Raw genomic sequence first — 57,132 nt, 5'->3', positions numbered from 1 at the left:
GTCGACGGCGAGCACGTCCCGGATCCGGATCTCCGCCGCCGGCTGCCCGGTCACGTCCGTCATCGTGTCGCGGACCTGTGCGAGCATGCCGCCGACGTGCGTGCCGGCCTCGCCGGTGGCGTCGTCGAGCGGCTGGACCCGGCCGAGCACCTCCATGATCGCCTCGGCACCGGCGTCGACATCGACCTGCAGGGTCTTGCCCGCGCCGCGGAGGGTGAGCGTGCCGACCGGGATCCGCCGGTCGGTCACGTCACCGCTGGGCGTCCGGACGACGACGGCGGACCGGTTCCCGGTCAGCGCCCGCGCCACCGGCGAGACGTGCTTGGTCTGGTCCGGGTCGAGCTCGAACACCGAGGCCAGGCCGTAGGAGTCCGAGAGCGTGCGGATCGTGCGTCCGGGCGGCGCCACCTCCACCGCCGCCCGCATCCCGAGCGGCACCTTCTCGACCGCGCCGACCTCGTCGACGACCGGGATCGGCGTGCGCAGCCGGTTGACGACGAGCACGGCGTCGTCGTGCGCCAGGACCGCGGCGACGACCTCGAGGCCGCGCTCCGTGGCGGCGTTGAGCTCGGTCGCGACGTCGTCGAAGTCCCAGCCCGGCCCGACGACCGCGATCGTCGGGCCGGACGCGCCGGACAGCGCGTCGATCGCCACAGTGGTGCCGACCCCGAGCCCCTCCCCGCCGGGTGTGGCGGGGTTGTGCCCGATCATCGTGGACTCGGTGATGATCGTCTCGGAGATCGTCTCCATGGCCAGCCCGGAGATGACGGGCGTGGCCTCGTTGAGCAGGACGGTCTCGACCTCGGACTCGGTGCGGCCGGCCCGGTCGAGCGCCCGGCGGACCGCCGACACCGCGCCGTCGGTGTTGTCCGGCGTGCCCTTGACCCCGGTCGTGTGGGTGAGGGCCGTGCCCAGGTACTCCACGGAGTCCCCGGACACGGCCGCCACACACGCCTCGGTCGTCGAGTTGCCGATGTCGACGCCGACGACCAGCCGCCTCGTCATGCGCGGGAGATCACCGGCTCGACCTCCACCGGCTTGCGGCCCGCGACGATGCACTCGAACTCCTTGAGGTGCAGCAGCGCGGCCTTGGCCTGCCAGCGCGGCCGGGCCATCTGGTCGTTGCGGGTGGGCACCGGGGCCGGCGACTCGCCCTTGGCGTACTGGGCGGCGTTGGACCCGATCCGGCGGAACACCTCGGCGTCGAGCAGCGGCGACTGCGGGAACAGCTCCAGGTTCGACAGCCGCGGCAGGTCACGCTGGTGGATCATCGCCGTGCCCCGGGAGAGCAGGCCGATCGAGATCCCGGAGCCGGACAGCCGCGCCCCGGTGTGCGCGACGGCCGCGAGGTCCGCGGTGTCCCACACCTTGATCACCCGCGCGTGCACGCCCTGCTCCTCGATGCCGGCCAGGATCTGCCGGATCACCTCGGCGTGCGGGACGTCGACGATGGTCTTGGTGAACGGGTCCGAGAAGGCTGGCGACACGGCGACGACCACCTCGTCGGGCCGCGAGGCCCGCTTGGCCGGCCCGACCTCCTTCAGCGTGAGCGTGCGCTCGGCGGTCGGGGCGGTCATCACGACACCTCCGTCTCGGGGTTCTCGGCGCTCGTCACGTGGCGCAGCTTCTTGAGCTGCTCCCACCGCTCGCCCTGGAGGCGGTAGCCGGAGCCCGGCCCGCCGTAGTCGTTGGCGTCGTTGATCGCCGAGAGGGGCACGAACTCGTCGGTGAGGATCGCGGCGGTCTGCAGCAGGTCGCCGGAGACGCGCTGGCGCAGCACGGTCAGCAGGTTCTCGGCCACGTCGTGGAAGCCGCTGCGCTCGAGCGCCTTCACCAGGTCGAGGCCGGTGACCCCGCGGTCCATGACCGACTGCGCGCCCTTGAGGTCCTCGAGTACGTCGCGCTCGGGGTAGTCCTCGCTGCCGTGCGCGTAGACGGCCGCCTCGACCTCCTCGTCGGTGATCCGCGGCAGGTCGAGCTCGGCGAACACGGCCTGCAGCGCGCGGGCCGCCTTCTCCCGGGCCTGCAGGATCTCCGGCTCCCGGACGTGCCGCAGGCCGCCGTCGACCTGCAGGTCGCGCTGGATGGTGTTCCAGTCGTCGTAGTCCTCGACGTCGAGGTTGGAGCCGGCGAACATGTTGTCCGGGTTGGGGACCGCCGAGTAGCCGGAGCAGACGAAGTCCGTGCCCGGCAGCATCTGCGGCAGCAGGCGAGCGGTGCGGCGCATGGCCGAGTGCGAGAAGGACTGGTCGTTGCCGGAGGCGCACTCCAGGTCCATCCAGCTCGCGATCAGGTTCTCGGCGGCGACCGCGCGGATGCCGCCGGGCACCGCGCCCGGGACTCCGATGCAGGAGATGGAGCCGTTCTGCAGGCCCTGCACCCCGGCGCCCTTGGCCATGAGGATGCAGCGGATCTCCAGGTACAGCATGGAGCGGCCCTCGGCATTGCCCATCTGCACCTCCGACCCGGTGCCCGAGGTGAACCGCATCTTGATCCCGCGCGAGGCGTACGCGCTGGCCAGGAACGCCTTGGACCAGGGCGTGTCGTCGCCGTCGACGAACACGGACTCGGTGCCGTAGACGGAGATCGTCTCGGCGTAGGCGGTGATGCCGCGCATGCCGAGCTCGAGCTCGGTGGCCTCCTCCAGCGCGCACTGGGTGAGCACGCCGCCCCGTCCGACCTGGCCGCCGACCTGCAGCGCGATCGCCACGAGCGGCGCGTACCGGACGACGCCGAGGGTGGTCTCCAGCTCGGCGAACCCGCGCAGCGCGCCCTCGGCCGCGTCGGCGGCGACCTGGATCGGGTTGTCCTTGGCGCTGGTGGAGTGCGCCTGGTTGGCGGGCGTGCGGCGGGACCGCATCTTCTGCATCGCCATCATGATCTCGACGACGTTCATCAGCTTGACGACGTCGAGGATCTTCGCCGGGGTGAGCCCGCGCCCGATCCGGGTCAGCTCGTCCCGCGAGGCACCGGGGTCGACGAGCGCCCGCGCGATCTCCACGGACGGGATCGCGTTGACCTCCTCCGCGGTCTCGACGTCGATCGCGTGGTCGGCGATGAAGGTGTCCATGAAGTCGAAGTCCGCGCGGGCACGGCCGTCGAGCTCGACGATCTTCCCGGCCTCGACCCGCACGCTCGGCTGCGGGTCGAAGTCCGACTCCATGGCGACGAGGCCCTTCTCGGGCCACTCCTCCACGAACCCGTCGAGGTTGACGGGCCGGTCCTCGAGGATGTCGGTCCGCCTCGACCGGGGGTTCTCCGTGGTCGTCATCAGTCCTCCTCGTCGCGGGCCAGCAGGTCGCGGCGCTCGTAGACCTCGGCCGCCTCGCGGACCAGGGCACCGCAGACGGTGGCCTGGTACTTGCTCTCCAGGTTCTCGGCGATCCCCAGCAGCTGCGCCTTGCTCGAGGCGCGCGGGCGGAGCGCGCTGTACATCGCCAGGACCTCGGCGTCGGGCACCGCGGTGAGCTCGGCCGCGCGCCGGAAGTTGGCGGCGAGCTGCCGGCGGTGCACCGACTCGGCCAGGGTGGCCTGCAGCTGGAGCGTCTCGGGGGCGATCCGCAGGTCCTCCGCGGTGATCTCGCCGGCGACGACGGCGTTCATCGTCAGCGCCGTGATCGGCTTGCCCGTCGGGGTGCGCAGCAGGTCCTGACGGTTGACCGAGAGCGGGTAGTCGGCGGGCCCGAGGTCGGGGCCGGACCCGGTAGCTGGAGCGGACACGCGCATCACCTCTCGTCGTTCGCCGGGACGCGGGCCGCGGGGCACGGTCGATCGACCGCGGCACCCGGGCCGCCCACCCACCGTTGCGCAGCTGCGCAGGTAACGGAAACCCCTACGGCGGGGCGCAACCCGAACGGCGCCTCCCCAGCCGGTGAGGTCACGCCACACCCGCGCTGAGCAGGCCCGCAAGGACCGCGCCGATGATCGGGCCGACGATCGGCACCCACGCGTACCCCCACTCGGCACTACCCTTGCCCCTGATCGGAAGCAGGGCGTAGGCCAGCCGGGGACCCAGGTCGCGGGCCGGGTTGATCGCATAGCCCGTGGGCCCGCCGAGCGAGCAGCCGATACCGATGACGACGAAGGCGACGGCCGCGTAGCCCAGGGCGCCGTTGCCGAACTGGGGTATGCCCGCCCCGTCGGGCGCGTGCGCCGGCGGGTTGCTGAGGACCCAGAACACGAGCACGAAGGTCGCGACCGCTTCGGTGACCACGTTCCAGCCGGACCGTGCCACGACCGGGCCGGTGCAGAAGATGCCGCGGGTGTCGCGGTTGCCCTCGGCGTCCTCCTCCACGTTCTTGTCGAAGTTCGCCTTGTAGGCGAGCCAGGCGACGGAGGCGCCGACGAACGCGCCCACGAGCTGACCGATCAGGTAGAAGGGCACCTCCGACCACGGCGTCGAGCCGGCGACCGCGAGGCCGATCGTCACGGCGGGGTTCAGGTGCGCGCCGGTGGGCTCGGCGATGCTGGCCCCCGCGAACACGGCGAAACCCCAGCCGAAGGTGATCATCAGCCAACCGCCGCCCGTGCCGAGCGTCGGGCGCAGCACCACGTTGGCCACGACGCCGACCCCGAGGAGGAGGAGCACCGCGGTGCCCAGTCCCTCCCACAAGATGATCGATCCCGCTGTCATGCGGACCTCCCTGTCCCGGCCGCCCTGCGCGGCCCGGGCGATACGGTCCACAGTGCTACGCGGGTGACGGAAGAGGTTGGGCGCCAACGGCCCGCGAAGTCTCACCCTCCGCGGGGGTCGGACCTCACCGCGGGGCGAGGAGGAACCTGACCCAAGGCGGAGCTTCCGGCGACGGCTCCCGTCCGGTTGGGTGGAGCGGGCCCCGCCGGAGCGGACGGGGCCGCGGCACCGACGCGAGAGGGGACCCGACGATGAGTGGCCTGACCTATGCCGAGGCGCAGAAGGCGATCGAGGCCGGCCTGGCGAAGGCCGACGAGATCGGCCAGCCCATGAACATCGCCGTCGTCGACGCCGGCGGGCACCTGCTGGCGTTCGCCCGTCAGGAGGGGGCGATCCGGGCGAGCATCGACATCTCGCAGCGCAAGGCACGCACCTCGATCCTCATGAACATGCCCACCGGGGACCTGGCCGCGCTCGTCCAGCCCGGCCAGGAGCTCTACGGGCTCGAGCAGCTCTCCGGCGGCATGGTCGCCTTCGGCGGCGGCCTGCCCGTGCACCGCGGCGGCGAGCTGGTCGGCGCGGTCGGCGTGAGCGCGGGCTCCGTCGAGCAGGACACGCAGGTGGCGCAGGCCGCGGTCGACGCCCTCACCTGATGCATTATGGAACCATGACGCGCGATTCCCGCCCGCCCATCCGCATTATGGAACCATAACGCGAATTCTGGGTCCGAAAACGAGCGTCATGGTTCCATAATGGGTTTCAGGGCCGGGTGGTTCCGTCGACGCGGCGGGGGCCCGGCGCGCCCTCGCGCAGTTCGGCGGGCAGGGCGGCCTCCGGGACGTTCTGGAACGCCACCGGCCGCAGGAAGCGCGCGGCCGCCGCGGTACCGACGGAGGTGGTCGTCGGCGCGGTGGTGGCCGGGTAGGGCCCGCCGTGCTGCTGCGCATCGCTCACGGTGACGCCGGTGGGCCACTGGTTCCAGAGCACGCGCCCGGCGTGTTCGACGAGCCGTGCGACGAGCTCCGGTGCGTCGGGGTCGGAGTCGGTGCCCTGGACCGTGCCGGTGAGCTGGCCACCGACCGCGTCGAGCACCTGCAGCGCCTCCGGCACGTCGGCGTACTCCAGGACCAGCGCGGCCGGCCCGAAGACCTCCAGCTCCAGCAGCTCCGGCTGCTTGAGCACCTCGGCGGCGGTGCTGCGGAACAGCACCGGCCCGCCGCCGACCTCGCCGCGGGCCACGGTCACGGCGGCGGCCATCTCCCCCGCCGCCGCACAGAAGCCGTCCTCGATACGCTCGTTGAGCATCGGGCCGACGGTCAGCTCGGGCACCGCCGAGAGGAAGGCCTCCGCGTCGGGCACCAGCACGATCCCGGGCTTGGTGCAGAACTGGCCGGAGCCGAGCGTGACCGACCCGGCGAACCCGGTCGCGATCTCCTCGGCCCGCGCGGCCCAGCCCGCCGGCGTCACGACGACCGGGTTGGTCGACCCCAGCTCGCCGTAGAACGGGATCGGCTCCGGCCGGGCGGCGGCGAGGTCGAACAGCGCGCGCCCGCCGCGCGTGGAGCCGGTGAACCCGACGGCCTTGACCCGCGGGTCCTGCACCGCCGCCCGGCCGGCCTCCTCCCCCTCGATCAGCGCGAACACGCCGTCGGGGAGGTACGGCGCCACGACCGCGGCCGTGCGGCGGGACAGCTCGGGGTGCCCCGGGTGCGCCTTGACGACGACGGGGCAGCCGGCGGCCAGCGCGGAGACCGTGTCCCCGCCGAAGACCGAGAAGGCGAACGGGAAGTTGCTGGCCGCGAAGACCAGCACCGGCCCGATCGGGACCTGGGTGCGCCGGATGTCCGGGCGTGCGCCCATCGGCCAGTCCGGGTCGGCGTGGTCGACCCGGACTTCGTGCAGCATGCCCTGCTCCAGCCGGTCGGCGAAGAGCCGGGCCTGGAAGGTGGTGCGGGCCAACTCGCCGGTCAGCCGCGCCTCGGCGAGGTGGCTCTCGGCCATGGCGAGCGGGACGAGTTCGGCCGCGGCGGCGTCGAGCGCGTCCGCGGCGGCGCGCAGCATCGCGGCGCGGTCGGCGGGGGTGGTGCGCCCGTACGCGCGCGCGACGGCCGCCGCGCCCGCGAGGGCGTTCTCCAGAATCACGCGAGGTCCTCTCTGCGCCCCGCAGCCAGGAATCCTCCCGCACTATGGAACCATAATGCGGGTTTCGAGGCTGTTTTCGCGCATTATGGAACCATAATGCGAACGAAATGGGCGTTAGGTCGTGATGGCGTTCGAGTCCATGTCGGCGACCGTCCACTCCTCGACCTCGTCGAGGTGGACGGCCGCGGCGTCCTGGGCGGCGGCGACGTCGCGCGCCGCCATCGCGTCGAGGATCTGCAGGTGCCGTCGGGTCGAGCCCTTCGCGCGGTGCGGACCGGTGGCGCCGAGGATCCGCAGCCAGGCGACGAACGGCTCGACGGACCCGCGGGCCCGGACCAGCCGCTCGTTGCCGGTGGCGGCGACGATCTCGCGGTGGATGCGGAAGTCGCTGGCGAAGAAGGGTTCGAAGTCGCCCTTCTCCACCGCGGCCTCCGCCTCCACCGCCTCGGCCCGCAGGTCCGCGATCAGCCCCGCGGGCATCAGCGAGGTCGCGAGCCCGGTCGCGACCCACTCGATGCCCTTGCGGAGCTGGCAGACCTCGCGCACGTCCCGCACCCCGGGCCGGGCCACGAACGTGCCCGACCGCGGACGGGTCTCGATCAGCTGGTCGTGCTCGAGCCGGGCCAGCGCGTCCCGCACCGGGGTGCGGGAGACGCCGAACTCGTCCGCGACGGCCTGCGGATCCAACCGGGAGCCGGGTTCGAACACGCCGGTGACGATGCGCTCGCACAGGATCCGGTAGAGCTGGTCGGCGATCGACTCGACCACCAGCGAGGACTTCCCGGGTGTTGGTGCAGTCACGGCTCCCCCACGGTGGGTGATGTCTAGTCGATCAGATTAGCGGCCCGCAGGGCGGTGGCGATGCGCTCCCGCTCCTCCGCCGAGGCCGGCGCGAACGGCTTGCGCGGCAGCCCGCCCTCGCGGCCCTGCAGCTGCAGCGCCGCCTTGAGCGTGGCCGGGAGGTTGGGCCCGTCGATGGCGCGCCACACCGTCAGGATGCGCTCGTGCAGCGCCAACGCCGTGGCGTGGTCGCCCGCCTGGACCGCGTCCCACAGCTCGACGGACAGCTTCGGGGTGACGGTCGGGATGGCGGCCAGTGCACCGTGCGCGCCCATGACGAACGCCGGGTAGTGCAGGTCGTCGAGCGCGGCGAGGATCGTGTACCGGTCGCGGACGCGGTGCAGCAGGTCGGCGAGCCGGTGCATGTCGCCGCCGGACTGCTTGACCGCCACGACCTGGGGGACCACGGACATCTTCTCGATGGTGTCGACCGGGACCAGGGCCCACGGCACGACGTTGTAGAGCACGATCGGCAGGTCGGCGGCCTCGCCGACGAGCCGGTAGTGCTCGATCGTCTCCTCCTCCGAGGGCGAGAAGACGTAGTGCACCGGGGTGACCTGGAGGGCGTCGACCCCGGCCTCCTTCAGGGCCAGCGAGTAGCGGATCGCCTGGGCCGTCGAGTTCTGGATGACGCCGCCGATCACCGGGACGCGGCCGGCCACCTCGTCGACGACGACCTCGCAGATCGCCTTGCTCTCCTCCAGCGAGAGGGTCTGGCCCTCGCCGGTGCTGCCGCACGCGCAGATCGCGGTGACGCCCTGGTCCAGCAGGTACTTCACCTCGCCGCGCAGGAGCTCGAGGTCGACCTGGTCGTTCTCGTCGAACGGGGTGACGACGGTGGAGATCATCCCGTGCAGGGCCAGGTCCTTCATGGTTCTCCTTCTCGGCCTTCACAGGCCTTGTCTTGCATCTGGTGTCTGATACATTAGCGGCCACATTGCAGGAACACCAGCAGGTACGAGGGAGTGCCCGATGACTGCTCCACAGAAGGACGGCGGGACGCCGGTCAAGAGGGTCGTGTGGGCGAGCGCCCTGGGCACGACGGTCGAGTACTACGACTTCACCCTCTACGCGACCACGGCCGCGCTCGTCTTCAACAAGATCTTCTTCCCCGCCGGCAACGCGCTGGTCGGGACGCTGGCCGCGTTCGCCACGTTCTTCGTCGGCTACCTGGCCCGCCCGCTCGGCGGCGTGATCTTCGGCCACTACGGCGACCGGCTCGGCCGCAAGACCATCCTGATCATCACGATGGTGCTGATGGGCGGCGGCACGTTCGCCGTCGGCCTGCTGCCCTCCTACGACACGATCGGCATCTGGGCGCCGATCCTGCTCGTGCTGATCCGGCTGCTGCAGGGGCTCGGCATGGGCGGCGAGTACGGCGGCGGCGTGCTCATGGCGCTGGAGTACAGCCCGAAGCAGCGCCAGGGCTTCGTCACCTCGCTCGTGCACATCGGCACGCCGGCGGGTGTGCTGCTGCCGGTCGGCATCGTCACGATCCTCGACGCCACGCTCCCCGAGGGCGCCTACGAGTCCTGGGCCTGGCGGATCCCGTTCCTGGCCAGCATCGTGCTGATCGCGCTGGGCGTGTACATCCGCACGCACGTCAGCGAGAGCCCGGAGTTCGTGAAGGCGCGCGCCGAGAAGGAGGCGCACGCCCTCCCGGTGAAGGAGCTGTTCCGCACCAACACCGCCCGGGTCGTGCTGTCGATCCTCGCGAAGATCGCCGAATCCGGGCTGTTCAACGTCTACTACGTCGTCGCGATCGCCTACGTCACGACCGAGCTGGGCCTGCCCCGCGAGCCCGTGCTGCTCGCCGTGCTGATCGCGTGCGCGGTGGAGTGTCTCACCCTGCCGCTGTTCGGCGCCCTGTCCGACCGGATCGGACGACGCAAGGTCTACGTCGGCGGCGCCGTGTTCCAGATCCTGCTGGCCGTCCCGTTCTTCCTCATGGTCTCGACCGGGAACTTCTGGCTGACGGTGCTGGGCATGACGCTCGGCCTCGCCGTCGGGCACGGCGCGATGTACGGCGCGCAGGCCGCGCTGTTCGCCAACCTCTACCCCGTCTCCGTCCGCTACACCGGGCTCTCGGTCACCCAGCAGGTCGGCGCGACGCTGGGCGGCGGGCTCGCCCCGCTGGCCGGGACCGCCCTGCTCGCCCTCGGCGGCGGGCACTGGGGCTGGCTGGTCGTCTACGCGATCGGCATCGCGGCCCTCTCGTCGATCGCCGCGAGCCGGCTCACATGGGGTGAGGCCCGCACCGGGGGTACGCCCGAGATCGAGAGCAGCCCCGACACCAGCACCGACGAGCGTCCCCGGGAGAACGCCTGATGTCCCTTCCCTTCCACCCCGCCGACGGGGACCCGGTCCCGCCCGCGCTGCGCGGGTTCGCCCGGGCCCACGCCGACCTCGTGGAGCTGCACGAGAAGCCCGCGCACCTGGTGGCGCGGCACCGGAACCCGGCCCGACGCGTCGGGCTGGTCTCCGGCGGCGGCTCGGGGCACGAGCCCCTGCACGCCGGATTCCTCGGCCGCGGGATGCTCGACGCCGTCGCCCCCGGCAAGGTCTTCGCCTCCCCGCACAACAAGCAGGTGCTGGAGGCCTCGCGGAAGGCCGCCGGGCCGGCGGGCGTGATCCACGTCGTGAAGAACTACACCGGCGACCGGATCAACTTCGGGATCGCGGCCGAGCGGCTGCGCCTGGAGGGGATCGTGGTCCGCCGCGTCCTCGTCGACGACGACCTGGCCACCGAGTCCGACGAGACCGCCACCGGGCGGCGCGGGACCGGTGCCACCGTCGTCGTCGAGAAGCTGTTGGGCGCGGCCGCGGACACCGGGCTCGGGCTCGACGAGCTCGCCGACCTGGGCGCGGAGTTCGCCGCCGCCTCGCGCAGCCTCGCCGTGGCCTCGCGCGCGCAGACGTCGATGCACACCGGCCGCCCGTCGTTCGAGCTGGAGGCGGGCGAGCTGGAGTACGGCGTCGGCATCCACGGCGAGCGCGCGCAGAAGACGATCGACCGGCCCGGTACCGAGGAGCTGGTCGACCGGATGCTCGACGAGCTCGTGGCCGGCCTGCCGGAGGGCCCGGACGAGGTCCTCGCCGTCGTCAACGGGATGGGCGGCACCACCCTGCTCGAGCTGTACGGGCTCCACGACCTGGTCGCGGCCGGGCTGGAGCGGCGCGGGCTCACCCTCGCCGGCGAGCTGGTCGGCACGTTCGTCCCGGCGCTGGACATGGCGGGCTTCTCGCTCACCCTGACCCGGCTGCAGCCGGAGTGGAAGGCCTGGTGGACGGCCCCCGCCGTGACCCCCGCCTTCCCGCGCACGATCGAGGAGGTCGCCTGATGGCGTTCGACCAGGAAGCCGTGCTGCGCCGGTTCGCGCAGGCCGCGGAGGACGCGCACGCCGAGCTCACCGAGCTCGACCAGCGCAGCGGCGACGGCGACTTCGGCGACAACCTCCGCGGCGGGCTGCGGGACGCGGTGCTGCGGTTCGAGAAGAGCGCGGGCGACGGTGGCGTCTCGGCCTTCGGCGCGCTCGGCGAGGTGTTCCTCGACGAGGTCGGCGGCACCAGCGGCCCGCTGCTCGGGCTGCTGTTCACCGAGATCGCGCACGCGCTGGACGGCGCGGGCACCGATCCGGTGGCCGCCTTCGGCGAGGGCGCGAAGGCCGGGCTCGCCGCGATCCAGCGCGTCGGTGAGGCGCGGGTCGGCGACCGCACGCTGGTCGACGCCCTGGCCCCCGCCGTCGAGGCCGTGCCGCAGGGCTTCGCCGCGGCCGCCCGAGCGGCACGGGAGGGGGCGGACCGCACTGCCGACCTGCGTGCGCGGATGGGCCGGGCGAGCTACGTCGGCGAGCGGGTCAAGGGCGAGCCGGACCCCGGCGCCGTCGGCATCGCGTTGTTCTTCCGGACCGTGGCGGAGGCCGCGGACCAGCGCTGACGTCCCCCGCTGACATGCCCGCGCGCGGTCGGTGGTGCCGGAGCACCACCCACCGCGCACAGCCGTGCGTCACGCGGCCGGCGGTCCCGTCGACACGCCGGCCGCGCGGGCCCTAGACGATCCCCTGCCGGGTCGCGGTGTAGACGATCTCGGTGCGGCGGCGGACGTCGAGCTTGTCCCGCAGGTTGCGGACGTGGAACTTCACCGTCGCCTCGCTGATCACCAGCTCGGTCGCGATCTCCCGGTTCGACATCCCGGTCGCCAGCAGCTTGAGCACCTGGTTCTCGCGCTCGGTGAGCAGCGGGCCGCGCGGGCCGGTCGGGCCGGACGGCTCCCGCGGGTCGCGCAGCGCGTCCATCATCATCGTGGTGATCCGCGAGTCGAACACGGCGTCGCCGCGCAGCAGGGTGCGGACGGCGGCCACGATGTCGGCGGTGTCGGCGCCCTTGCGGAGGTAGCCGTGCACCCCGAGGCGGACCGTGCGGAGCATGGTCTCCCGGTCGCGGCAGGCCGTCAGCACGAGGATCCGGGTGCCGCGGTGGCGCTGCAGCAGCGCGCGGGCCACGTCGATGCCGGCCGAGTCGCCGCGGCCGAGGTCCACGTCGAGGAGCACGACGTCCGGGCGCAGCCGGTCCGCCGCGACGAGCGCGTCGCGCGGGGTGGCGGCCTCGCCGACGATCCGCAGGTCGGGCTCGGCGGCGAACAGGTGGCGCAGGCCGAGGCGCACGATGCCCTCGCCGTCGACGACCAGGATCCGGCCGGTGCGGACGGTGGCGAACGGGGAGTCCCCGCGGCCCGTGTCCGAGGCCCCGGTGACCGTGGGGATGCGCGTGGGCTGCGCCGGGCGCGCGTCGAGGACCCTGATATCGGCGAGTTCTGCGGTCATCGCTGAGCCTTTCGAACGTCGACGGGTCGTTGTCGCGGCGACGGTAAGGTGAGTCACGTTGCCCGTTCGTTGCACGCTCACGCTGCCCGCTCGGACAGGCGCAACCTCGCCTTGCTGATCCGGGTGGAGGTGAACGATGATGGGTGCCGCAAGCAGGTGGACAGTCGGGGAGCCGATGCCAGTCGACGGAGTGGTCGAGCGCGAGCCGGGGTCCGGCCTGCCCGTCTCGCCGGCCCGTGCGGTCGACGAGCTGTTCGAGGCGGTCCTCGACGACACGGGGGACGCCACCGTCCGCCGGCTGGTCTCCGAGTCCTGGGAACGCAGCCTCGCCGCCGCGATCGACCCCGCCACGGCGCTGCCGCCGTTCCGGTTCGACCGGTCCGAGAGCGCCGCACGGCTGGCCGCGCACCCGCTGCACAACGTCATGCCGTTGCTGCGCAGCAACCTGGTGAGCATCGCCGAGGAGGCGATGCACGTCGTCGTCGTCACGGACGAGCAGGGCATCGTGCTGTGGCGCGAGGGCGCCAACGCCGTCCTGCGGCCCGCGGACCGGGTGGGCCTGGTCGAGGGCTCCTGCTGGTCCGAGGAGGCCATCGGGACCAACGCGATGGGCACGACCCTCGCCGTCGGCAAGCCCGTGCAGATCCATTCGACCGAGCACCTCGTGCGCGCCGTGCACGCGTGGACGTGCGTGGCCGCGCCCGTCACGGACCCGGACACCGGCCGGATCGTCGGCGCCATCGACATCACCGGCCCGCGGCGCACGATCCACCCCGCGATGCTCGCGCTGGTCACGGCCACCGCGCAGCTCGCCGAGAACCAGATGCGGATGCAGCTCGCGATCGCCGACGAGCGGCTGCGCACCCGCAACCAGCCGCACCTGCAGAGCCTGCGCGGCACGCCGGGCGCGCTCGTCACGCCCACCGGCCGGATCATCGCGGGCGAGCCGTTCGGCGAGTGGCCCGAGCGGGTCGACCTGGACCCGATCACCGCCGGCGCCGACCGGGTCCGGCTGGCCGACGGGCGGGAGATGCACGTCGAGCCGCTGGCCGAGGGCTACCTGCTGCGGGCCGCGCGGCGCACCGGGCGCGCCGCGGCCGTCGAGGCGCCCCGGCACGCGCTGTCGTTGCGCTTCCTGGGCGACGGCAGCCCGACCGTGGTGCTCGACGGCGAGAGCCACGGGCTCACCCTGCGCCCGGCCGAGATCCTCACCGCGCTCGCGCTGCACCCGGAGGGGCTCACCGCCGAGCGGCTCGCCTTCCTCCTCTACGGCGACGACGGCAACCAGACCACCGTCCGCGGCGAGATCCACCGGCTGCGCGCGCTGATCGGCACGGACGTGCTCAAGACCCGCCCGTACCGGCTCGACGCCGTGGTCGACACGGACTTCGGCACGGTCCGCCGCGCGTTGCGCGAGGGCCGGGTCGGCGACGCGCTGCGGGCCTGTGCCGGCCCGCTCCTCCCCCGGTCCGACGCCCCGGAGATCCGGGGGGCGCGGGACGAGCTGGAGGTCGGGCTGCGCCGGGCCGTCCTGGAGTCCGACGACGTCGACCTCGTGCACGGCTACGCCACCCACCGCCTGGGGCGGGACGATCTCGAGGCGCACGAGCTGCTCGTCGACATGCTGCCCGCCGGCGACCCGCGCCGCGCGATCGCGGAGTCGCGGGTCGCGCGGCTGCTCGCGGAGTAGCGCTCCTCAGGCGCGCACCGGCCGCGCGGGAGTCGACTGTGCGGAGTTCGCCTGTGCCGGATTCGCCTGTGCCGGATTCGCCTGTGCCGGATTCGCCTGTGCCGGATTCGACGGCGTGGGGGCTGACCCTGCGGGGGTCGACCGCACGTAGATCCCGGTGTGGACCTCCGCCGAGCGCTCCCACGTGAACCGGGCCGCGGTGCGCGCCCCCTCTCGCACGAGTGCGGCTCGCAGCTCCGGCTCGGTGATCACCCGGCGGAGGGCGGCGGCGAGCGCGGCCTCGTCCCCCACGGCCGGCAGCAGCGCGTCGACGCCGTCGGTGAGGTGCTCGCGGAAGACGGGCAGGTCGCTCGCGACCACCGGCAGGCCCAGTGCCATCGCCTCGATCGCGACGAGCCCGAAGCCCTCGGCGGTGGACGGGTAGCAGAGCGCGTCGGCGGCGGCGTACCAGCCGGCCAGCTCGGCGTCGGTGAGCGTGCCCAGCTCGACGACGTCGCGACCGGGGTCCAGCCCCAGCCCGGGCAGCTCCGCCAGCGCGGCCTCCCGGTACGGCGCGAAGTCCTGGAAGGAGTGTCCGCCGACGACCGCGAGCACCGGGTCCAGCCCCTCGCGACGCAGCCGGGCGAGCGCGCGGAAGGCGTGCACCGTGCCCTTGCGCGGCTCGATCCCACCGACCGCGAGCAGCAGGAACCGCCCGTCGTCGCGCTTCGGCACCGGCGCCGGGTGGGCGAACCGGTGCCGGTCCACGCCGTTCGGCACGACCGTCGGGGCGACCCCGAAGTCGCGGGCGAGGATGTCGCGCCACTGCTCCGACACCACGAGCACCCGGTCCGGCTCGGTGATCGCGCGGCGCTGGCACTCGACGAGGACCGGGGTGGTGAAGTCGTCGACGTGGTGGGTGGTGCGCAGCACCGTGACCGCGGCGCCGGTGCGGTCCCGGGCGGCGAGCGCGGCCCGGGCGGCGATGCAGTCCTGCGCGTGCAGGACGTCGAACTCCCCGATCCGCGCCGCCAGCGCGGCCGCGAGCCGCTCGATGCCGTCGAGGGTCCGCTCGGTGAGCGTGGTGCCCTCGCGGCGGGGTCCCGGCACGATCGTGTGCGGCAGGTCGACGGGCCGGTAGAGCCCCTTCGCCGGGTCGCCGAGCGCGAACAGGTGCATGGGCTGTCCGGCGCGGTGCAGTGCCTCGCCCAGGCCGAGCGTGTGGACGTGCCCGCCGCGGGGCGACGTCGAGTGGGTCAGCAGGGCGACCCTCGTGAGCCCGGCCCCAGTCCCGTTGACGATGTTGCGCACGCGTCCACCATAGTGAATTCTCTGATGGGAGACGACCGTGTCCGATAGTGGAGGAGCTCTCGCATGACCGTGACCGACGAGCGCAGCCCGGGCGACGCCGTCGAGGCACCGACCCGCGACACGGCCGCACTGATCATGGATCTGCAGAGCGTGGGCCTGCGGATCGAGACCGAGCTCGAGACCTCCCGCACCGGCGGCGCCGGCCCGTCGGACTCCGGGATGCTCTGGATCGAGGGCGTCCCCGTCACGGTCCCGCCGAACGCGACCTCTCCCTACGCGCTGCGGGCCGAGGACGAGGGCCAGGGCATCTACCGCGACGGCGTGAAGGTCGCCTCGGTCTCCGGGACACGGCGCCCGCGGTTCTACGAGCTCGAGACCGCCGACGGCGTCCCGTACCACCAGATCGCGTTGCTCCACCTCGACTCGCTCGCCTCCACCGTGGTGCAGGCCTGCAACTACTGGGGCAACTCCGACCAGTGCGGGTTCTGCGGGATCGGGGTCTCGCTCGCCGCCGGCGCCACGATCGCGAAGAAGACGCCCGAGATGCTGGCCGAGGTCGCCGTCGCGGCGCGCGATCTCGACGGTGCCGTCGACGCCACGCTGACCACCGGCTCGTCGGTCGCGCCCGACCGCGGGGCGCTGTACGTCGCGCGGTGCGGGCAGGCCGTGAAGGAGGCCGCGGGCCTGCCCGTGGAGGTCCAGTTCGAGCCGCCGCGCTCGCTGGACGTGCTGCACCAGGTCCACGGCATGGGCGTCGACTCGGTGGGCATCCATGTCGAGTCCTTCGACCCGGCGGTGCTGGCCCGCGTCGCGCCCGGCAAGTTCCGGACCGGCATCGACACCTACTTCCGCACCTGGGAGCGGGCGGTGCAGCTGTTCGGCGAGGGCCGGGTGTCCACGTACGTGATCCTCGGCATGGGCGAGGACCCGGACCTGACCGTGGAGATGTGCCGGCGGGCTGTCGACATCGGCGTCTATCCCTTCGTCGTGCCGCTGCGGCCGGTGGCGGGCTCGCTGATGGAGGCGGTACCGGCGCCGGCGCGCGAGTACACCGAGCCGATCTACCGCAAGGTCGCCGGGTTCCTGGCCGAGCGCGGACTGGGCGCGGACACCGCCGTCGCCGGCTGCGCCCGGTGCCAGGCGTGCTCCTCGCTCAACCTCGTCCAGCAGTCGGGCGGGGCCACGCCGTGCGGGTCCGGCGGGGCGGGCGGCGGTGCGCCGCTGCTGCAGATCGGGAAGCGCCCGGGCGCATGACGGCCGTGCTGCCGGCGCAGGTCGGGCTTGCAGGAGATGGCAGGGAGGGGCGGGCGACCGGCGCCGGGCGACCGGGAGCGACCCCGTCGCGGATCCGGCCCGTGCGGCCGGTCAACGTGCTGGTCGGCGTCGACCCGGTCGTCTGTCGCCCGGCCACCGACACGGCCACGTGCGCCGCCCACCACGCGATCCGGCATGCGGTGTTCGTGGCCGAGCAGGGCGTGTTCGCCGACTCCGACCTCGATGCACACGACGCCCGGGACGACGTCGTCCACGTCCTGGCCACGCACCTCGGCCGCCCCGCCGGTACCGTCCGGCTCTACCCGGCCGGCCGCCCTGGCGAGTGGGTCGGCGACCGCCTCGCCGTGCTCCCCGGGTTCCGCTCCGCCGCGATCGGCGGCCCGCTCGTCCGCTTCGCCGTCGAGGCCGCCGGCGCCCGCGACGGAACGCGCATGCGCGCCCACGTCCAGCTGCCCAACGAGCGCTTCTTCCACCGCCTCGGCTGGAGCACCGACGGCCCGGTCGAGACCTACGTCGGCCACCCCCACATCCCCATGAGCACGCCCCTCGCAGGCCCGACGACCCCCTGGCTCGCGGGGCCGGGGCGCGCGGCCTGAGGTCACGCCGAAGCACCCGTCGGACGATCCTGGAGGACATCCGCGCGCGGCTCGACCGCCTGGAGCGCGGCACCGTGTCCTGAGGCCGCAGAGCAGTGCGCCCCGCCCGGGAACGGGCGGGGTGCACGGGCGAGGAGCGACCGGCTACTCCACCGTCACGGACTTGGCGAGGTTGCGCGGGCGGTCGACGTCGCGCTCCAGGGCCACGGCGGCGTGGTAGGCGAGGAGCTGGAGCGGCACCGACATCAGGATCGGGTCGAGCTCGGGCTCGCTCTGCGGGATCACGATGGTGCGGTCGGCGAGCTCCGCCGAGAGCTCATGGTGCGCCAGCGCGACGACGGGGCCCTTGCGGGCACGGATCTCGGCGAGGGTCGAGACGTTCTTCTCGTGGAGGTCGTCGTCCGGGACGCAGGCGACCGTCGGCAGCTCCGGGCTGACCAGGGCGAGCGGGCCGTGCTTGAGCTCGGCGCTGGCGTAGGCCTCCGCGTGCACGTAGGAGACCTCCTTGAACTTCTGCGCGCCCTCCTTGGCCACTGGCCAGCCGCGGCGGCGGCCGATGAACAGCACGCTGTGCCGCTGCGCGATCTCCCGCGCGACGGCCTCGATCGTGCCGGTGCGCTTCTCCGTGTCGAGGATCTCCTCGATCTGGCCGGGCAGCGCCATGAGACCGTCGAGGATCCGCCGGCCCTCGGTGGGCGCGAGGTCGCGCATGCGGCCGAGATGCACCGCGAGCAGTGCGAACGCCACGACCGTCGAGGTGAACGACTTGGTCGCCGCGACGGACATCTCCGGGCCGGCGTGGATGTAGATGCCGCCGTCGACCTGGCGCGCGATCGTCGACCCGACGACGTTGACGATGCCGATCACCCGGCCGCCCTTGCGCTGCAGCTCCTGCACCGCGGCCAGGGTGTCGACGGTCTCGCCGGACTGGCTGACCGCGACGTAGAGCGTGTCCGGCTCGACGACCGGGTTGCGGTAGCGGAACTCCGAGGCCGACTCCGACGTCGCGGGCATGCGGGCCAGGTCCTCGATCAGCTGGGCGCCCAGGTCGCCGGCGTAGCAGGCCGAGCCGCAGCCGAGGATCTTGACGCGGCGGAACTCGCGCGCCTCGCGCACGCTCAGGTTGAGCCCGCCGAGGTGGGCGGTGCTGAAACGCTCGTCGATGCGCCCGCGGATGGCCCGCTCGATCGAGCGCGGCTGCTCGGCGATCTCCTTGACCAGGAAGTGCGCGTGGTCGCCGATCTCGGCGCCGACGACGTCCCAGTCCACCTCCGACGGGGTCTTCGCGGTGGAGCGGGCGTCGATCGTGAAGGTCCGGTAGCCGCCGGCGGTGATGGTGGCGAGCTCGCCGTCGTCGAGGTAGACGACCTGACGCGTGTGCCCGACCAGCGCCGCGACGTCGCTCGCGACGAACATCTCCTTCTCGCCGATGCCGAGGAGCACGGGCGAGCCGTTGCGGGCGACGACGATCCGGTCGGGGTGCGCGGTGTCGACGACGGCGATGCCGTACGCGCCGACGACCTGGCGCAGGGCGTAGCGGACGGCCTGCTCGAGGTCCTCGGCCCCGCCGGTGGCGAAGGCCGCGGCGACGAGGTGGGCGACGGTCTCGGTGTCGGTCTGCGAGGTGAAAGTGACGCCGTCGGCCTGCAGCTTCGCGCGCAGCTCCTCGGCGTTCTCGATGATGCCGTTGTGCACCACGGCGATCCGGCCGGCGCTGTCGACATGCGGGTGGGCGTTGTCGACGGTGGGCTCACCGTGCGTGGCCCAGCGGGTGTGCCCGATGCCGGGGGCGCCCTTGAACCGCGCGGGCAGGTCCGCCTGCAGGTCGGCCACGCGGCCGCTGACCTTGCGCACCTTCAGCTGGCCGCGCTGGATCACAGCGATCCCGGCCGAGTCGTAGCCGCGGTACTCGAGCCGGTTGAGGCCCTCGATCAGGATGGGCGCCGCGTCCTGCGCGCCCACGTACCCCACGATGCCGCACATCGGTGTTCCTCCTCGTCGTCGCCGGCGCTGCTCAGGACCGACGCTCGCTCAGCCGTACACCAGTCGCCGGAGCTGACGCGCCGACAGCGGCGGGGGTGCCACGCGTCGCGCGTCGAGCTCGTCCCGGATCACGGTGAAGATCCGGTCGTTGCGGAGCCCGCGGGTGCGGAGCTCCGCGTGCCGCCGCCGCACGAAGTCCTCGGTCGGCTCCGCGAAGTAGTCGAGCACCTCGTCGACGACACGGGCGGCCTCGCCCGGGTCGAGCGCGGTGCTGCGGACCAGGTGCCGCACCAGGTCCGGGTGCGGGCCGGTGAACGCATCGGGGTGCGTCGAGCGGTCCGGGGCGGCAGGCACGAGCGAAACTGTGCCGGATCAAGCCCCGAAACGCCAAATTCCTGCCCGATCTCGGGCAGGAATCCATCAAAGCTGCGTACGGACGGCGCAGTGGCCGGCCTCCACAGGGGAAATCGGACGACGAGGGCCCGCCCGTTACGCCCCGAGCGCCGCCCCGGCGGAGCGGGCCGGGGGCACGGGTGCGCGGAGCGGGCCGGACGGAACGGGCCCGGAAGTGCGGGTCGGGCGGAAGGGACCGGCCGAACAGGCCGAGCGGCGCGGTCAGGCGGACCGGGCGGCGGAGAGGTCCTCGGTCCCCGCGTCGGCGGCGGGCTCCAGCTCGCCCGCCCGCCACAGGGCGGCGTACCGCCCGTCGGCCTCCAGCAGCTCGGCGTGTGGGCCCTCCTCGGCGATCCGCCCGGCGTGCAGCACGACGATCCGGTCCGACGCGGCGGCCGTGGCCAACCGGTGCGCCACGACGAAGGCGGTGCGCCGCGCCGTGAGCCGGTCGCCCGCGGCCAGCACGGCCGCCTCGGTCGCGGGGTCGAGCGCCGCCGTGGCCTCGTCGAAGATCAGCACGTCCGGGTCGACGAGCTCGGCGCGGGCCAGCGCCACGAGCTGGCGCTGCCCGGCGGAGAGCCCCTGGCCGCGCTCGCCCACCGGGTGCCGGAAGCCGCCCGCGAGGCCGCGGATCATCTCGAGCGCCCCGACGGCCCGGGCCGCCGCCTCGACCTCCGCCGGCGTGGCACCGGGGCGCCCGTAGGCGATGTTGGCCGCGACGTCGCCGGTGAACAGGTGCGGCTCCTGCGGCACGTACCCGAGCCGGCGGCGGTAGCCCTCGAGCGGGTAGCGCCGGACGTCGACGCCGTCGATCAGCAGCTCGCCCTCGCCGACGTCGTAGAAGCGGGCGAGCAGCTTCACCATGGTGGACTTGCCCGCACCCGTGGCCCCGACCAGCGCGACCGTCTCGCCGGGGCGCACCCGAAGGTTCACGTCGGCGAGCGCCGGCTGGTCGACGCCGGGGTAGCGGAAGGTGATCCCGCGCAGCTCCACCTCGCCGCGCAGGCGCTCCGGGACGGCGGCGGCGTCGGACTCCGGCGCCGCGGGTACCGAGGTCGGCGTGCGCAGCAGGTCCGCGATGCGCAGCAGACCGATGCGCGCCTGCTGGTAGCCGTCGAACACCTGGGAGAGCTGCTGCACCGGGGAGAAGAACAGCCCGAGGTAGAGCAGGAACGCGGTGAGCACGCCGGGGGTGAGGTCGCCCGCGGCCACCCGCGCGGCGCCGACGCCGAGCACCGCGGCCTGTGCGACGTCGGAGAGGAACGCGACGCCCGGGAAGTAGGTCGCGATGTAGCGCTGCGCCCGCATCCGGGTGCGTCGGTAGGCGTCGCTGCGGGCGCCGAACGCCTCGGCGCTGTGCTCCTCGCGGACGAACGCCTGCGCGACGCGCACGCCGGTGACGTTCTCCTGCATGTCCGCGTTGACGACGCTGACCCGCTCCCGGGCCTCCGCGTAGGCCCGGGACGACAGCCGCCGGAACACGACGGTGGCCACGAGCAGGATCGGCAGCACCGCGAGCGCCACCAGGGCGAGCTCGGCGTCCGTGACCAGCAGCGCGACGGCCACGCCGACCAGCGTGAGCAGGCTGACCACGGCCTGGGCGAGCCCGGTCTGCAGGAACGTCGACAACGCGTCGACGTCCGTGGTCATCCGGGTCATGATCCGCCCGGACAGCTCGCGCTCGTAGTAGTCCAGCCCGAGCCGCTGCAGGTGCGCGTAGCTGCGGGTGCGCAGCAGGTAGAGCAGGCTCTCGCCGGCCCGCGCGGTGACGACGGTCTGCGCGGCGACCACCAGCGCGTCGGCCAGCACGATCCCGATCCCGATCAGCGTTGCGATCAGCAGGACCTGCGGCACCCGGGCGGTGATGCCGCCGTCGACCGCGTACCGGGCGACCGACGGGAAGGCCAGGGTGGCCAGCGCGTCGAGCGCCACGAGGAACATGCCGAGGGCGAGGGTCCACCGCACGGGTCCGAGCAGCCGACCGAGCCGGAAGCCCGGGTCGGGCGCGGCGGGGTCGACCCCGCCGAGGCGCGGGGTCTCGGTCGCCGGTCCGAGCTTCGCCACGGCGGCGAGCAGCTCCGGGGTCGCGGCGATCCCGCCGACCATGCCCGACGCCCCGGGCCCGGTGCGGGCCTGCGGACCGCCGGCGCGGGCCGTGCCCGCCTGCGCCGCCGCGGCCCGGAGCCCCCGGTCCGCCGCCGTCTCGGCCCCGACCTCGGCCGCCTCGTCCTCGGGCCACAACTCGGGAGTGACTCCGCCGGCAGGCACGGCCACGGCCGGTGCGGCCGCCGGCAGGGGCGCGACCTCGGGCTCCGGGACGGTGCCGGCCTGCTCGACCGGATCCGGCCCGTCGGCCGCCGACTCCGCGCCGGTGGCCAGCAGCTCGCGGAACAGCGCGCACCGCCCCCGCAGCTCGTCCTCGGTCCCGACGTCCACGACCCGGCCGGCGTCGAGCACCGCGATCCGGTCGGCGAGCGCGAGGGTGGAGCGCCGGTGCGCGACGAGGATCGTGGTCCGCCCGGCGGTCAGCTCGCGCAGCGCCTCGTGGATGGCGGACTCGGTGGCGGTGTCGACGGCGGAGGTCGCGTCGTCGAGCACCAGGACACGGGGGTCGGTGAGCAGCGCGCGGGCGAGCGCGATCCGCTGCCGCTGCCCGCCGGAGAGCGTGAGACCCCGCTCGCCGACCTCGGTGTCGTAGCCCTCGGGCAGCGCCTCGACGAACGTGTCGACCTGCGCGGCCGCGGCGGCGGCGCGGATCTCCTCCTCGCTCGCGTCGGGCCGGCCGTAGGCGATGTTGGCGCGGATGCTGTCGGAGAAGAGGAAGGCCTCCTCGAACACGACGCCCAGCTCGGCGCGCAGGTCTCGCAGCCGCAGCTCCCGGACGTCGACGCCGCCGATCCGCACGGCCCCGTCCCACGGGTCGTAGAAGCGCGGCAGGAGCAGCGCGACCGTGGACTTGCCGGAGCCCGCGGTGCCGACCACGGCGAGGGTCTCCCCCGGCTCCGCGCGCAGGGACACCCCGTCGAGCACCGGCCGGCCGGGCTCGTAGCCGAAGCGCACCGCGTCGAGCTCCACCCCGACCGGGCCGGCGGGCAACGCCCGCGGCGACGACGGGTCCTGCACGTCCGGCTCCTCGTCGACCAGGTCGTACACCCGCTCGACGCCGGCGCGGGCCAGCTGCGCGCTCACGACCAGCGACCCGACCAGCCGGGCCGGCCCGACGAGCTGCGCGACGTAGGTGGTGAAGGCCAGGAAGGTGCCCAGCGTGATCGATCCGTGCAGCGCCATCAGCCCGCCGATGCCGATCACCGCGACCTGGCCGAGCGTGGGCAGCGCGAGCAGCACCGGGTTGAGCCGGGCCGTCATCCGCGCGGCGCGCATCCGCTCGCCGAACAGCCGGCGGGCCAGCCCCTCCAGCCGGCCGACCTCGCGGGCCTCCTGGCCGAAGCCCTTGACCACGCGGACGCCGGTGACGGTCTCCTCGACCTGCTGCGCCACGTCCGCCGCGCGCTGCTGCGCCGACCAGGTGGCCGGGAACAGCGAGCGCCGGGTGCGGCTGGTGATGTACGCCGCCAGCGGCAACATGACCAGCGACACCACGGTGAGCAGCGGGGACAGCCACAGCATCGCTGCGACCGACGCGATCACGAGCGCGACCGTGCCGGCGGACAGCGGCACCATCGACAACAGCCCCTGCACCTGCTGGAGGTCGGTGATCGCGCGCGAGGCGACCTGACCGGTGCGCAGCGCGTCCTGCCGGCGCCCGTCGAGCCGCTGGACCGAGGCGAACACCTGGCGGCGCAGGTCGTGCTGGACGTCGAGCGCCATCCGGCCGGCGAGGTAGCGGCGCAGGAAGGACGCGGTGAAGCGGACGACGGCGAGTCCCAGGATGGCCAGCACGATCGGCAGCAGCACGTCCGTGATGCCGCGCACCGCGTCGTCGACCGCGACCCGGGTGAGCAGCGGGCCCAGGGCGTCGAGGCTCACCCCGAACACCGACGCGACGAGCGCACCGACGGTGACCCTGCGGTGCCGCAGGCACTCACGGCTGAGCCGGCGCAGCCATCCGGTGGGCCGGGTGCCCGGGTCGGGCGAGGTGGTGGGGAGCGGGTCGGGCACGGACCCAGGTTAGGACGCGGGTCCGACACTCCGCCGCTCGATGACGTCGTCCCTGGTCACAGGACCTGCGAGACCGCTCAGGTCACGTCCCGGCGCCCGCCGACGACCCACGCCACGGCCAGCCCGGCCCCCGTCCACACGAGGAGCACGAGCAGCGCGCCCCACGCCGGCGGCGGGCCGGCGACCCCGGCCAGGCCCTCGACGATCGACGACGCGAACCGCCCGCCGAGCTCGCGGGCGGGCAGGTCGTAGAGCGCGATGTCGCCGGCGTTGGCGGGCAGGAAGGAGGTGAGCCGGGCGATCGCCGAGGGCGCGCTGCCCTCCTCGGTGCCCGACCGCAGGATCAGCGAGACGAGGTTCTCCGCCGCGAACACGTAGACCAGCAGCACGACGACGGCGCCGGCCTGGTTCACGAGCACCGTCCCGAGCGCCACCCCGAGGACCGCCCAGAGTGCGGCCACGACGATCCCGACGACGCTCAGCATCACGATCCCGCCGACGGACGGCAGCGGCGCCGCACCCTGCCCGAGCAGGCCCGCCAGCAGGCCGAGCACGATCGCGAGCAGGGCGTACGCCGCCCCGACGCCGGCGGCCACCGCGGCCTTCGCCAGCAGGGTGGGCACCCGCCCGGCCAGCAGGTAGGTGGTGGTCGCGGTCCGGTGCCGGAACTCCGCCGTGGCCAGCACGACGCCGTGCAGCGCCGCGAACACCGTGGTCAGCGACAGCGCGTAGGCCAGCGACGCCAGCAGGATCCCGGGCAGGCCGTCGCCGACCCCGGCGACCGCCGAGCTGAACAGGCCGCCGAACAGGTTCACCATCACTGCGAGCAGGCCCACCGGGATCGCGAGCGCCCACCAGGTGCGCACGGACAGGGCCTTGAGCGCCTCGGCCCGCAGGACGCCCGCGGTGGGGAGCAGGTCGGTCGTCACGCCACGCCTCCGCCGGTCAGCCGCAGGAACATCGCCTCGAGGTCCGCCCGCTCCTCGACCAGCCCGTACAGCGCCACGCCGGCGGCGAGCGCGGTGTCGCCGACGAGCACCGCGTCGGCCGCGACGGCGAGCCCGCCGTCGGCGACGTGGTCGATCTCCAGCACGCCGCGGGCCGCGAGCGCCTCGGCCAGCCGGACGGGGTCGGAGCAGCGGACGCGGACGGCGGGCCGGCCGTGCAGCCCGTCGGCCGGCCCCTGGTAGACGCAGGTGCCGCCCGAGATGACGACGAGCCGGTCCGCGGTCTGCGCGATCTCCGCGAGCTGGTGGCTGGAGACCAGCACGCTGCGCCCGGAGTGGGCGAAGCCGCGCAGGAACTCCCGCAGCCAGGCGATGCCCTGGGGGTCGAGGCCGTTGCCCGGCTCGTCGAGCACCAGGATCCGCGGGTCGCCGAGCAGCGCGGTCGCCAGCGCGAGCCGCTGGGCCATGCCGAGCGAGTAGCCGCCGGCGGCGCGGTCGGCGGCGTCGATGAGCCCGACGAGCGCCAGCACCTCGTCGACCCGCTGCTCCGGCGCGCCGACCGCCGAGGCGCAGACCTGCAGGTGCCGGCGGGCGGTGCGGGCCGGATGGGCGCCCTGAGCCTCCAGCACCGCGCCGACGACCCGGGCGGGTCCGGTCAGCTCGGCGTACGGGGCGCCCTCGACCAGGGCCGACCCCGCGGTCGGCGCGACCAGGCCGAGGATCGCGCGCAGCGTCGTCGTCTTGCCCGAGCCGTTGGGCCCCAGGAAACCGGTGACCGCCCCCGGCTCGACCGCGAACGACAGCCCGCGCACGGCCTCGACCGTGCCGAACCGCTTGGTCAGGCCGGAGACCTCGATCCGGCCGCTGCCGTCGGGTTCGCGTCCCACACCTCTCCTCACGCTCGCCGGGCCCCATCCTGCCCCCGTCCCGCCCGTCGTGGGCCCTGGGGTGCATCCGTGCGGTTCGTCCCTCGATTCCGGTTCTCCCCGACGCTAGAGTGACGCGGCCCGTGATCCACCTCACGCACCCGGGAGCACCGATGACGCTGTCCCCCGACCGTCCCGCCGACGTGTCCGGCCTGCTAGGACGCTGGGCCGCCGAGCGGCCCGACGCCGAGGCGCTGCGGTTCCAGGGCGTGCGGCGCACGTGGGCCGAGCTCGACGAGCGGGTCCGCCGGCTGGCCGCGGCGCTGCGGGCCGCGGGCGTCGGGGCCGGCGACCGGGTGGCCGTCCTCGACCTCAACCACCCCTCCTGCCTCGAGCTGACCCTGGCGTGCGCGCGGATCGGGGCGGCCAACGCCGTCGTCAACTTCCGGCTGGCGCCGCCGGAGATCGTCCACGTGCTCAACGACTCGGGCGCTGTGCTCCTGCTCGTCGGGCCGGAGTTCGTGCAGGCGGCCGAGGCCCTGCGGGGCGAGGCCCCGGCCCTGCGTCGGGTCGTCCGCGCCAGCGGGGACGACGGCGGCGGGGACGAGTACGAGGCCTGGCTGGCCGCGCACGAGCCCGAGACCGGTCCGGCCGAGGTGGACCCGGACGCCTGCTTCGTGCAGCTCTACACCTCGGGCACGACCGGCTTCCCGAAGGGCGTGATGCTCACGCACCGGGCGATGCTGGCGCACTCGACCAACGTGGCCGAGAGCTTCGAGGTGGACCACGACGCCGTCGTCCAGGTGGCGATGCCGCTGTTCCACGTGGGCGGCACCAGCTACGCGCTGCTCGCGATCCACTTCGGCGCGCGGATCGTGATGCTGCGCGTGCCCGACCCGGCCGCCGTGGTCGAGCAGTTGGCGGGCGAGCGGATCACGCACACCTTCCTGGTGCCCGCGCTGCTCGCCGCGATCGCGCAGGTCCCGGGCGTCGGGACCCGTGACCTCTCGGCGATGAAGGTCCTCTCCTACGGCGCCTCGCCGATGCCGCTGCCGGTGATGCGGGCCTGCCTGCCGCTCTTCCCGGGGCGGATGCACCAGGTCTACGGCATGACGGAGGCGTGCGGCGTGGTCACGGCGCTGTCCGCGGCCGACCACGAGGACCCGGCGGTCGCGCACCGGCTGGTCTCGGCCGGCACGCCGATCCACGGCGTCGAGATCGAGGTCCGCGACCCCGCGACGGGCGAACCGGTGCCCACGGGCGAGCCGGGTGAGATCTGGGTGCGCACCGCGCAGCTCATGGCCGGGTACTGGCGGCAGCCGGAGGCGACCGCCGCGGCGGTCACACCCGACGGCTGGCTGCGCTCCGGCGACGGCGGGCACCTCGACGCCGACGGCTACGTCTACGTGACCGACCGGGTCAAGGACATGATCGTCAGCGGCGGGGAGAACGTGTACCCGGCGGAGATCGAGCGCGTGCTGGCCGAGTACCCGGGGATCGCCGACGTGGCGGTGATCGGTGTGCCGGACGACCGGTGGGGCGAGGTGCCCCGCGCGATCGTCGTCGCGACCGCGGACGCGGAGGGGGCCCGGCTCGACGAGGCGGCCGTGCTCGCCCACTGCCGCGCGCACCTGGCCTCGTACAAGTGCCCGAAGGGCGTGGAGGTGGTGGCCGAGCTGCCCCGCAACCCCACCGGCAAGATCCTCAAGAAGGACCTGCGCACACCCTTCTGGTCGGGCCGGGAGCGGCGGACGGTGTGAGGGAGCCCGACCATGTGACAGTCTCACTGTCATGAAGCTCTCGACCCAGCTGCCGTACAGCGACGACCCGGTGGCGGGCGCCGCCCGCATCGTCGAGCTCGAGAAGGCCGGGCTCGACGTCGTGTGGGTCGCCGAGGCCTACAGCTACGACGCCGTGTCGCTCATGGGCTACCTCGCCGCGCGCACCGAGCGCCTCGAGATCGGCTCCGGCATCCTGCCGATCTACAGCCGCACACCCACGCTCACGGCGATGACGGCCGCGGGTCTCGACGCCCTGTCCGGCGGGCGGGCGATCCTCGGTCTCGGGACCTCCGGGCCGCAGGTGATCGAGGGCTTCCACGGCGTGCCGTTCGACAAGCCCATCGGCCGCACGCGCGAGGTCATCGAGATCTGCCGCGCGGTCTGGCGGCGCGAGCGCATCCAGCACGAGGGCATCTACACCATCCCCGTGCCGGAGGGCCGGGGCACCGGGCTCGGCAAGCCGCTGAAGCTGATCAACCACCCGCGCCGGGCCGACATCCCGATCTGGATCGCGGCGCTCGGCGACAAGAACGTCGAGATGACGGCCGAGCTCGCCGAGGGCTGGCTCCCGCACGCCGTCGTCCCCGAGCGGATGCAGGAGGCGTTCGGCGCGCCGTTGGCCGCCGGCCTGGCCAAGCGCGCACCCGAGCTCGGCCCGCTGCAGATCACCGGCGGCGGCTTCCTCGCGATCGAGGAGGAGATGTGGGAGCCGGCCCGGCAGGCGGCGCGGGCGATGTTCGCGCTCTACGTCGGCGGCATGGGCGCGCGCGGGAAGAACTTCTACAACACCGTGATGCAGCGCCAGGGGTGGGCGGACGCGGCGCGGACGGTCCAGGACCTCTACCTCGACGGGCGCAAGGAGGAGGCCGCTGCCGCGCTGCCCGACGAGTTCATCGAGAAGTCGACGCTCATCGGGCCGCCGTCGTTCGTCAAGGAGCGGATCGCGGCGCTGCACGAGGTCGGCGTCACACACCTGCAGGTCAACCCGGTCACGAACGACGCCCCCGGGGTCCTCGGCCAGGTGCGCGAGTGGCTGCCGTGACGCCCGGGTGAGCGCCGGACGGTCACGCGAACCGGGGGTGGTGTCACGGGCCGTGTCGGACCCGTTCCACAATGCCGGGTGAACCTGCCGACCTCCGGGAGCTGCGTGGTGCCCGACCTGCCCGTGCGCACGTCCGACGAACCGATGGAACCGGACCAGTACCGGTACATCGCGACGCACGCGTGGTGGATGGGGACGTTCATGGGCCCCGACCCGGCCGAGCCGGTGCACGTGCACCTGTCCGAGCACCTGCTCCAGCAGTGGATGCCCGCGGTCCAGGACGCCGACTGGCTGCTCGACCGCGAGCTCACCGGGCGGGTCACCTGGCTGGCCGGCTCCGGCGAGGCGGCCGACGACGCCGGCTTCGACCTGCGCGAGGCGTGGCCCACCGGCCGATTCCGTGCGAAGTACGGCGACTTCTACGCCGAGCTGCACGACTCCGCCCCGCACCGGCGCGCCGGGAGCTGGGCCACGCCCACCCCCGAGTTCCTGGCCCTGCTGCCCCGCGACCCCGCCGAGCTCCTCGCGCGGCTACTGGCCGACGCCCCGCAGGGGCGCACCTACACCGGGCCCTTCCGCAGCGCCGTCGACGCCCTGCGCACCTGCTCGGTCCCGGCCGACCTGCGCGCGCCGCTCTACGCCGCGCTGCTCGAGCTCCCGGCCGTCACGCTCGTCGACGAGGTCAAGGACCTCGACGGCAACCTCTGCCTCGCACTGGTGCACGACACCGGGCCCACCCGCACCGAACTCCTCGTCGACCCGGTCGACGGGCAGTACGCCGGCGAGCGGGACACCCTGCGGCGCGACTCCTCGTGCGGGCTGGTCGAGGGCACCGTGATCGCGGAGACCTCCGTGCGCACGGCCGTGGTGCCCGCGATCGGCGCCCTCCCGGTTTTCTGACGGGACCGGACGGGCACCCGCCGGGCGGAGGTCACAACGCGACCGAGCACATATCGGCTCCCTTCCGGGGAGGACTACCCTGGGACGGCGGTCATCGGCGACTGAAGAGCTTCGAGCGAACCAAGGCGGTTGAGAGCGCGTGTCCACCAGTAGTACGACCGGCCAAACCGGGGAGTTCGGCGCCAACCAGTTCGGCCCGAACGAGTGGCTCGTCGAGGAGATGTACCAGCGCTTCCTCGAGGATCCCAAGACGGTCGACCCGGCCTGGCACGACTTCTTCGCGGACTACAAGCCCGGCGGGTCGCTGTCGGGTGCCGCGCCCGCCGAGGACAGCCCGACCGCGCAGGGCGAGGCCGAGCGCGCGGAGGCCGACCGCGGCTCCGCCGACGCCGGGGCCGCCGACGCGACGAGTGCCGCGAAGACCGCCGCCGACCGCCCCGCCACCAGCAACGGTTCCTCTCGCACCGGAAAGCAGGACGTGCCCCCCGCCAGCACACCCACGACCAGTCCCGCCGAGCCGACCGAGGTCCGCCGCTCGGGCGATCGCGCCGCGACCACCCGCAACGGCGCGGCCCCGCCCGCCGCGAAGCCCGCCGCCGGGAGCACCTCCAAGGCCGCCGCCAAGCCGGCCGCGGAGAGCCGGGACGAGGTCCTGCCGATCCGCGGCGCGGCCAACGCCGTCGTCAAGAACATGAACGCCTCGCTCGCCGTCCCCACGGCCACGAGCGTGCGCGCGGTCCCGGCGAAGCTGCTCGCGGACAACCGCATCGTCATCAACAACCAGCTGACGCGCACCCGCGGCGGCAAGATCTCCTTCACCCACCTCATCGGCTACGCCGTGGTGAAGGCCCTCGCCGACTTCCCGACGATGAACCGGCACTTCGTGGAGACGGACGGCAAGCCCACCGTCGTCCAGCCCGAGCACGTCAACCTCGGCCTGGCCATCGACCTGCCGGGCAAGAACGGGCAGCGCTCGCTCGTCGTGGTGTCGATCAAGGGCTGCGAGCGGATGACGTTCGCGCAGTTCTGGTCCGCCTACGAGGGCATGGTCCACAAGGCGCGCAACGGCTCGCTCACCGCCGAGGACTTCCAGGGCACCACGATCTCGCTGACCAACCCGGGCACGCTGGGCACCAACCACTCGGTGCCGCGGCTGATGCAGGGTCAGGGCACGATCGTCGGCGTCGGCGCGATGGAGTACCCGGCCGAGTTCCAGGGCGCCTCCGAGGAGCGGCTCGCCCAGATCGGCGTCAGCAAGATCATCACGCTGACCTCGACCTACGACCACCGGATCATCCAGGGCGCCGAGTCCGGCGACTTCCTGCGCCGGGTGCACCGCCTGCTGCTCGGCGACGACGGCTTCTACGACGACATCTTCACGTCGCTGCGCGTGCCGTACGAGCCGGTCCGCTGGGTGCAGGACTTCCCCGAGGGCGAGGTCGACAAGACCGCGCGCGTCCTCGAGCTGATCGAGTCCTACCGCACCCGCGGCCACCTGATGGCCGACACGGACCCGCTCAACTACCGCCAGCGCCGCCACCCCGACCTCGACGTGCTCTCCCACGGCCTGACCCTGTGGGACCTCGACCGCGACTTCGCCGTCGGCGGGTTCGGCGGCGAGGCGCACATGAAGCTGCGCGACGTCCTCGGCCTGCTGCGCGACTCCTACTGCCGCACCATCGGCACTGAGTACATGCACATCGCCGACCCCGAGCAGCGCGCCTGGCTGCAGGAGCGCATCGAGGTGCCGCACCAGAAGCCCTCGGTGGTCGAGCAGAAGTACATCCTCTCGAAGCTCAACGCCGCCGAGGCGTTCGAGACCTTCCTGCAGACCAAGTACGTCGGGCAGAAGCGGTTCTCGCTGGAGGGCGGCGAGACCGTCATCCCGCTGCTCGACGCCGTGCTGGACAAGGCCGCCGAGAACGAGCTCGACGAGGTCGTCATCGGCATGCCGCACCGCGGCCGGCTCAACGTGCTGGCCAACATCGTCGGCAAGCCGATCAGCCAGATCTTCCGCGAGTTCGAGGGCAACCTCGACCCGGGCCAGGCGCACGGCTCCGGCGACGTCAAGTACCACCTGGGCGCCGAGGGCAAGTACTTCCGGATGTTCGGCGACGGCGAGACGGTCGTGTCGCTGGCCTCGAACCCGTCGCACCTGGAGGCCGTCGACCCGGTCCTCGAGGGCATCGTCCGGGCCAAGCAGGACCTGCTCGACAAGGGCGAGGGCGGTTTCACCGTCCTGCCGCTGATGATGCACGGCGACGCGGCGTTCGCCGGGCAGGGCGTGGTCGCGGAGACGCTGAACCTGGCCCTGCTGCGCGGCTACCGCACCGGCGGCACCGTCCACGTCGTCGTCAACAACCAGGTCGGCTTCACCACCGCGCCGGAGCACTCGCGCTCGTCGCAGTACTCCACGGACGTGGCGAAGATGATCGGCGCGCCGGTCTTCCACGTGAACGGCGACGACCCCGAGGCCTGCGTCTGGGTGGCCAAGCTGGCCGTCGAGTACCGGCAGCGGTGGAACAACGACGTCGTGATCGACATGATCTGCTACCGCCGCCGCGGCCACAACGAGGGCGACGACCCCTCGATGACCCAGCCGGCGATGTACGACGTGATCGACGCCAAGCGCTCGGTGCGCAAGATCTACACCGAGTCGCTGATCGGCCGCGGGGACATCACCATGGAGGAGGCCGAGCACGCGCTCAAGGACTTCTCCAACCAGCTCGAGCACGTGTTCAACGAGGTCCGCGAGCTGGAGAAGACCCCGCCCGCCGTGTCCGCCTCGGTCGAGAAGGAACAGCTCGTCCCGATGGACCTGGACACCTCGATCCCGCTCGAGGTCGTGCACCGGGTCGGCGACGTGCACGAGCACCTGCCCGAGGGCTTCACCCCGCACCAGCGGGTCAAGCCGGTGCTGGCCAAGCGCATGAAGATGTCCCGCGAGGGCGACGTCGACTGGGCCTTCGGCGAGCTGCTCGCCTTCGGCTCGCTGGCGATGGACGGCAAGCTGGTCCGGCTCTCCGGCCAGGACTCCCGGCGCGGCACGTTCGTGCAGCGGCACTCGGTGCTGATCGACCGGAAGACCGGCGAGGAGTACTACCCGCTGCGCAACCTGGCCGAGGACCAGGGCCGGTTCCTGCCCTACGACTCGGCGCTGTCGGAGTTCGCCGCGGTCGGCTTCGAGTACGGCTACTCGGTCGCCAACCCCGACGCCCTGGTCATGTGGGAGGCGCAGTTCGGTGACTTCGTCAACGGCGCCCAGTCGATCATCGACGAGTTCATCTCGTCCGGTGAGGCGAAGTGGGGCCAGTTCTCCGACATCGTGCTGCTGCTGCCGCACGGCCTGGAGGGCCAGGGCCCGGACCACAGCTCCGGCCGCATCGAACGGTTCCTGCAGCTGTGCGCGGAGGGCTCGATGACGGTCGCGCTGCCGTCGGAGCCGGCGAACTACTTCCACCTGCTGCGCCGGCACGCGCTCGACGGGGTCCGCCGCCCGCTCGTCGTCTTCACCCCGAAGTCGATGCTGCGGAACAAGGCGGTCGTCAGCCCGATCTCGGACTTCACCGGCGGCCGGTTCCGCCCGGTGATCGACGACCCGGAGTTCCGCTCCGCGGACGGGCCCTCCTCGTCGGTCAAGAAGGTCCTGCTGTGCAGCGGCAAGATCTTCTGGGAGCTGCACCAGCAGCGGCAGAAGCGCGAGATCACGGACACCGCGATCGTCCGCGTCGAGCAGCTGTACCCGGTGCCGGACCGCCAGCTGGCCTCGGTCCTGGAGCGCTACCCGAACGCCCAGGACATCCGCTGGGTCCAGGAGGAGCCGGCCAACCAGGGCGCCTGGCCGCACATGGGCCTCGAGCTGCCGGAGAAGCTGCCGGAGCGGCTCTCGGGCCTCACCCGGGTCAGCCGCCGCCGGATGGCCGCGCCGGCCGCCGGGTCGTCGAAGGTGCACGAGGTCGAGCAGCGCAAGCTGATCGACAACGCCTTCTCGTAAGGGACTTCTCGGCCGATGTACTTCACCGACCGGGGCATCGAGGAACTGGTCGAACGCCGCGGGGACGAGGCGGTCAGCGTCGAGTGGCTGGCCGCCCGCCTCCGGGCCTTCGTCGACTCGCACCCCAGCTACGAGGACGCCGTCGAACGCCTGGCCACCTTCCTCGCCCGCGACGACGAGGACGACTGAGGTCCCTCAGCGGCGGAAGCCGAAGCGGCGGCGGGCGACGAGGTCCATGAGCTCCGTGTACGTCCGGTCGACCTCGCGCTCGTAGCGTTCCAGCTGCGCGGGGTCGGCCTCGGTGTCGGGGCGTGGGAAGGGACGGACCGTCATCCACGGTTCCGCCCACAGCGCCTCCAGCGCCGACTCCCAGTGCAGCTCCACGGAGAAGCGGGTCAGGGCGGCACGCTCGCCCACCCGCCGCATCCGCGCGTCGATCCGGGCCAGCGCCTGCTCGAGGCGGGTCGCGCGCTGCTCGTCCTGCCGCCGGACCGCCCCGACCGCCTGCTCGATCCCGCTCGCGATGCGGCGGTACGCGGCGGCCGGCGACTCCGGCCGGTCCGGCATGTTCATGCGTCCTCCAGCGAGCCGGGCACGATCACGACCTCCGGCCGCGCGTGCACGGCGCGGTCGAAGAACAGGCCGCGGCCCGGGCGGGGCGCCCAGGTCGTGCCCAGGCCCGGGGCGAGGGCGCCGAGCTCGGAGCCCTGGACGTCGAGCCCGATCCAGGCGCCGACGTCGTCGACCCCGGCGGAGAGCGTCAGCAGCTGCCGCAGGCGCGTCGCGGAGCGCCACCAGCCGACCACGTGCAGACCGACCTCCGAACCGAACCGCAGCACGGTGCGGAGCGCCTCGGTGCCGGACCGCTCCAGCAGCGGATCGGCCGCGTCGGCCCCCAGGAGCAGCAGATACACCGGCCGGCGCTCGCCGCTGCCGACCCGCTCCTTCACCTCGCGCGCCAGCTCCTCGATCCGCGCGCGGAACCCGTCGAGCCCAACGGTCTCGGTCTCCCGCCCGGCCAGCGCGGCGCCGGGTAGCTCCGCCACCAGCGGCGCGACGACGAACCGGGCCTCCGCGGGCGCGGTCAGCGCCAGTGCCGCCGCGACAGCGCCCATCACCCGCAGCGCCTCGGCCGACGCGGAGGCGAGGACGGCGACGTTGCGGCCCGGCGCGTCGGGCAGCTCGACGGTGGCGGCGCTGCCCGCCATGTCGATCACCTGGCCGAGCAGGGCGCGCGGGGTGCCGTCGACCGGCACCGCGGCGAGCAGCTCGCGCACCGCGGGCGAGCGGGCCCCGTCGAACAGCCGGGGCGGCGGCCCGGCGTAGCGCTCGTGGGCGGCCCGCTGGACCTCGTCGAGATCCGATCCGGCGCCCGCGTCGGGAATCCGGGCGATCTCGTTGGCGTGCTTCATCCCGGACTCGTGGTTGACGATGGCGTGCCAGCGCGGCAGGGCGAGCGCGGCGTCGTTGAGGTTGGCCAGCACGCGGCGCGCCCGGGGCAGCGCGATCCGCAGCACGAACTGCTCGAAGATCGCCGGGCGACCCCAGAAGGCCTCGATCCCCGAGACGTCCTGGCTCGCGAACACCAGGTGGATGCCCTGCGAACGCCCGCGCCGCGCGACGTCCTCCAGCAGCGCCGTGGCCTGCTTGGTGACCTGGTCCTTCTCCGCGAACAGGTACTGGAACTCGTCGACCACCGCGACGATCCGGGGCCAGTGCCCGCGCGGATCGGCCCGCCGCAGCTCCTCGAGCTTGGTCACCTCGAAGGACTTGGCGGCCTCGGCGCGGCGGCGCATCTCGTCGGCGAGGAACTGCAGCAGCGCCAGCCCGAACTCGCGGTCGGTGTTGACGTTGATCCCGATCAGCTGGGCGTGCGGCAGCCAGCTGGTGTCCCGGCGGCCGGGCGCGAACTGGGCGAAGGACACGCCCTCCTTGAAGTCCAGCAGGTAGAAGTGCAGCTCGTGCGGGTCGTACCGGGCGGCCATCGACCCGATCATGGCCAGCAGCAGGTTGGTCTTGCCGGACCCGCTCGGCCCGCCGATCAACGCGTGCGGGGAGGCGTCGTCGAGCGCGAGCTCCACGTGCATGCCGTCGGTGAAGCCGATCGGGGTGCGCACCCCGGACTCCGACGTCAGCCGGCCCTGGCGGTCCTTCGGCAGCAGGTCGGCGAAGGTCGACACCTTGGCCCGCCAGGCCTCGTGCGCGCGGACGATCGCGCTGCATGCGTCCGTGACCTGCTGGCGGGGCAGCGGCGGGTCCGGCTCCACCCGCACGTGCGGGCCGGTCATGGAGCACCGCACGCCCTGCTTCGTGAACCGCACGGTCTCGACGGGCGCGGCGACGGTCACCGGGACGTCGAGCATCGCGAGGTGGATCCCGCAGGCCAGGCTGCTGCGGGCGATCCGCTGCAGCTGCCGCTGCTGGTCCTCGGGCAACGCGGTCCGATTGCCGGCCAGCACCACCACGACCCACGGCTCGCTGCGCCGGCCCTCGTGCGCGGCATGTGCCCGCAGCGACGGGAAGCCGCCGACCAGCACCCGGCTGTGGACCTTGCGGATCCGCTCGGACAGCTCGTCGAGCAGGTCGCCGAGCCGGTTGGGGTCGTGCGAGGTGACCAGGCCGGTGCGGGCCAACGGGTAGAGCGCGGGCATCAGCCCGTACTGGCCGACGTCCCAGACGTCGACGGTCAGGATGCCCGGCCGGAAGCACGCGAGCATGCGCATGAGCAGCTGCTCGACCAGCGCCTCGGCGGCGGGGCGGGACTCCGGTACGGAGTCGATCCGCAGGTGGGACTCGTCGAGCAGGGGCACGGCGACGGGGAACGCCTCGCCGATCTCCAGGTGCCCCGTGCCGATCCGCCACAGCTCCGGGTGGTCCTTGACGCCCTCGTTGCGCAGCAGGTCGGAGCCCGACGCGTCGGGGTCCGCCGCGCGCACGACCTCGTCGAGCCATGCAGTGCCGCGGGCTCCGGCCGGACCGGTGGCGGCGTCGGCGACGACGTCGGCGAGCGCGCGTGGTCCGTCCGGCAGCCAGCCGGAGAGACCGGCCAGCCGGTCGCGCTCGGCACGCTCGACGGCCGCGGCGAGGACCGGTGCGCGGAAGGCCGGCGCCATGGACGGGTCACCGTGCACGGCCGCGACGCCCTCGCGCCGCAGCCACAGCTCGAACATGGCCTCGGCCTGCGCGTTGACGGCCGACTCGCGCTGCCGTGCGGCCGCGCCGAGGGCGCGCGCGGCGGCGGCGTGGAACGCGTCGAACGCCGCCGTGATGCGGTCCCGGCGCGCCTTCCTCCCCGCGGCCACGACTACAGCCGAGCGCCCAGGTCGGCGACCGCGTCGCCCGCCAGGCCCACCGTCGCCGCCAGCTCGTCGACCTCCTCGCGCGCCTTCTGCAGCGCCGCCACCGGCAGGTCGGCGCCGGTCCGCTCGGTGAGCTCGGCCAGCAGGGCGGCGGCTTCACCCAGCCGCTCCGCGGCGCGCTGCGCGTGGGTACGCGCCTCGCCGGTGGCACTGCCGACGCCCTCCAGGGCGGCGCGCAGGTCGGCGATGCTCACTCCGGTGTCCTCCGGTCGGGGTGCACCCGCACCTACAGCCGGGCGGCGACGCCCTCGGCCGCCTCGATCGCCGCGTTGATGGCCTGCTGGACGTCGTCGATCTTGCTGGCAGCCTCGGCGTAGTACGCGTTGGCCTGCTCCACGTCGCTCTGCGAGCTGCCCTCGGTCACCTGCTGCAGCGCCCGCTGCGCCTCCTCGATGCTGGAGCGCGCCTGATCGAGTGCCCCCATGCTCTCCGAGGCCTTGTCGTTGGCCTGCGCGATGCCGTCCCTGACCTCTTCGATGCTCGCCACGGCCGCTTCTCGCCTCTCTCGTCGGACCCGCTACGACGGTAAAGCGGAAACGTACCGTCCGCACCCTTGCACGATCGGTGAGCCCGGTCGCACGCCAGGTGCTGCGGGACAGAGCGGACATCTCTACCGTTTCCGGGACGGGGTCGACGAAGTCGCCGGAGCGGGAGGTCACCGTGAGTACGCAGCAGGGAGTGGACCGGACCACGGAGCTCACGCCGCCCGTCGGCCTCGGGGCGAAGATCCGGCAGGTCGGGCCCGGTCTCCTGGCCGCGGCGACCGGCGTCGGTGCGGGCGACCTCGTGGCCACGATGGTCGCGGGCGCACGGTTCGGCACCGTGCTGCTCTGGGCGGCGATCCTCGGCACCGTGCTGAAGCTCGCGCTCGGCGAGGGCGTCGGCCGCTGGCACCTGGCCTCCGGCACGACCCTGCTCGACGGCTGGCGGCGGCTCGGGCGGTGGGCCACCGTCTTCTTCGGCGTCTACATCGTGGTGTGGGGCTTCGTGTACGGCGCGACGGCGATGTCCGCGGTCGGGCTGCCGCTCAACGCCCTGTTCGGCGGCCTGTCCGTGCGGTACTGGGCCATGATCGCCGGGGTCGTCGGGCTCGTGCTGGTGTGGACGCAGCGCTACGCCTTCTTCGAGAAGTTCATGACCGTGCTGGTGCTGGTCAAGTTCTGCACCGTGGTCGCGGTCGCCGTGCTGGTCGCGCCGGATCTGGGCCACCTGGCGTCGGGGCTGGTCCCGCGGCTGCCGGAGGGCTCGACGATCTACGTCCTCGGCCTCATCGGCGGCGTCGGCGGCACCATCACCATGGCCGCCTACGGCTACTGGATGTTCGCCAAGGGCTGGCGGGGCACCGGGTGGCTGTCGATGATGCGGCTGGACAATGCCATCGGCTACGTCATGACCGGCATCTTCGTGATCGCCATGCTGATCGTCGGCTCCACCCTGCTGTTCGGGCAGAACCTCACCGAGTCCGACAGCGGCCTGCTCGTGCTGGGCACCGCGCTCGACGAACGCTACGGGGCCTGGGCGCGGATCCTCTTCCTGATCGGGTTCCTGGCCGTGACCTCGACATCGCTGCTCGGGGTGTGGAACGGCGTCTCGTTCATGTTCGCCGACTGGACCCGGGCGATCCGGCTGCCGCACGGCAGGGCGGCGGAGACGGGCACCACCGTCGAGCGGTTCGCCTCGGGCGAGACCGAACGCTCGCTGCCCTTCCGCGGCTACCTGCTGTGGCTGACGATCCCGCCGATGGGCCTGCTCTTCATCGACAAGCCCTTCGGCCTGACGCTCGTCTACGGCGTGCTCGGCTCGGTCTTCATGCCGTTCCTGGCCGTCACGCTGATGCTGTTGCTCAACTCGAAGCGGGTCAGCGGGAAGGGCAGGTCGGGGTGGCTGTCGAACCTGTTCCTCGGCGCCGCCTCGGTGCTGTTCCTGGCTCTGCTCGTGACGGACGTCGTCAGCCGCTTCTAGATCATCCCGAGCAGCATCACGGCCATCGACGAGGCCATGACCAGGTGGGCGACGGCTGCGGCCCCGGGAGCGCGCAGCGCGGCGAGGCGGCCCTCGACGGGGCTGCCGGCGTGGCCGCAGCTGCCGCTGTGGACCGGAGGCGGGGCGATCTCGACGGGTGCACCGGCCGGCACGGGCTCGGTGAGGGAGATCCGCACCCGCCGGGCGGCGGCGAAACGGTCCCCGCACCGCATGACGTGCCAGGCGAAGTAGCCGGCGAGCACGATCGCGACGACCGAGGTCCAGGCCGCCGGGCTCGCCGACCCGTGGTGGGCGTGCCCGCCGGCCGGGGCGGCCTGCTCCCCCAGGCCCAGGGAGAGCATGAAGAGCATCGCGACGCCGCACACGACGTGGTGCCCGGCGTCGTCGGAGGCGGGGCCGGTGCGCAGGGCGAGCGCCGCGAACCAGGCGGCGCTCAGGCCGAAGGCGGCGATCCACACCGCGGGCGGCACGGGGTCCCCGACGGGCGAGAACATCGCCGCCATGCCGAACCCCATCACGGCGTGTGCGGCCTCCCCGGCGGCCGGGCGGCCGTCGCGGCGCGCGGTCGCGAGGCGGACGAGGTGCAGCAGCCCGAGGACGAGCGACACGCAGGCGAGGAGGGCGTTGAACCAGGCCATGTGAAGGTCGACTCCCTCGCTCCTGCGGACTCATCGGTCGCCCGGAAGCGTAGGCAGATCGGAGCAACGGAATCCATACCGTAGGCGGGTACCCACTCGGGGTGACCACCGTCCTCGTGGGCCGCGGCCGGGCGCCTCACGCTCCGTTCGTGCCGGGGACGGTCCGGATCGTCGCCATCATCGCCATGTCCTCGTGCTCGAGGTTGTGGCAGTGCAGCACGAACCGGCCCGCGAAGTCGGTGAAGCGCACGGCGACGTCCACGATCTCGCTCGGCCGCAGGTCCACCGTGTCCTTCCACCCGGCGTCGGACGGCCCGGGCCCGCGGCCGCCGCGCGCGAGGACCTGCACGGGATCGAGGTGCAGGTGGACGGGGTGGTGGACGTCGGTCCGGAACCGCCAGATCTCGGTCTCGCCCAGGGGAATGTCGGCCCGCGACGCGTCGGGATCGAAGGACCGGTCGTTGATCGTCCAGCCGGAGTGGCCGCCGACCCCGCCGCGGCGGAACACGAACTCGCGGCGCACCAGGCCGGGGACCAGGGGCTCGACCTCCGACAGCACGTCCGGGACGGCGCTGTCGTCGCGCGCGGCACGGACCACCCGGAACCGCAGCACGTCCCGGGTCGATCCGGTGCCCAACAGGTCGACGACCGTGACCTCGGTACCGACGGGGACGCGCCCGAGGTCCACGACGACGTCGCACCGCTCACCCGGCGCGACGTCGACGGTCGGCCGCTCGACCGGGACGGCGAGCAGCCCGCCGTCGGAGCCGATCTGGGTGACCGGGAGGTCCGGGCTGCCCGGCACCTGGAAGGCGAGGGAGAAGCGGCGGGCGTTCGCGCCGTTGAGGATCCGCAGGCGGTGCCGCGCGGCGTCGACCTCCGCGACGGGCCACGGGGCGCCGTTGACCAGCACGACGTCGCCCAGCACGCCCTCCATCCAGGCCGCCTCCACGCCGGGGACGCGACGCAGGCTGCGGTCGAGCGAGGGGTAGGCGAACTGGCCGTCGGCGTCGAAGGAGCGGTCGCAGAGCACGAGCGGGAACTCGCGGGGGCCGCGCGGCAACGGGAGGGCGTCCTCGACGGCATCGCGCACCAGGTGCAGGCCCATCAGCCCGCGGTAGACGGCCGGGCCGGTGAAGTCCATCCGGTGGTCGTGGTACCAGAGCGTGGCCGCGCGCTGGGTCATCGGATAGTGGTGGTCGCGGGTGCCGACGGCCAGGTCACCAGGCATGCCGTGTGGCGGTGCACCTCTGCCGACGGGGAGCAGCAGGTCGAGCGGCCAGCCGTCGGAGTCGGCCGGGGTGTGGCCGCCGTGCAGGTGCGTGACGGTCGGGACCGGCAGCTCGTTGCGATGCCGGACGACGACCGGACGACCGGTGCGCGTCTCCAGCATCGGCCCCGGGAACGTGCCGTCGTAGCCCCAGACGGTGGTGCGGGCCCCGGGCAGGATCTCGACCTCGGCCGGGCGCTGGGTGATCTCGTAGAGGTCGGCGGCGGTGCCGTCGGGGAGCGTGACGGTGCCGGACGGTCGCGCGACGGCCGGGCGCGGCAGCGGCACCTGGAACGGCGCGGGCAGGGGGCGGCCGCTGCGGAGCGCATCGCCGGTCTGGCCGGGCGGGGTGTCGATGCCGAAGGCTCCGCAGCCGGTGAGCGCGGCAGCGCCCGCGGTGGTGGCGAGGGCGCCGAGGAAGGCGCGGCGGGAGAGGTGGGGGCGGGGCGGGCGTCTCATCGCCGGCCGCCGGGGGCGATGGGGAAAGATGCGGTCGGAGTGGAGGCGGTCGAGCTGGGGGCCGTCGGGGCGGACGCGGCCGAGGCGGACCCGGTCGAGGTGATCGCCGCCGGAGTGAGCGCGGCCGGGGTGGGTGCGGTCATCGCCGGCCCGGACGGGCGGCGGGCGTCCAGACCCAGGCGGCGAGCAGGACCGAGACCGTCACGATCAGCACCCCGAGCGGGACGTGCAGGTTGAGCTGCCGGGCGTACCCGAACCCGACCTGCAGGCCCTCCGCGAAGAAGAGCACCACGGTCGCGGGCAGCACCCACCACCGCCCGCGGCCGACGAGCACGTACGCCGCGGCCCCGCCGATCAGCACCAGCCCGAGACCGGCCAGCGCGGACCCGACGATCCCGTGCACCGTGATCGCGTCGACGTCGCCGGACAGGTACAGCCCGGCGAGCAGTGGCTGCCCCAGTACGGCGAGCACGTGCACGGACAGCAGCACCCGCAGGATCCACAACGTCGCGCGCGGCCGGCGGGCGTCGGGCGGGCGCACGGAACCCGGCGCGTGTCCCGGGCCGGGGAGGGTGGTGTCCACGACAGGGACGCTAGGAACCCGGCACACCCGCGGGATCCGGGACGAACCCCGGCCCCTCCCTGAGCACACGGGTCAGGGTCTCGGGGGTGGCACGACCTCCGGTGCACCGCCCGACCTGGGCACATTCGGTCCGGCAGCCCCCGCACACCCACGAGCCCCGTCGACACCAACCGGCTGCGATCGTGATCAAGGGCAGAAGGGTGCCCGCAGACACACGGGAACACCCGTTCGCCCATGATCACGGTCAGGCGCGACCCTGCAGCGTGCGGGAGACGGGTGTGGGACTACTCCCCCACCCGCACCTCGTCCCCCGCCCGCACGGTCCCCGCGGCGAGCACCTCCGCGTACACCCCCGCACACGGGAGGACGCCGAAGCCGGGAACCTCGACCCGGTGCTCGAGGAGCGGGCGGACCGCCTCCGGGGCACGGCCGAGCGAGCCGTGCTCGAGCGTGGGCACGGAGCACCGCGGGGTCGGCAGGGTGGCGCGCAGCCGGACCTCACCGAGGGTGATCTCGCGGCCCGGCCAGTCGTTCTCCGAGAAGGGCGGGTAGCCCTCGGGCGTCTGGATGACCACGTTGGGCCGGTACCGGATCGCCTCCGCCGCGCCGATGCCGATCGCGTCGAGCGTGGCGGTGGTGATCAGGTGCACCGGCGAGTGGTCGACGAAGGCGCCGCCCGGGGTGCCCTGCGCGATCTCCAGGATCGCGTAGTCGACCTCGGCGTCGACGCCCTCGGCGAGCACGTCGACCGGGTCCGGCCGCTCGACCTCGGCGCCCTCGGGACGCTCCCCCGCCATCCGGACCCGCCGCCCGAGCAGCGCGGACAGCTCCTCGTCCGCGTCCGACGCGTCGAGCGAGCGGCCGTCCGGGAGGGTGACCCGCACGCCGTCGGACGCGGTGGCGGAGCGGCACTGCAGCAGCTGCCGCCAGCGCCTCGGGTGCTTGGCCGTGGCCACCCGGCCGGTCTCCTCGTCGAGGAGTGCGAACCGGCGGTCGCCGGCGACGCCGAGCGGGCCGACCGCGATCTCCGCGACCGGCTCGCCCAGCATCGACTTGACCGGGTAGCGGTAGAGGGCGGCGACGGTTCCTGCTGTCATCGCCCGAGCCTACCTACGGCGACCTACAGCCCCTGCTGCGCGAGCCAGTTCTTGGCGACCGTGCCGACGTCGGGCTTGTCCGCGCCCGCCAGGGTGCGGTTGAGCTCGATGAGGCCTTCGGTCGTCAGCTTGGCCTGGACCGCGTTCAGCGCCTGCTTGACGGTGTCGTTCGCCTTACTCGAGTTGATCAGCGGCACGACGTTCTGCGCGGCGAAGTTGTTGTCCGGGTCGCCGAGCACCACGAAGCCGCTGTCCTCGATGGTCGGGTCGGTGGTGAACAGGTCGGCCGCCTGGATGGTGCCGTCCTTGAGCGCGGCGACGGTGAGCGGGCCGCCCGTGTCGAGCGCCTTGAACTCCTTGAACTTCACGCCGTAGGTCTTCTCGATGCCGGGGATGCCGTCCGGCCGGGTCTGGAACTCGGACGGGCCGCCGAACGACGCCTGGCCGGCGATCGGGGCGAGGTCGCCGATGTTCTTCAGGTTGTGCTGCTGGGCGTACTGGCCCGTGACGACGACGGCGTCCTTGTTCTCGGCCGCCGCCTTGTCGAGCACCGTGAGCGGCGCCGGGACGGCCTTCTGCAGGGCGGCGTACACGGCGTCGCCCTGGGTCTCGGTGGCGTTCTTGTTGATGTACTGCAGCAGCACGCCGGTGTAGTCCGGGATGAGGTCGATGGAGCCGTCGGTGAGCGCCGGAAAGTAGACCTCGCGGCTGCCGATGTTGAAGTTCCGCTCGACCTTCACGCCCTTGGCCTCGAGTGCCTGGGCGTAGATCTCGGCGAGCACCTGGTTCTCCGGGAAGTCCGCCGAGCCGATGCGGACGGTGTCCGCCGCGGCCGGGGCCTGGCTGTTGCCGGAGGCCAGCGGGTCGTTCGAGCCCCCGCCGCCACCGCAGGCGGTGAGCCCCAGGACCAGGGCCGCCCCGGCGGCGACGAGGGAGAAGGGACGGATGAGTTTCACGGTTCGGCTCCTGCGGGCTCTCGGACGGGGACGGGTTCGGGGTTCGCGGGCGCGGGGGCGGGCCGCCCGACGGTGACGGTGGGCGAGCGGCGGCCGCCGCCGCGCAGCCCGGGCGAGACGATCGCGCGCTGCAGCAGCGCGAGCAGCCCCTCGACGACGAGCGCGAGCACGGCCACGAGGACCGCACCCGCCGCCATCTGCGGGTAGTCGCGGGTGCGCAGCCCGTCGATCAGGAAGCGGCCGAGGCCGCCGAAGCTCACGTAGGCGGCCACGGCGGCGGTCGCGATGACCTGCAGCGCCGCGCCGCGCAGGCCGCCGAGGATCAGCGGCAGCGCGTTGGGCAGCTCGACCTTGAACAGCACCTGCCACTCGCGCATCCCCATGCCGCGGGCCGCGTCGACCGCGCCGGGGTCGACGTTGCGCACACCGGAGTACGTGCCCGCCAGCAGCGGCGGGATCGCGAGGACGGCGAGCGCGAGGGTGACCGGGAGCAGCCCGATGCCCATCAGCAGCACCAGCAGGGTGAGCAGGCCGAGCTCGGGCAGCGCACGCATGCCGTTGGCCGAGCCGACGATGAGGAACCCGCCGCGGCGCCCGTGCCCGACGAGCGCACCGATCGGCAGCGCCACGACCGCGCCGAGGGCAAGCGCCAGCACCGAGTACCAGAGGTGCTCGACGAGCCGGGCCGGGATGCCGGCCGACCCGCTCCAGTGCGCGGGGTCGGCGAGCCAGGAGAACAGGGCGTTCACGCGTTCGCTCCCACGCGCGTCCAGGGCGTGCTGACCCGCCCGATCAGCACGAGCAGCCCGTCGACGACGAGGGCCAGCAGCAGGACCATCACGATGCCCGTGAGGATCTCGAGCGGGAAGTTCCGCTGGTAGCCGTCCGTGAACAGCTGCCCCAGCCCGCCGACGCCGATCAGCGCGCCCACCGAGACCAGGCTGATGTTCGACACCGCGGCCACCCGCAGCCCCGCCACGAGCACCGGGACCGCCAGCGGCAGCTCGACCGACACGAACCGCCGACCGGGCCGGTACCCCATCGCCGTGGCGGCGGCGACGACCATCGACGGGACGGCGCCGAGCGCGTCGGCCACCGAGCGGACCAGCAGGGCGACGGTGTAGATCGTCAGGGCGACGACGACGTTGAGCGGGTCGAGGATCCGGGTGCCGATGATCGCCGGCAGCACGATGAACAGCGCCAACGACGGGATCGTGTACAGGACGCTGGCCGCGGGCACGAGCACCCCGCGCAGCGCGCGGTTGCCGGCGGCGGCCCAGCCGATCGGCACCGCGAGGACCAGCCCGATCAGGACCGGGAGCAGCGCCAGGACCACGTGCTCACCCAGGAGCCCGCCGATCATGCCGAGGTTGCGCGGGATCCAGTCCCAGACCATCAGGCCGCCTCGTCCGCCCGGGAAGCGGCGAGCGCCCGCAGCACGTCGTCGGCGCTCAACGCGCCCGCGACCCGACCGTCGCCGTCGACCGCGACCCCGCGGCCGGACGGCGAGGACAGGGCGGCGTCGAGCGCGCTGCGCAGCGAGCCGGACCCGACCTCGTAGAGCGAGCCGCCGGGCACGACGGCCGCCTCCTCGACGGAGCCCCCACCCTGCACCCAGCCGAGCGGACGGCCGTCGGGGTCGACGACGAGCGACCACCCCTCGGGCGCCGGGTCGCCGACACCCACCGTGGGCAGCTCGACGAGCGGCAGCTCGTCGGACAGGAAGCCCAGCTTGCGGTAGCCGCGGTCGCGGCCGACGAACCCGTCGACGAACCCGTCCGCCGGGCGGTCGAGCAGCACGCCCGGCTCGTCGTACTGCGCGAGGACACCGCCGGTGCGGAACACCGCGACCTTGTCGCCGAGCTTCACGGCCTCGTCGATGTCGTGCGTGACGAACACGATCGTCTTGCCCAGCTCGCCCTGCAGCCGCAGCAGCTCCTCCTGCAGGCTCTCCCGCACCACCGGGTCGACCGCGCTGAACGGCTCGTCCATCAGCAGCACGGGCGGGTCGGCGGCGAGGGCCCGGGCCACGCCGACGCGCTGCTGCTGACCGCCGGACAGCTGCGCGGGGTACCGCGACGCCATCTCCGGGGCCAGGCCCACGACCTCCATCAGCTCGTCCGCCCGCGCCCGGGCCTTGCGCCTGCTCCAGCCGAGCAGCAGCGGGACGGTGGCGATGTTGTCGCGGATCGTCTTGTGCGGGAACAGCCCGGCCTGCTGGATCACGTAGCCGATGCCGCGGCGCAGCTCCGCCGCGTCGCCCGACATCACGTCGCGGCCGTCGACGGTCACCGTGCCCTCGGTCGGCGCGATCATCCTGTTGATCATCCGGAGGGACGTGGTCTTGCCGCAGCCGGACGGCCCGACGAACACCGTGACCTTGCCGGCGTCCACGGTCAGGTCCAGCCCGTCGACCGCGACGGTCCCGTCCGGGAACCGCTTCGTCACGCCGCGGAACTCGATCACGCGGGGTTTCCCCTCGTCCCGGCGACCGCCTTCCGGCCGCCATGGTGCGACGAGGCTATCCGGAGGCACCGACAGGAGCGAACCGGACGACCAAGTGTGATCGGCTCGCGACCCGTCCGGTCATTCGGCGATCAGGCTCCCATCGAGCGGGCGGGCGTCGGCAGCCGGCCCCCCGCGAGCACCCGGTGCAGGTCCTCGGGCGCCAGCGCCCGGGAGAACAGCCACCCCTGGTAGGCGTCGACGCCGAGGCCGCGCAGCACGTGGAACTGCTCGGCCGTCTCGACCCCCTCGGCCACCGTGGTCCGCCCCATCGCGCGGGCCATGTCGACGACGGCGCGGGCGACCGCGAAGTCCGCCGGGTCCGTCCCGACGCCCGTGACGAACGCCCGGTCCACCTTGACCGTCTGGGTGGGCAGCTCCTTGAGCCGGGCCAGCGAGGAGTAGCCGGTGCCGAAGTCGTCGACGGCGAACCGGACCCCGCGTGCCGTGAGCTCGGCCATGACCTCGCGTGCCGCCCGCGGCAGGGCGACGAGACTGGTCTCCACCAGCTCGAGGATCAACCGGTCCCACGGCAGCCCGGAGGCGGCGACGATCCGGGTCACCTCCTCGAGGAACCCCGGCTCGCTGGGCAGCAGGCCCGCGAGGTTCACGGCGACCGCGGCCCGGCCCGGCCAGGTCGCGGCCTCGTTCACCGCGGTCCGCAGCACCCACAGGTCGAGGTCGCGCAGCATGCCCGCGCGCTCGGCGACCGGCAGGAACTCGCCCGGCGAGATCGTCCCGCGCTCCGGGTGCGGCCAGCGCACCAGCGCCTCCGCCGAGACCACCGAGCCGTCCGGCCCGACGACGGGCTGGTACTGCAGTGCGAGCCGATCCTCGGCCAGCGCGGCGCGCAGCTCGCCCTCCAGCTCGAGCTGCCGGTCGGCGGACTCCACGACCGCGGACGACGCGGTGGCGACCCCACCCCGCTCCGTGCGCTTGGCCTCGTGCATCGCGACCTCGGCGTAGCGCAGCAGGTCGCCGGCCTCCACGGCTTCGCCCGCGCGGACGTCGGGGGTCGCGACGCCGACCGTGGCGGTGAGCTGCACCGGCCGCCCGTGCACGCCCAGCGTGCCGCCCAGCAGCCCGGCGACGGTGCGGGCCAGGGCCTCGGGGCCACCGGTGAGGGTGTGGTCGGCGCAGATCACGACGAACTCGTCGCCGGCCAGCCGGGCCGGGGTGCAGCCGACGGGCAGCTCGCGGCGCAGCCGCGCGGCCGTGGTGACCAGCAGCTCGTCGCCCGCCTCGTGGCCGAGGGAGGAGTTGACCCGCGCGAAGTCGTCGAGGTCGCCGCAGACCACGGCGACCCGGTCGCCGTCGGGCCCCGCGAGCAGGTCGGCGACGAGGTCGAGTGCGGCCGCGCGGTTCGGCAGCCGGGTCAGGACGTCGACGGCGGTGCCTGCGTCGCGCTGCGGGGCGGCCGGGACGGCCGCGGTGGCCACGACCAGCCAGAACGGGTCGCCGTCGTCGGAGGTCGAGGCGGTGACGGCGAGCGCGACCGTGATCCGGGTGCCGTCCCCCCGCAGCAGCGTGACGGCCGGGAGCCGGTACCCGTGGCCGCCGCCGGTGGGGATGCGGCGCAGCCAGCCGGGCAGGGCGGCCGGTGCGGCGTCGGGCTGCGGCTCGGCGTCGGCGGTCAGGTCGAGGGCGGTCCGCCCCCGCAGCTCCACCAGCGGCCGGCCGAGGAGCGTGCAGAAGGCCTCGTTGGCGTCGGCGAGCCGGCCCGCCGCGTCGAACAGCCCGACGCCGTCGGGCACGGTGGACAGCAGGTCGGCGAACCGTCGGGCGGAGTGCCGGCCGCCCTCGGCGAGCCGCTGCGCGGTCACGTCGCGGACCATGCCGGCCAGGCGCACGGGTACTCCGTCGAGGCCCCGCTCGACGCCGGCCCGGCAGCTGAGCACACGGTCGCCGGGCAGCCGCAGCTCGACGTGGTGGTCGAACGGGCCCGAGCCGGTACGCAGTGCCCGGCAGAGCGCCGCCACCTGCTCGCCCTCGACCGGCCCGTACGGGCCGTCGGGGACCACGCCGACGTCGCGGTACAGCTCCTCGAGCGACGCGCTGCGCCGGAACGTGGCCGTGGCCAGCTCGAACGTCCAGGTGCCGACCCGGGCGAGCCGCTCGAGCTCGGCGGTCCAGCGCCGGTCGGCGCGCGGCGGCTCGCCCAGCTCCACGAGGACGACGGTGCGCAGATCGCCGGGCAGGTCCCAGCGGACGGCGCGCACCCGGACCGTGGTGCCGTCGGCGCGCAGCAGGCGGGCGTCGGCGTCGGGCCCGGTGAGCAGCCCGCCCAGCCGCACCCCCAATGGCTCCGCGGGGCGGCCGGCGAGCTGCAGGAACGCGTCGTTGACGCGGAGGATCCGGTCCGCGCCGTCGCAGACGACCGCGGGCGCCGCCGGCAGCGGCACGACGTCGATCCGCTCGCCGAACAGCGCGGACAGCGGCAGGGCCGCGGTGCCGAAGGCGGCGTCGCGCAGCGCGGAGGACACGGACGGCAGGCCGTCGGGATCGGTCCCCGGCTCGAGCGGGAGCGCGTGCGGGCCGCCGGCCGGCTCCGGGGGCGCGACCAGCTGCACGACGCCCGGCTCGGTGCGTACCTCGGGCTCACCCGGCTCCTCGCGCTCCTGCAGGGAGCGGCCGAGGGAACCCGACGCCGGGCGCCGGGTCTGGCCCGGCACCTGGCCCCCGGAGGGCGCGGAGATCGCCCGGGCGAGGCGGTCGGCGAAACGGACCTGCTCGGGGCGCGGCGGGACGTTGTCCGCCCGCCGCCGGTCCGCGCGCCGGACCGAGTCCGGCAGGTCGATGCCGGCCGGACCGACCGCCGGACCGCCACCCGGACCGCCGTCGACGAAGTCGTCGTCGGACGGACCGGCGAGGTCCTCCTCGTCGACCGGGTCCCCGGTGGAGGCGTCGGGGACGCCCGACCGGGCAGGCTCGTCCGCCGCCTCGCCGCGCCCTCCGAAGCCGCTCACCGTGCCCCCCACGTGCTCGCCGTGCGTACCGGGGCCCGTCGTCGGGCCCCCTGTACGGGGCACAACGAGCGACTGCTCCACTCGATCCGGGGATACCGCTCGAACGGGCTACTCCGACCCGAGTGAGTTACCGCACTCTGTCGTACGCTGGGTGATCACGTGCACCGAGCGACGGAAGAACGCCAGGTGGAACCCCTCTCAGCGATCACTCTCCGTGACACCGGCGGCCGGGTCCCGCCGGGCCGCCTCGGCGACGGCGGCCGCCACCTCGGGCGCGACCCGCGGGTCGAACGGGCTGGGCACGATCCGGTCGGCCGCGAGATCGTCGGCGGCCACGGAGAAGATCGCGTTCGCGGCGGCCAGCTTCATGCCCTCGGTGATCCGGCGGGCGCCGGCGTCGAGCGCGCCGCGGAACACCCCCGGGAACGCCAGCACGTTGTTGATCTGGTTCGGGAAGTCGCTGCGCCCGGTCGCGACGACGGCGGCGTACCGCGCGGCGATCTCCGGGTGGACCTCCGGGTCCGGGTTGGACAGCGCGAACACGAAGGGGTCCGGCGCCATCGTGGTCAGGACCTCCTCGGGCAGGGTCGCGCTGGAGAGCCCGACGAAGACGTCGGCGCCGCGCAGCGCGTCGGCCAGACCGCCGGTGACCCCGCGCGGGTTCGTCTCGGCGGCGAGCTCGGCCTTGATCCCGCCGCGGGCGGCGTCGATCACCCCGCGCGAGTCGAGGACGACGACGTCCGTGGCCCCGGCCGCGACCAGGATCCGGGCGCAGGCCACCCCCGCGGCGCCGGCGCCCGAGACCACGATCCGCAACGACGACAGCGGGCGGCCGGTGGTGGCGCAGGCGCCCTGCAGCGCGGCGAGCAGCACGATCGCGGTGCCGTGCTGGTCGTCGTGCATGACCGGGCAGTCGAGCGCCTCGACGAGCCGGCGCTCCAGCTCGAAGCAGCGCGGGGCGGCGACGTCCTCGAGGTTCACCGCGCCGAAGCTGGGCCGCAGCCGGACCAGGGTCTCGACGATCTCGTCGACGTCGGTGGTGTCGAGGACCAGCGGGATCGAGTCCAGCCCGCCGAAGGTCTTGAACAGCGCGGACTTGCCCTCCATCACGGGCAGCGACGCGCGCGGGCCGATGTCGCCGAGGCCGAGGACGGCGGTGCCGTCGCTGACCACCGCGACCAGCCGGTCGGTCCAGGTGTAGCGGCGGGCCAGCGCCGGCTCGGCGGCGATCGCCCGGCTGACCTCGGCGACGCCCGGGGTGTAGGCGATGGCCAGGTCACGGGCGTCGCGCAGCGGCGTGGACAGCCCGGTGGCGAGCTTGCCGCCCTCGTGCGAGGCGAAGATCTCCTCGCGGGTGGGGGCGGGCGCGCTCGTGGACAGGTCGGAGGACAGGGTGCGCTCGGGAGAGACGGTCATGGAAGGACTCCGGTACGGGTGCGGTGGACGCTCGCGTGCGTCCCTACTCGCCGTGCACCGGGGGCAGGTCTCGCCGGGTCGGTGCCGGACGGCCCCCTCGATCCGGCCCCGCGGGATGCGGCGGGGCGAGCCGAGGGATCGGCTGTCGGGTACTGGGTGACGACCGTACCTCAGAGGCGCCGGGGCCGGGGCCACAACCGCCGCGTGACGACGGCCACCACCTCGGCCGGGCCGAGCGTGCGGGAGTCGGTGGAGCCGAAGGGGTTGTCGCCCTCCACCCACCACAGCGCGCCCTCCGGTCGCACCGCGCGCTTCACCGACAGCTGCGTGGGCCGGGCGGGCCAGCGCACCAGGACCACGTCACCCGGCCGGGCGGACCGGCCGAACCGGACCAGGACGACGTCGTCGTCGGACAGGGTGGTGGACATGGAGGGGCCCCGCACGGTCACCGCCCGCCACCCGCGGTGATGCCGTGTGATCCGCGTCCGAAACACCGTGTTGACCACACCTTCCGGCCTGCTGGCCCCCCGCCCCCGGGAGTAGGGTCGGGCACGCCAGAACGATCACCACCAGGGAGGACCCATGCGGCTGTCCCGCATTCTCCGCCCGCGGCTGGAGGCCACCGCGCACTGCGACCTCCCCTGCGGCGTGTACGACCCGGCCCAGGCGCGTATCGAGGCCGAGTCCGTCAAGGCCATCCAGGAGAAGTACCAGGGCAACGAGGACCCGGTCTTCCGGGAGCGGGCCATCGAGATCAAGGAGCAGCGCTCCGACCTCGTGAAGCACCACCTGTGGGTGCTGTGGACGGACTACTTCAAGCCGCCGCACTTCGAGAAGTACCCGGAGCTGCACGAGCTGTTCAACAAGGCCACCAAGAAGGCCGGTGGCGGCCCCGGCGGCACCAAGTCCTCGGTCGACCCGAAGGACGGCCAGGAGCTGCTGGACTACATCGCCCAGATCGACAAGATCTTCTGGGAGACCAAGCAGGCCGCCTGATTGAGGCGCTGAAAGCGGCGCTGACCAGCGGGGATGCTTCCCCGTGGGTCAGCGTCGCTTTTCGTTGTCGGGCCATCGTCGGGTACGCGCACGGCTTCAGCGGCGACCGACCGTGTCGCCACGAACGACTTCAACCGGGGCTACTGGACAGCCGGAGACTCAATCGGCGGACGGGGGCCTCGGGCTCGCCAGGCCCCGTCCACGGATCAGCGGCAGGAAGATCTCGTCGACGATCTCCACCAGGACCTCGTCCGGCACGGCCGGAACGCCGCGCAGGGCGTACTCACCACGCAACAACATCATCGGCAGCGCCGCCACGCGCGGCTGCACCGCCTCCGGAGGGGCCTCGCCGCGCGCCACCGCCCGGCCCAGGAGCGCGAACCAGGCGGCGTTCAGCGCACCGCCTCCAACCTGTTCGCGCAGCAGCTCCAGCAGGGCCGGCTCGTCGGCAGCGGCCGCCAGGAGATCGCGCAGGATTGCGCCACGGGGCGAGGACCAGGTCGCGTTGGCCTGCCGCAGCAGTTCCAACGCATCGCCGCGAAGGGTGCCCGTGTCCGCCGAGGGGGTGCGGGCGTCCGCCACGTACTTGTAGGCGGCGATGCCGAGTGCGGCGCGCTGCGGCCAGCGCCGGTAGATCGCGTTCTTGTTCGTGCCTGCGCGCCGGGCGACCTTGTCCATCGTCATGCCGCTGTAGCCGGAGGCGGTGAGTTCCTCAGCGGCCGCACGCAGGATCGCCAGCTCCAGCTCCGCACCTCGCCGCCGTCCCCCCGTCACGGTACGGATCGTATCCTCCGCCTGGTACGGTACGCAACGTACCTCAAGGAGGAAGCGATGCGCGCCTGGGGCGTCACCTACGACACCGGGTTCACCAACTGCGGAAGCACGACCCACGAACCGTTCGACCCTGACGTCGTCGCCGAGGACATGCGGATCATCCGTGAAGAACTGCTCGCCGACGCCGTCCGGATCACCGGCGGCGTCGCGGACCGCCTGGAGATCGCCGCCCGGCACGCGGCCGCCGTCGGGCTGGAGGTCTGGTACTGCCCGTTCACCAACGACCTGACCACCGACCAGCTGTTGGCGTTTCTTCTGGACGCCGCCGAGCGCGCCGAGCAGATCCGACGGGAAGGGGCGAACATCCGGTTCCTCGCCGGATCGGAGATCAGCATCATGACGATCGGGCTGATGCCCGGAGAGACTCTGTCCGAGCGGTCCGCCGTGCTCGCGGATCCTGCGCTCGTCCGCGAGATCCTCCCGGACGTGCAGCGGAGGACCAATGCCCTCTTGGCCCAAGCAGTCGAGGGCGCCCGCGAGCGGTTCCGCGGGCTCATAGGGTACGCATCACTCCCTATGGAGGGAGTGGACTGGACCCCGTTCGACTTCATCGCGACCGACGCCGGCTACCGCGATGCCGGCAACGCCGCCGCCCTACCCGCGAACCTCGCCGCCATGACCTCTCACGGCAAGCCGTTCGCGGTCACCGAGTTCGGCTGTGCACCCTTCACCGGAGCCGCGGACCGGGGGAGCCGCGGGGACATCATCGGGTACGACGAGCAGAGCGGGCAGGCAACGCGGCTCACCGAGACCGTCGAGCGCAACGAACCCGAACAAGCCGCCTACCTGCTCGATCTCCTCGACGTCTACGACTCGGGTGGCGTGGACACCGCGTTCGTGTACACCTTCGCCTCTCGGCACCTGCCGACGTCCGAGCACCCTGAGCGGGACTTCGATCTGGGGAGCTTCGGGATCGTCAAGATCCTCCCAGACGGGCGTACCGGCAGCGCCTACCCGGGGATGCCGTGGGAGCCGAAGGCAGCCTTCTCCGCGCTGGCCGAGTACGGCCGGGCCCGGGCGGGCACATCCGCGGTCTGACCCGGCGCCGAGACGCTGCGGGCCGACAAGATGCCGCTCCCGTCTCGGCGCGTCCCGGACATGCCGGACCGCGCCCCACCTCGCGCTCTCGCGGCCCAGCGACGGCCCAGACCGCCGACGGCATCGAGTAGTAGCTGATCAGGCCTCATGTAGCATCAGATCGACAAGATCTTCTGGGAGACGATGCAGGCTGCCTGAGCCTTGCGTCGGGAGCGGCGCCGACCGGCGGGGATCGCTCCCCGCGGGTCGGCGCCGCTTCTCGTTCGCGGCCCGCTCCGGTCGTCCGGTGGCGCCCGGCCCACCAGGCGGGACGGTCTACTGCGCCGCGGTGCGCAGCACGGGCGGCCCGAGCGGCGGGAAGGCGCGGCGGCCGCCGGTCGACGCCCAGGCGGTGTTGAGGAAGGCGTAGAGCCCGAGCGCGCAGAACGCGAGCACCATGACACCGCCCCAGAAGAACCAGAACCCCGCCCCGGTCATCACGGCCAGCAGGTTGAACAGCACGGCGAGGTCCACGAAGACCATGATCCCGACGTAGGTGATCGGCAGCCGCACGATCCCCAGGGTGAGGAACGAGAACACGATCAACCAGGCCAGGAAGAACATGGTCTCCGCCCCCTGGACCGCGGCGGTCGGAATCACGAACCAGTTGTGGAACACTCCCTCGAGAAGCACGAAGAGGCTGAACCAGAAACCGGCGAACAAACCGAATATCGCCGCCACGATGGACTGACCGAGCAGGATCGCCCACACCGCCGTGACGAACTCGCCCAGCCCGGCCACGAACGTCGTCTCGGGCAGGACCGACCCCAGCGCGCTCGGGACCGGGACCAGCCCGATCAGGGCGAACCCCAGCACCAGGGAGCCCGCGACGAAGATCGGCAGGCCGTACACCAGGGGGTCGCCGCCGCCGCCGACCAGGACCTCGAAGGGGCCGGATCCCTGCGGGGCGGCGGCGTCGCGTTGCAGTTCTTCCCGCTCGACCGCGTGGGTTCCGCTTCCCTCCACGTGAGTTGCCATCTCGTCGCCCTCCTGTCGAGGATCGATGGTTGTTACCGGATCACGGTAGATCGCGGCGGGACGCGTCGAAAGATGCTTGGGAAAGATTCTTGAGGCCATTCCCGAGCGATTTCCGTGTTTGTGCACGAAGGATTTCCGCGTCCGACCCGGGGGGTCTGACGAAAGGCGAGAGCGTCGGCTGTGGGCTTCTCTCCGGTGCCGCTCGGATCGGCGGCGGGGACCTGCCCACCGGGACCGGCCTCGGGCATGGCTCTTCACCCCGGGCGCGCATTCGGTCGGAAGTCGCTGCCGGGGCGTTCGGAGCTGCGTCCGCGGTGCACATCGGGACGTCGAACGGCTACGTCACCGTGGCGGTCTGCAGCGGTGGCACCCCCGCCGGTCCTGGACGGCCCCGCCCGGAGCGCACGTCCGGGCCGAGGTCGTCGGCGCGCGCCCGCGTGATGACGGCGTCGAGGATCGCGATCAGCCGTTCGTCCTGCGCCTCGGCTCCGGGGACCCTTCCGCGGACCGTGTCCAGAACGACGCCGAGGACCTGCCGGCTGTCGGTGAACAGCACCAGGTTCGCGGTGCGCACCCATCGCCTCACGGAGCTCCCCGACGGGCGGCAGCGCCGCTCGACGGTGCGGAGGAGGACGCTGCCCGGGTCGTGACGGAGGCCCTCCCGGACCAGTTCCGCGAGGACGATCCGCCGCATGGGCAGGCGTGCCCGGTGCAGCCCGATCAGCGCCGGAGCCCTGCGCGCCAGTTGTTCCCGGCCGGCCGTCGAGACGACGTCGTTGACGCAGCGGGCCAGCCTCGCGACCGCGGGGGCGGTGCAGCGCGGTCGGTCGGTGAAGTCCGAACCGGCCAGGACCGAGACGTACTCCATCAGGCAGGCGCCCTCGCGGGGGGTGCGGTGCTTGCCGCGGCCGAGCACCGGCATCACCGGCGGGACCGTGCCGGTTCGCGTCGAGAGGGACGGCGACGGGTTCGCCGCCGTCGGGGCCGCTCGGTGGTGCGTGCTGTGGTTCTCGTCCATGTCGCGTCTCCTGTCGTGAGTGAGGACGAAGGTCCGAGAAGTCGGGGGAAGCTCAGCGTCGACGCCTCCGCCCGGCGCCGAGCAGCGGAGGGGCCGCCGCGAGGACGAGCGCGGCCGTGGCCGGGACCAGCAGGAGGTGAACCGGGGTGCAGACGGCGGCGATCAGCAACAGGACGCCGAGGGCGGACCCCAGCCATGTGGTCACCAGGGCGGACCTGCGAGGCGTCGGGACGTTGCGCTGCCGGTCACTGCGCCACGGTCCACCGAGGTTCGACGACGCGCCGCACCGACACCGTGGCGGGTCGGATCGCGGCGGAGCGCACCACGGCCGCAAGGGCGAGTCTCCTCGGCCTTCCCGCGAGCCGGGAGCTGCGGGGCGAGGGGCGAAGGGGTTGCTCCAGGGAGGCGCTCCCAGCCGGCCGGAGAGGTGTTTGGCCAGCTTCGGGTCGGTCGCCGAGAGATCGGCTTCGATCTCGGCGAGCACCCGCCGTTCCCGATCGGTCAGAGCCATCGTGGCCACCTCCTCACGCCCCGCCGACCGGCCGGCGTCGGACAGGTCGCGACCAGCCGCGGGGAACGGACGGATGCGGACCGCGGCGGGCCTGCGCGCACCGGCCGGCACGCCGCGTCGGAGAAGGAAGGTGGAGGAGGAAGCTTGCTCATGGCACACCTACCCGGTCGACTCACAGGTAGGGGCTATCAGCCCTGACGGGCGGTTAAAGGCGAGCTCCATCGCCTGGCGCGCAGAGTAGCGCAGGTCACCCCGGCCCGGCTATGCGCCATCTCGCCCAACTTCTCCCGACCTCATGACGCCGGTCGGACGCGGGCGTGGGAAGCGACGTCGGGCCGGCGTGCACCGCGAGACCCTCGGCGACACGGGCGGCGCCGGTTTCGTGGTCCGCACCGGGGGCGGGGCACGACGGTGCACAACGTCGACGGCCCGGACCCCGCGTTGGGACCCTTCCGCGGCGGCGCCCGGGCGAGGTCGTCGCCCAGTCCGCACGGCCCGAGGGGTGCCGACGTGCGGCTCAGCGGCCCGCCCGGGCGCGGACGTGGGCACGCTCGCCCTGCGTCCCGAACAGCGACAGCAGCTCGACGGGCCGCTGGTCGGCGCTGCCGAACCAGTGCGGGACGTGGGTGTCGAACTCCGCCGCCTCGCCCGGCTCCAGCACCAGGTCGCGGTCGCCGAGGACGAGCCGCAGCCGGCCCTCGAGCACGTAGAGCCACTCGTAGCCCTCGTGCGTCCGCGGGTCGGGCTCCTCGTCACGACTCGGCGGACAGACCATCTTGAACGCCTGCAGCCCACCGGCCCGGCGGGTGAGCGGCACGAAGGTGCGGCCGGAGCGGTGCACCGGCTTGAGGTGCACCCGCGGGTCGCCGGTCTGCGGCGCGCCGACCAGCTCGTCGAGCGGCACGCCGTGGGCCCGCGCCAGCGGGAGCAGCAGCTCCAGGTTGGGCCGCCGCCCGCCGCTCTCCAGCCGGGAGAGCGTGCTCTCCGAGATGCCGGTCTCGGCGGACAGCTCGGCCAGGGTCAGCTGCCGGTGCGTACGCAGGGCGCGCAGCCGGGGGCCGACCCCGGCGAGCACGGCCTCCAGCTCGTCGTCCATCCCTCCAGCATGCCGGACCGGCACACGATCGTGCCGGACCGGCATGCGCCGGCCGGTTTCAGCCCAGGACGGGCAG

General features: G+C 73.5%; 51 protein-coding genes and 1 riboswitch (2 of these 52 only partly in view). Of the genes, 15 read left to right on the top strand and 36 right to left on the bottom strand.

Going from position 1 to position 57,132, the window contains the following annotated elements; translation table 11 throughout:
• The 5 genes from LWC33_RS02365 to LWC33_RS02345 all read right to left on the bottom strand — a co-directional run.
• Positions 1-1,005: the 5' portion of a diol dehydratase reactivase subunit alpha gene (locus tag LWC33_RS02365; RefSeq protein ID WP_233302465.1), read on the bottom strand. The gene continues 813 nt to the left of window position 1, outside the view; the window shows 1,005 of its 1,818 coding nt (coding positions 1-1,005); it begins with the start codon at positions 1,003-1,005; the stop codon falls past the left edge of the window.
• Entirely contained in the window at positions 1,002-1,577 is a 576-nt protein-coding gene (locus tag LWC33_RS02360) for a propanediol/glycerol family dehydratase medium subunit (RefSeq protein ID WP_233302463.1), read from the bottom strand. Before LWC33_RS02360 ends, LWC33_RS02365 begins: the two co-directional genes overlap by 4 nt.
• Entirely contained in the window at positions 1,577-3,271 is a 1,695-nt protein-coding gene (locus LWC33_RS02355; RefSeq protein ID WP_233302462.1) for a propanediol/glycerol family dehydratase large subunit, read from the bottom strand. The genes LWC33_RS02360 and LWC33_RS02355 overlap by 1 nt, the downstream gene beginning before the upstream one ends.
• Complete coding sequence (locus LWC33_RS02350) at positions 3,271-3,720, bottom strand: diol dehydratase small subunit (protein ID WP_233302461.1); 450 nt, start codon at positions 3,718-3,720, stop codon at positions 3,271-3,273. Before LWC33_RS02350 ends, LWC33_RS02355 begins: the two co-directional genes overlap by 1 nt.
• A 157-nt stretch (positions 3,721-3,877) precedes the next feature.
• Positions 3,878-4,633 (bottom strand): MIP/aquaporin family protein, encoded by a 756-nt coding sequence (locus tag LWC33_RS02345; protein WP_233302460.1) that lies wholly within the window; start codon positions 4,631-4,633, stop codon positions 3,878-3,880.
• 251 nt (positions 4,634-4,884) lie between these two features.
• Here LWC33_RS02345 and LWC33_RS02340 point away from each other — a divergent pair, with 251 nt between their 5' ends.
• The gene (locus tag LWC33_RS02340; RefSeq protein ID WP_233302459.1) at positions 4,885-5,286 is read left to right on the top strand and encodes a GlcG/HbpS family heme-binding protein; all 402 of its coding nucleotides are present in this window, start codon (positions 4,885-4,887) and stop codon (positions 5,284-5,286) included.
• A 106-nt stretch (positions 5,287-5,392) separates the two neighbouring features.
• On the opposite strand, the gene LWC33_RS02335 is transcribed toward LWC33_RS02340, so the two are convergent.
• The 3 genes from LWC33_RS02335 to LWC33_RS02325 all read right to left on the bottom strand — a co-directional run bounded on the left by LWC33_RS02335 (position 5,393) and on the right by LWC33_RS02325 (position 8,487).
• A complete protein-coding gene (locus LWC33_RS02335) occupies positions 5,393-6,775 on the bottom strand; it encodes an aldehyde dehydrogenase (NADP(+)) (RefSeq protein WP_233302458.1) in 1,383 nt (460 codons plus the stop codon).
• Between the two features lie 114 nt (positions 6,776-6,889).
• On the bottom strand, positions 6,890-7,576 hold the full coding sequence (locus LWC33_RS02330) for a GntR family transcriptional regulator (protein ID WP_233302456.1): 687 nt from the start codon (positions 7,574-7,576) through the stop codon (positions 6,890-6,892).
• Positions 7,577-7,599: 23 nt separating this feature from the next.
• Positions 7,600-8,487 carry a dihydrodipicolinate synthase family protein gene (locus LWC33_RS02325; RefSeq protein ID WP_233302455.1) on the bottom strand — a complete coding sequence of 296 codons (888 nt, stop codon included), beginning with the start codon at positions 8,485-8,487 and terminating at the stop codon, positions 7,600-7,602.
• A gap of 100 nt (positions 8,488-8,587) precedes the next feature.
• On the opposite strand from LWC33_RS02325, the gene LWC33_RS02320 reads away from it, so the two are divergent.
• The 3 genes from LWC33_RS02320 to LWC33_RS02310 are packed head-to-tail and all read left to right on the top strand — an operon-like array spanning position 8,588 to position 11,552.
• Positions 8,588-9,943: an MFS transporter gene (locus tag LWC33_RS02320; protein ID WP_233302454.1), complete on the top strand. Its 1,356-nt coding sequence runs from the start codon at positions 8,588-8,590 to the stop codon at positions 9,941-9,943.
• On the top strand, positions 9,943-10,956 hold the full coding sequence (locus LWC33_RS02315) for a dihydroxyacetone kinase subunit DhaK (RefSeq protein ID WP_233302453.1): 1,014 nt from the start codon (positions 9,943-9,945) through the stop codon (positions 10,954-10,956). Before LWC33_RS02320 ends, LWC33_RS02315 begins: the two co-directional genes overlap by 1 nt.
• Positions 10,956-11,552 carry a DAK2 domain-containing protein gene (locus LWC33_RS02310; RefSeq protein WP_233302452.1) on the top strand — a complete coding sequence of 199 codons (597 nt, stop codon included), beginning with the start codon at positions 10,956-10,958 and terminating at the stop codon, positions 11,550-11,552. The genes LWC33_RS02315 and LWC33_RS02310 overlap by 1 nt, the downstream gene beginning before the upstream one ends.
• Positions 11,553-11,664: 112 nt before the next feature.
• Here the strand turns inward: LWC33_RS02310 and LWC33_RS02305 are convergent, their stop codons facing one another.
• Positions 11,665-12,438 (bottom strand): LuxR C-terminal-related transcriptional regulator, encoded by a 774-nt coding sequence (locus LWC33_RS02305; RefSeq protein WP_233302450.1) that lies wholly within the window; start codon positions 12,436-12,438, stop codon positions 11,665-11,667.
• A gap of 175 nt (positions 12,439-12,613) precedes the next feature.
• Between LWC33_RS02305 and LWC33_RS02300 the strand changes: the two genes are divergently transcribed.
• Complete coding sequence (locus tag LWC33_RS02300; protein ID WP_233302449.1) at positions 12,614-14,128, top strand: helix-turn-helix domain-containing protein; 1,515 nt, start codon at positions 12,614-12,616, stop codon at positions 14,126-14,128.
• A gap of 6 nt (positions 14,129-14,134) precedes the next feature.
• Here the strand turns inward: LWC33_RS02300 and LWC33_RS02295 are convergent, their stop codons facing one another.
• Positions 14,135-15,418: an MSMEG_0565 family glycosyltransferase gene (locus LWC33_RS02295; protein WP_233302447.1), complete on the bottom strand. Its 1,284-nt coding sequence runs from the start codon at positions 15,416-15,418 to the stop codon at positions 14,135-14,137.
• Positions 15,419-15,481: 63 nt separating this feature from the next.
• Here LWC33_RS02295 and LWC33_RS02290 point away from each other — a divergent pair, with 63 nt between their 5' ends.
• On the top strand, positions 15,482-16,672 hold the full coding sequence (locus tag LWC33_RS02290) for an MSMEG_0568 family radical SAM protein (protein ID WP_233302446.1): 1,191 nt from the start codon (positions 15,482-15,484) through the stop codon (positions 16,670-16,672).
• 101 nt (positions 16,673-16,773) lie between these two features.
• Positions 16,774-17,289 (top strand): MSMEG_0567/Sll0786 family nitrogen starvation N-acetyltransferase, encoded by a 516-nt coding sequence (locus tag LWC33_RS02285; protein WP_233302445.1) that lies wholly within the window; start codon positions 16,774-16,776, stop codon positions 17,287-17,289.
• A 144-nt stretch (positions 17,290-17,433) separates the two neighbouring features.
• Here the strand turns inward: LWC33_RS02285 and glmS are convergent, their stop codons facing one another.
• The 5 genes from glmS to LWC33_RS02260 form a co-directional block, all read right to left on the bottom strand.
• Complete coding sequence (glmS, locus tag LWC33_RS02280) at positions 17,434-19,272, bottom strand: glutamine--fructose-6-phosphate transaminase (isomerizing) (RefSeq protein ID WP_233302444.1); 1,839 nt, start codon at positions 19,270-19,272, stop codon at positions 17,434-17,436.
• A 48-nt stretch (positions 19,273-19,320) separates the two neighbouring features.
• Complete coding sequence (locus LWC33_RS02275) at positions 19,321-19,626, bottom strand: hypothetical protein (RefSeq protein ID WP_233302443.1); 306 nt, start codon at positions 19,624-19,626, stop codon at positions 19,321-19,323.
• A 261-nt stretch (positions 19,627-19,887) separates the two neighbouring features.
• Positions 19,888-23,784 carry an ABC transporter ATP-binding protein gene (locus LWC33_RS02270; protein ID WP_233302442.1) on the bottom strand — a complete coding sequence of 1,299 codons (3,897 nt, stop codon included), beginning with the start codon at positions 23,782-23,784 and terminating at the stop codon, positions 19,888-19,890.
• A gap of 77 nt (positions 23,785-23,861) precedes the next feature.
• A complete protein-coding gene (locus LWC33_RS02265) occupies positions 23,862-24,713 on the bottom strand; it encodes a hypothetical protein (protein WP_233302441.1) in 852 nt (283 codons plus the stop codon).
• Entirely contained in the window at positions 24,710-25,618 is a 909-nt protein-coding gene (locus LWC33_RS02260; protein ID WP_233302439.1) for an ATP-binding cassette domain-containing protein, read from the bottom strand. Before LWC33_RS02260 ends, LWC33_RS02265 begins: the two co-directional genes overlap by 4 nt.
• Positions 25,619-25,770: 152 nt before the next feature.
• Between LWC33_RS02260 and LWC33_RS02255 the strand changes: the two genes are divergently transcribed.
• The 5 genes from LWC33_RS02255 to LWC33_RS02235 all read left to right on the top strand — a co-directional run bounded on the left by LWC33_RS02255 (position 25,771) and on the right by LWC33_RS02235 (position 33,503).
• Positions 25,771-27,357, top strand: a complete 1,587-nt coding sequence (locus LWC33_RS02255; protein WP_233302437.1) for a long-chain-fatty-acid--CoA ligase — start codon at positions 25,771-25,773, stop codon at positions 27,355-27,357.
• 31 nt (positions 27,358-27,388) lie between these two features.
• On the top strand, positions 27,389-28,420 hold the full coding sequence (locus LWC33_RS02250) for an LLM class F420-dependent oxidoreductase (RefSeq protein ID WP_233302435.1): 1,032 nt from the start codon (positions 27,389-27,391) through the stop codon (positions 28,418-28,420).
• A gap of 78 nt (positions 28,421-28,498) precedes the next feature.
• The gene (locus LWC33_RS02245) at positions 28,499-29,320 is read left to right on the top strand and encodes a hypothetical protein (protein WP_233302434.1); all 822 of its coding nucleotides are present in this window, start codon (positions 28,499-28,501) and stop codon (positions 29,318-29,320) included.
• 220 nt (positions 29,321-29,540) lie between these two features.
• Positions 29,541-33,314: a multifunctional oxoglutarate decarboxylase/oxoglutarate dehydrogenase thiamine pyrophosphate-binding subunit/dihydrolipoyllysine-residue succinyltransferase subunit gene (locus LWC33_RS02240; RefSeq protein WP_372476535.1), complete on the top strand. Its 3,774-nt coding sequence runs from the start codon at positions 29,541-29,543 to the stop codon at positions 33,312-33,314.
• Between the two features lie 15 nt (positions 33,315-33,329).
• Positions 33,330-33,503: a DUF6104 family protein gene (locus LWC33_RS02235; RefSeq protein WP_233302432.1), complete on the top strand. Its 174-nt coding sequence runs from the start codon at positions 33,330-33,332 to the stop codon at positions 33,501-33,503.
• A 6-nt stretch (positions 33,504-33,509) separates the two neighbouring features.
• Here LWC33_RS02235 and LWC33_RS02230 read toward each other — a convergent pair whose 3' ends face one another.
• Genes LWC33_RS02230 through LWC33_RS02215 form a run of 4 tightly spaced genes read right to left on the bottom strand, consistent with a single transcriptional unit; the run spans position 33,510 to position 37,160 of the window.
• On the bottom strand, positions 33,510-33,887 hold the full coding sequence (locus LWC33_RS02230; protein ID WP_233302431.1) for a hypothetical protein: 378 nt from the start codon (positions 33,885-33,887) through the stop codon (positions 33,510-33,512).
• On the bottom strand, positions 33,884-36,616 hold the full coding sequence (locus LWC33_RS35730) for an FtsK/SpoIIIE domain-containing protein (RefSeq protein ID WP_233302430.1): 2,733 nt from the start codon (positions 36,614-36,616) through the stop codon (positions 33,884-33,886). The genes LWC33_RS02230 and LWC33_RS35730 overlap by 4 nt, the downstream gene beginning before the upstream one ends.
• 2 nt (positions 36,617-36,618) lie before the next feature.
• Positions 36,619-36,867 (bottom strand): hypothetical protein, encoded by a 249-nt coding sequence (locus LWC33_RS02220; protein WP_233302429.1) that lies wholly within the window; start codon positions 36,865-36,867, stop codon positions 36,619-36,621.
• Between the two features lie 32 nt (positions 36,868-36,899).
• The gene (locus LWC33_RS02215; RefSeq protein ID WP_037053182.1) at positions 36,900-37,160 is read right to left on the bottom strand and encodes a hypothetical protein; all 261 of its coding nucleotides are present in this window, start codon (positions 37,158-37,160) and stop codon (positions 36,900-36,902) included.
• Between the two features lie 173 nt (positions 37,161-37,333).
• Between LWC33_RS02215 and LWC33_RS02210 the strand changes: the two genes are divergently transcribed.
• Entirely contained in the window at positions 37,334-38,635 is a 1,302-nt protein-coding gene (locus LWC33_RS02210) for an Nramp family divalent metal transporter (protein WP_372476533.1), read from the top strand.
• Here LWC33_RS02210 and LWC33_RS02205 read toward each other — a convergent pair.
• From LWC33_RS02205 to LWC33_RS02155, 11 genes are all read right to left on the bottom strand, one after another.
• Positions 38,632-39,294, bottom strand: coding sequence for a DUF5134 domain-containing protein (locus tag LWC33_RS02205; RefSeq protein ID WP_233302428.1), 663 nt, complete (start codon positions 39,292-39,294; stop codon positions 38,632-38,634). The two genes, LWC33_RS02210 and LWC33_RS02205, sit on opposite strands and share 4 nt — an antisense overlap.
• Positions 39,295-39,430: 136 nt before the next feature.
• Entirely contained in the window at positions 39,431-41,023 is a 1,593-nt protein-coding gene (locus tag LWC33_RS02200) for a multicopper oxidase family protein (RefSeq protein WP_233302427.1), read from the bottom strand.
• Between the two features lie 139 nt (positions 41,024-41,162).
• Positions 41,163-41,606, bottom strand: a complete 444-nt coding sequence (locus LWC33_RS02195) for a hypothetical protein (RefSeq protein WP_233302425.1) — start codon at positions 41,604-41,606, stop codon at positions 41,163-41,165.
• Between the two features lie 284 nt (positions 41,607-41,890).
• A complete protein-coding gene (locus LWC33_RS02190; protein WP_233302424.1) occupies positions 41,891-42,703 on the bottom strand; it encodes an MOSC domain-containing protein in 813 nt (270 codons plus the stop codon).
• A 23-nt stretch (positions 42,704-42,726) separates the two neighbouring features.
• Positions 42,727-43,659 carry an ABC transporter substrate-binding protein gene (locus tag LWC33_RS02185; protein WP_233302423.1) on the bottom strand — a complete coding sequence of 311 codons (933 nt, stop codon included), beginning with the start codon at positions 43,657-43,659 and terminating at the stop codon, positions 42,727-42,729.
• Positions 43,656-44,408, bottom strand: a complete 753-nt coding sequence (locus LWC33_RS02180; protein ID WP_233302422.1) for an ABC transporter permease — start codon at positions 44,406-44,408, stop codon at positions 43,656-43,658. The genes LWC33_RS02185 and LWC33_RS02180 overlap by 4 nt, the downstream gene beginning before the upstream one ends.
• Positions 44,405-45,055, bottom strand: coding sequence for an ABC transporter permease (locus LWC33_RS02175; protein ID WP_233302421.1), 651 nt, complete (start codon positions 45,053-45,055; stop codon positions 44,405-44,407). The genes LWC33_RS02180 and LWC33_RS02175 overlap by 4 nt, the downstream gene beginning before the upstream one ends.
• Positions 45,055-46,125, bottom strand: coding sequence for an ABC transporter ATP-binding protein (locus LWC33_RS02170; RefSeq protein ID WP_233302420.1), 1,071 nt, complete (start codon positions 46,123-46,125; stop codon positions 45,055-45,057). Before LWC33_RS02170 ends, LWC33_RS02175 begins: the two co-directional genes overlap by 1 nt.
• Positions 46,126-46,256: 131 nt before the next feature.
• Complete coding sequence (locus LWC33_RS02165) at positions 46,257-49,130, bottom strand: putative bifunctional diguanylate cyclase/phosphodiesterase (RefSeq protein WP_233302419.1); 2,874 nt, start codon at positions 49,128-49,130, stop codon at positions 46,257-46,259.
• A gap of 198 nt (positions 49,131-49,328) precedes the next feature.
• Positions 49,329-50,546, bottom strand: a complete 1,218-nt coding sequence (locus LWC33_RS02160; protein WP_233302418.1) for an NAD(P)-dependent malic enzyme — start codon at positions 50,544-50,546, stop codon at positions 49,329-49,331.
• A gap of 170 nt (positions 50,547-50,716) precedes the next feature.
• Entirely contained in the window at positions 50,717-51,040 is a 324-nt protein-coding gene (locus LWC33_RS02155) for a S26 family signal peptidase (RefSeq protein ID WP_308190890.1), read from the bottom strand.
• An 88-nt stretch (positions 51,041-51,128) separates the two neighbouring features.
• Between LWC33_RS02155 and sodN the strand changes: the two genes are divergently transcribed.
• Positions 51,129-51,542 (top strand): superoxide dismutase, Ni, encoded by a 414-nt coding sequence (gene sodN, locus LWC33_RS02150; protein WP_232871774.1) that lies wholly within the window; start codon positions 51,129-51,131, stop codon positions 51,540-51,542.
• Between the two features lie 159 nt (positions 51,543-51,701).
• Here the strand turns inward: sodN and LWC33_RS02145 are convergent, their stop codons facing one another.
• Positions 51,702-52,316, bottom strand: a complete 615-nt coding sequence (locus tag LWC33_RS02145; protein ID WP_308190889.1) for a TetR/AcrR family transcriptional regulator — start codon at positions 52,314-52,316, stop codon at positions 51,702-51,704.
• Positions 52,317-52,373: 57 nt separating this feature from the next.
• Between LWC33_RS02145 and LWC33_RS02140 the strand changes: the two genes are divergently transcribed.
• Complete coding sequence (locus LWC33_RS02140) at positions 52,374-53,414, top strand: glycoside hydrolase family 113 protein (protein ID WP_233302416.1); 1,041 nt, start codon at positions 52,374-52,376, stop codon at positions 53,412-53,414.
• Between the two features lie 315 nt (positions 53,415-53,729).
• On the opposite strand, the gene LWC33_RS02135 is transcribed toward LWC33_RS02140, so the two are convergent.
• The 5 genes from LWC33_RS02135 to LWC33_RS02115 form a co-directional block, all read right to left on the bottom strand.
• Positions 53,730-54,431 (bottom strand): GPR1/FUN34/YaaH family transporter, encoded by a 702-nt coding sequence (locus LWC33_RS02135; RefSeq protein ID WP_233302415.1) that lies wholly within the window; start codon positions 54,429-54,431, stop codon positions 53,730-53,732.
• A gap of 337 nt (positions 54,432-54,768) precedes the next feature.
• On the bottom strand, positions 54,769-55,449 hold the full coding sequence (locus LWC33_RS02130; RefSeq protein WP_233302414.1) for a hypothetical protein: 681 nt from the start codon (positions 55,447-55,449) through the stop codon (positions 54,769-54,771).
• A gap of 52 nt (positions 55,450-55,501) precedes the next feature.
• A complete protein-coding gene (locus LWC33_RS36735) occupies positions 55,502-55,960 on the bottom strand; it encodes a DUF3040 domain-containing protein (protein ID WP_504937438.1) in 459 nt (152 codons plus the stop codon).
• A 172-nt stretch (positions 55,961-56,132) separates the two neighbouring features.
• Positions 56,133-56,195: riboswitch (Fluoride riboswitch) on the bottom strand.
• A gap of 282 nt (positions 56,196-56,477) precedes the next feature.
• On the bottom strand, positions 56,478-57,056 hold the full coding sequence (locus LWC33_RS02120; RefSeq protein ID WP_233302411.1) for a helix-turn-helix domain-containing protein: 579 nt from the start codon (positions 57,054-57,056) through the stop codon (positions 56,478-56,480).
• Positions 57,057-57,114: 58 nt separating this feature from the next.
• Positions 57,115-57,132 carry the final stretch of a CocE/NonD family hydrolase gene (locus LWC33_RS02115; protein ID WP_233302410.1) on the bottom strand. Its footprint extends 1,650 nt past the window's final position, so only the last 18 of its 1,668 coding nucleotides appear in the window; its start codon lies off the right edge, out of view; it ends in the stop codon at positions 57,115-57,117.

Origin of the sequence: Pseudonocardia terrae, assembly GCF_021343995.1 — a bacterium.
GTDB classification, from domain to species: domain Bacteria; phylum Actinomycetota; class Actinomycetes; order Mycobacteriales; family Pseudonocardiaceae; genus Pseudonocardia; species Pseudonocardia terrae.
This window is presented reverse-complemented; position numbering and strand designations above follow the sequence as displayed.

Excerpts from the sequence above, each read along its gene's own strand:
- LWC33_RS02255 (WP_233302437.1), top strand. The coding sequence starts at position 25,771 with ATGACGCTGTCCCCCGACCGTCCCGCCGACGTGTCCGGCCTGCTAGGA.
- LWC33_RS02190 (WP_233302424.1), bottom strand. The coding sequence starts at position 42,703 with ATGACAGCAGGAACCGTCGCCGCCCTCTACCGCTACCCGGTCAAGTCG.
- LWC33_RS02305 (WP_233302450.1), bottom strand. The coding sequence starts at position 12,438 with ATGACCGCAGAACTCGCCGATATCAGGGTCCTCGACGCGCGCCCGGCG.
- LWC33_RS02250 (WP_233302435.1), top strand. The coding sequence starts at position 27,389 with ATGAAGCTCTCGACCCAGCTGCCGTACAGCGACGACCCGGTGGCGGGC.
- LWC33_RS02200 (WP_233302427.1), bottom strand. The coding sequence starts at position 41,023 with ATGAGACGCCCGCCCCGCCCCCACCTCTCCCGCCGCGCCTTCCTCGGC.
- LWC33_RS02320 (WP_233302454.1), top strand. The coding sequence starts at position 8,588 with ATGACTGCTCCACAGAAGGACGGCGGGACGCCGGTCAAGAGGGTCGTG.
- LWC33_RS02120 (WP_233302411.1), bottom strand. The coding sequence starts at position 57,056 with ATGGACGACGAGCTGGAGGCCGTGCTCGCCGGGGTCGGCCCCCGGCTG.
- LWC33_RS02160 (WP_233302418.1), bottom strand. The coding sequence starts at position 50,546 with ATGACCGTCTCTCCCGAGCGCACCCTGTCCTCCGACCTGTCCACGAGC.
- LWC33_RS02290 (WP_233302446.1), top strand. The coding sequence starts at position 15,482 with ATGACCGTGACCGACGAGCGCAGCCCGGGCGACGCCGTCGAGGCACCG.
- LWC33_RS02175 (WP_233302421.1), bottom strand. The coding sequence starts at position 45,055 with ATGGTCTGGGACTGGATCCCGCGCAACCTCGGCATGATCGGCGGGCTC.
- LWC33_RS02340 (WP_233302459.1), top strand. The coding sequence starts at position 4,885 with ATGAGTGGCCTGACCTATGCCGAGGCGCAGAAGGCGATCGAGGCCGGC.
- LWC33_RS02235 (WP_233302432.1), top strand. The coding sequence starts at position 33,330 with ATGTACTTCACCGACCGGGGCATCGAGGAACTGGTCGAACGCCGCGGG.
- LWC33_RS02135 (WP_233302415.1), bottom strand. The coding sequence starts at position 54,431 with ATGGCAACTCACGTGGAGGGAAGCGGAACCCACGCGGTCGAGCGGGAA.
- LWC33_RS02300 (WP_233302449.1), top strand. The coding sequence starts at position 12,614 with ATGCCAGTCGACGGAGTGGTCGAGCGCGAGCCGGGGTCCGGCCTGCCC.
- LWC33_RS02230 (WP_233302431.1), bottom strand. The coding sequence starts at position 33,887 with ATGAACATGCCGGACCGGCCGGAGTCGCCGGCCGCCGCGTACCGCCGC.
- LWC33_RS02310 (WP_233302452.1), top strand. The coding sequence starts at position 10,956 with ATGGCGTTCGACCAGGAAGCCGTGCTGCGCCGGTTCGCGCAGGCCGCG.
- LWC33_RS36735 (WP_504937438.1), bottom strand. The coding sequence starts at position 55,960 with ATGGCTCTGACCGATCGGGAACGGCGGGTGCTCGCCGAGATCGAAGCC.
- LWC33_RS02360 (WP_233302463.1), bottom strand. The coding sequence starts at position 1,577 with ATGACCGCCCCGACCGCCGAGCGCACGCTCACGCTGAAGGAGGTCGGG.
- LWC33_RS02345 (WP_233302460.1), bottom strand. The coding sequence starts at position 4,633 with ATGACAGCGGGATCGATCATCTTGTGGGAGGGACTGGGCACCGCGGTG.
- LWC33_RS02315 (WP_233302453.1), top strand. The coding sequence starts at position 9,943 with ATGTCCCTTCCCTTCCACCCCGCCGACGGGGACCCGGTCCCGCCCGCG.
- LWC33_RS02355 (WP_233302462.1), bottom strand. The coding sequence starts at position 3,271 with ATGACGACCACGGAGAACCCCCGGTCGAGGCGGACCGACATCCTCGAG.
- sodN (WP_232871774.1), top strand. The coding sequence starts at position 51,129 with ATGCGGCTGTCCCGCATTCTCCGCCCGCGGCTGGAGGCCACCGCGCAC.
- LWC33_RS02205 (WP_233302428.1), bottom strand. The coding sequence starts at position 39,294 with ATGGCCTGGTTCAACGCCCTCCTCGCCTGCGTGTCGCTCGTCCTCGGG.
- LWC33_RS02240 (WP_372476535.1), top strand. The coding sequence starts at position 29,541 with ATGTACCAGCGCTTCCTCGAGGATCCCAAGACGGTCGACCCGGCCTGG.
- LWC33_RS02325 (WP_233302455.1), bottom strand. The coding sequence starts at position 8,487 with ATGAAGGACCTGGCCCTGCACGGGATGATCTCCACCGTCGTCACCCCG.
- LWC33_RS02130 (WP_233302414.1), bottom strand. The coding sequence starts at position 55,449 with ATGGACGAGAACCACAGCACGCACCACCGAGCGGCCCCGACGGCGGCG.
- glmS (WP_233302444.1), bottom strand. The coding sequence starts at position 19,272 with ATGTGCGGCATCGTGGGGTACGTGGGCGCGCAGGACGCGGCGCCCATC.
- LWC33_RS02140 (WP_233302416.1), top strand. The coding sequence starts at position 52,374 with ATGCGCGCCTGGGGCGTCACCTACGACACCGGGTTCACCAACTGCGGA.